This window comes from Acinetobacter sp. YH12144, assembly GCF_013418345.1.
GTDB classification, from domain to species: Bacteria; Pseudomonadota; Gammaproteobacteria; order Pseudomonadales; family Moraxellaceae; genus Acinetobacter; species Acinetobacter amyesii.
The window spans coordinates 115,343-173,013 of record NZ_VPCD01000004.1 but is presented as its reverse complement, the minus strand read 5'-3'; the positions used below and the strand labels follow the sequence as shown (position 1 = coordinate 173,013).

General features: G+C 41.4%; 50 protein-coding genes and 1 pseudogene (2 of these 51 running past the window's edge). 35 read left to right on the top strand and 16 right to left on the bottom strand.

Translation table 11 applies throughout. The features are described 5' to 3' along the window. The 6 genes from FTU79_RS04530 to FTU79_RS04505 all read left to right on the top strand — a co-directional run. Positions 1-223 carry the 3' portion of an undecaprenyl-diphosphate phosphatase gene (locus tag FTU79_RS04530; RefSeq protein WP_180008558.1) on the top strand. 602 nt of this gene lie to the left of the window's left edge, so only the last 223 of its 825 coding nucleotides appear in the window; its start codon lies off the left edge, out of view; it ends in the stop codon at positions 221-223. Continuing rightward, entirely contained in the window at positions 217-1,035 is an 819-nt protein-coding gene (locus FTU79_RS04525) for a class I SAM-dependent methyltransferase (RefSeq protein ID WP_218945387.1), read from the top strand. Before FTU79_RS04530 ends, FTU79_RS04525 begins: the two co-directional genes overlap by 7 nt. Positions 1,036-1,160: 125 nt before the next feature. Further along, the gene (locus tag FTU79_RS04520) at positions 1,161-2,552 is read left to right on the top strand and encodes a C13 family peptidase (RefSeq protein ID WP_168378508.1); all 1,392 of its coding nucleotides are present in this window, start codon (positions 1,161-1,163) and stop codon (positions 2,550-2,552) included. A gap of 28 nt (positions 2,553-2,580) precedes the next feature. Further along, positions 2,581-3,426: an S-formylglutathione hydrolase gene (fghA, locus tag FTU79_RS04515; RefSeq protein ID WP_180049001.1), complete on the top strand. Its 846-nt coding sequence runs from the start codon at positions 2,581-2,583 to the stop codon at positions 3,424-3,426. Positions 3,427-3,557: 131 nt separating this feature from the next. Beyond that, complete coding sequence (locus tag FTU79_RS04510) at positions 3,558-4,664, top strand: YjgN family protein (protein WP_180049000.1); 1,107 nt, start codon at positions 3,558-3,560, stop codon at positions 4,662-4,664. 14 nt (positions 4,665-4,678) lie between these two features. Further along, complete coding sequence (locus FTU79_RS04505) at positions 4,679-5,740, top strand: M48 family metallopeptidase (RefSeq protein WP_180048999.1); 1,062 nt, start codon at positions 4,679-4,681, stop codon at positions 5,738-5,740. A gap of 31 nt (positions 5,741-5,771) precedes the next feature. Here the strand turns inward: FTU79_RS04505 and FTU79_RS04500 are convergent, their stop codons facing one another. Next, positions 5,772-6,068 (bottom strand): DUF2218 domain-containing protein, encoded by a 297-nt coding sequence (locus tag FTU79_RS04500; protein WP_180048998.1) that lies wholly within the window; start codon positions 6,066-6,068, stop codon positions 5,772-5,774. A 603-nt stretch (positions 6,069-6,671) separates the two neighbouring features. Between FTU79_RS04500 and rpe the strand changes: the two genes are divergently transcribed. From rpe to FTU79_RS04455, 9 genes are all read left to right on the top strand, one after another. Then, entirely contained in the window at positions 6,672-7,358 is a 687-nt protein-coding gene (rpe, locus tag FTU79_RS04495) for a ribulose-phosphate 3-epimerase (protein WP_078192356.1), read from the top strand. A 615-nt stretch (positions 7,359-7,973) separates the two neighbouring features. Next, positions 7,974-8,492 carry a hypothetical protein gene (locus FTU79_RS04490; protein ID WP_180048997.1) on the top strand — a complete coding sequence of 173 codons (519 nt, stop codon included), beginning with the start codon at positions 7,974-7,976 and terminating at the stop codon, positions 8,490-8,492. A gap of 46 nt (positions 8,493-8,538) precedes the next feature. Next, positions 8,539-10,494 carry a multicopper oxidase domain-containing protein gene (locus FTU79_RS04485; RefSeq protein ID WP_180048996.1) on the top strand — a complete coding sequence of 652 codons (1,956 nt, stop codon included), beginning with the start codon at positions 8,539-8,541 and terminating at the stop codon, positions 10,492-10,494. Then, on the top strand, positions 10,481-11,434 hold the full coding sequence (locus tag FTU79_RS04480) for a copper resistance protein B (protein ID WP_180048995.1): 954 nt from the start codon (positions 10,481-10,483) through the stop codon (positions 11,432-11,434). The genes FTU79_RS04485 and FTU79_RS04480 overlap by 14 nt, the downstream gene beginning before the upstream one ends. Before the next feature lie 300 nt (positions 11,435-11,734). Then, a complete protein-coding gene (locus FTU79_RS04475; protein WP_086178605.1) occupies positions 11,735-12,052 on the top strand; it encodes a multidrug efflux SMR transporter in 318 nt (105 codons plus the stop codon). A 55-nt stretch (positions 12,053-12,107) separates the two neighbouring features. After that, positions 12,108-12,425: a quaternary ammonium compound efflux SMR transporter SugE gene (sugE, locus tag FTU79_RS04470; protein ID WP_078191206.1), complete on the top strand. Its 318-nt coding sequence runs from the start codon at positions 12,108-12,110 to the stop codon at positions 12,423-12,425. Positions 12,426-12,462: 37 nt separating this feature from the next. Then, positions 12,463-12,945, top strand: coding sequence for a methylated-DNA--[protein]-cysteine S-methyltransferase (locus tag FTU79_RS04465; protein ID WP_180048994.1), 483 nt, complete (start codon positions 12,463-12,465; stop codon positions 12,943-12,945). 39 nt (positions 12,946-12,984) lie between these two features. Next, positions 12,985-13,638 (top strand): nuclease-related domain-containing protein, encoded by a 654-nt coding sequence (locus FTU79_RS04460; RefSeq protein WP_180048993.1) that lies wholly within the window; start codon positions 12,985-12,987, stop codon positions 13,636-13,638. Between the two features lie 62 nt (positions 13,639-13,700). Beyond that, positions 13,701-14,069 carry an SseB family protein gene (locus FTU79_RS04455; RefSeq protein ID WP_180048992.1) on the top strand — a complete coding sequence of 123 codons (369 nt, stop codon included), beginning with the start codon at positions 13,701-13,703 and terminating at the stop codon, positions 14,067-14,069. Between the two features lie 92 nt (positions 14,070-14,161). Here the strand turns inward: FTU79_RS04455 and FTU79_RS04450 are convergent, their stop codons facing one another. Continuing rightward, positions 14,162-15,094: a tRNA-dihydrouridine synthase gene (locus tag FTU79_RS04450; RefSeq protein ID WP_180048991.1), complete on the bottom strand. Its 933-nt coding sequence runs from the start codon at positions 15,092-15,094 to the stop codon at positions 14,162-14,164. Between the two features lie 449 nt (positions 15,095-15,543). Here FTU79_RS04450 and FTU79_RS04445 point away from each other — a divergent pair, with 449 nt between their 5' ends. Then, the gene (locus FTU79_RS04445) at positions 15,544-15,753 is read left to right on the top strand and encodes a cold-shock protein (RefSeq protein ID WP_067761877.1); all 210 of its coding nucleotides are present in this window, start codon (positions 15,544-15,546) and stop codon (positions 15,751-15,753) included. A 154-nt stretch (positions 15,754-15,907) separates the two neighbouring features. Here the strand turns inward: FTU79_RS04445 and FTU79_RS04440 are convergent, their stop codons facing one another. Further along, positions 15,908-16,717 (bottom strand): inner membrane protein YpjD, encoded by an 810-nt coding sequence (locus FTU79_RS04440; RefSeq protein WP_078191164.1) that lies wholly within the window; start codon positions 16,715-16,717, stop codon positions 15,908-15,910. A gap of 138 nt (positions 16,718-16,855) precedes the next feature. Between FTU79_RS04440 and ffh the strand changes: the two genes are divergently transcribed. Both ffh and FTU79_RS04430 read left to right on the top strand, forming a co-directional pair. Then, entirely contained in the window at positions 16,856-18,259 is a 1,404-nt protein-coding gene (ffh, locus tag FTU79_RS04435; protein WP_078191163.1) for a signal recognition particle protein, read from the top strand. A 283-nt stretch (positions 18,260-18,542) separates the two neighbouring features. Then, positions 18,543-19,136 (top strand): alpha/beta hydrolase, encoded by a 594-nt coding sequence (locus FTU79_RS04430; RefSeq protein ID WP_180048990.1) that lies wholly within the window; start codon positions 18,543-18,545, stop codon positions 19,134-19,136. A gap of 143 nt (positions 19,137-19,279) precedes the next feature. Here the strand turns inward: FTU79_RS04430 and FTU79_RS04425 are convergent, their stop codons facing one another. From FTU79_RS04425 to FTU79_RS04415, 3 genes are all read right to left on the bottom strand, one after another. Further along, entirely contained in the window at positions 19,280-19,957 is a 678-nt protein-coding gene (locus FTU79_RS04425) for a hypothetical protein (protein WP_180048989.1), read from the bottom strand. Positions 19,958-20,179: 222 nt separating this feature from the next. Next, the gene (locus FTU79_RS04420; RefSeq protein ID WP_180048988.1) at positions 20,180-20,908 is read right to left on the bottom strand and encodes a type III pantothenate kinase; all 729 of its coding nucleotides are present in this window, start codon (positions 20,906-20,908) and stop codon (positions 20,180-20,182) included. Positions 20,909-20,931: 23 nt separating this feature from the next. Beyond that, entirely contained in the window at positions 20,932-21,687 is a 756-nt protein-coding gene (locus FTU79_RS04415) for a biotin--[acetyl-CoA-carboxylase] ligase (RefSeq protein WP_180048987.1), read from the bottom strand. A gap of 29 nt (positions 21,688-21,716) precedes the next feature. On the opposite strand from FTU79_RS04415, the pseudogene FTU79_RS04410 reads away from it, so the two are divergent. From FTU79_RS04410 to ligA, 5 genes and pseudogenes are all read left to right on the top strand, one after another. Continuing rightward, positions 21,717-22,528, top strand: a pseudogene (locus FTU79_RS04410) (sulfite exporter TauE/SafE family protein). A 147-nt stretch (positions 22,529-22,675) separates the two neighbouring features. Further along, a complete protein-coding gene (locus FTU79_RS04405; RefSeq protein ID WP_078191157.1) occupies positions 22,676-23,371 on the top strand; it encodes a GntR family transcriptional regulator in 696 nt (231 codons plus the stop codon). A 10-nt stretch (positions 23,372-23,381) separates the two neighbouring features. Continuing rightward, a complete protein-coding gene (gene smc, locus FTU79_RS04400) occupies positions 23,382-26,831 on the top strand; it encodes a chromosome segregation protein SMC (RefSeq protein ID WP_180048986.1) in 3,450 nt (1,149 codons plus the stop codon). Between the two features lies 1 nt (position 26,832). Then, a complete protein-coding gene (locus FTU79_RS04395) occupies positions 26,833-27,885 on the top strand; it encodes a cell division protein ZipA C-terminal FtsZ-binding domain-containing protein (protein WP_180048985.1) in 1,053 nt (350 codons plus the stop codon). Positions 27,886-27,983: 98 nt separating this feature from the next. Further along, entirely contained in the window at positions 27,984-30,017 is a 2,034-nt protein-coding gene (ligA, locus tag FTU79_RS04390; RefSeq protein WP_180048984.1) for an NAD-dependent DNA ligase LigA, read from the top strand. Positions 30,018-30,253: 236 nt separating this feature from the next. Here ligA and FTU79_RS04385 read toward each other — a convergent pair whose 3' ends face one another. The 3 genes from FTU79_RS04385 to FTU79_RS04375 all read right to left on the bottom strand — a co-directional run bounded on the left by FTU79_RS04385 (position 30,254) and on the right by FTU79_RS04375 (position 34,188). Next, on the bottom strand, positions 30,254-31,717 hold the full coding sequence (locus FTU79_RS04385) for an amino acid permease (RefSeq protein ID WP_180048983.1): 1,464 nt from the start codon (positions 31,715-31,717) through the stop codon (positions 30,254-30,256). Continuing rightward, positions 31,717-32,751, bottom strand: coding sequence for a methyltransferase (locus FTU79_RS04380; protein WP_168378529.1), 1,035 nt, complete (start codon positions 32,749-32,751; stop codon positions 31,717-31,719). Before FTU79_RS04380 ends, FTU79_RS04385 begins: the two co-directional genes overlap by 1 nt. 66 nt (positions 32,752-32,817) lie before the next feature. After that, positions 32,818-34,188, bottom strand: coding sequence for a uracil-xanthine permease family protein (locus tag FTU79_RS04375; RefSeq protein WP_180048982.1), 1,371 nt, complete (start codon positions 34,186-34,188; stop codon positions 32,818-32,820). Between the two features lie 173 nt (positions 34,189-34,361). Between FTU79_RS04375 and typA the strand changes: the two genes are divergently transcribed. Further along, positions 34,362-36,197, top strand: a complete 1,836-nt coding sequence (gene typA / locus FTU79_RS04370; protein WP_111884800.1) for a translational GTPase TypA — start codon at positions 34,362-34,364, stop codon at positions 36,195-36,197. Positions 36,198-36,487: 290 nt separating this feature from the next. Then, positions 36,488-36,919, top strand: a complete 432-nt coding sequence (mscL, locus tag FTU79_RS04365; RefSeq protein WP_078192339.1) for a large conductance mechanosensitive channel protein MscL — start codon at positions 36,488-36,490, stop codon at positions 36,917-36,919. Positions 36,920-36,958: 39 nt separating this feature from the next. Here the strand turns inward: mscL and FTU79_RS04360 are convergent, their stop codons facing one another. The 3 genes from FTU79_RS04360 to mutM form a co-directional block, all read right to left on the bottom strand. Further along, a complete protein-coding gene (locus FTU79_RS04360; protein ID WP_005007840.1) occupies positions 36,959-37,333 on the bottom strand; it encodes a hypothetical protein in 375 nt (124 codons plus the stop codon). A gap of 197 nt (positions 37,334-37,530) precedes the next feature. Beyond that, positions 37,531-37,809 carry a peptidylprolyl isomerase gene (locus FTU79_RS04355; RefSeq protein WP_078192338.1) on the bottom strand — a complete coding sequence of 93 codons (279 nt, stop codon included), beginning with the start codon at positions 37,807-37,809 and terminating at the stop codon, positions 37,531-37,533. Beyond that, complete coding sequence (mutM, locus tag FTU79_RS04350) at positions 37,806-38,660, bottom strand: bifunctional DNA-formamidopyrimidine glycosylase/DNA-(apurinic or apyrimidinic site) lyase (protein WP_180048981.1); 855 nt, start codon at positions 38,658-38,660, stop codon at positions 37,806-37,808. The genes FTU79_RS04355 and mutM overlap by 4 nt, the downstream gene beginning before the upstream one ends. A gap of 389 nt (positions 38,661-39,049) precedes the next feature. Here mutM and FTU79_RS04345 point away from each other — a divergent pair, with 389 nt between their 5' ends. From FTU79_RS04345 to FTU79_RS04330, 4 genes are all read left to right on the top strand, one after another. Then, on the top strand, positions 39,050-40,303 hold the full coding sequence (locus FTU79_RS04345; protein WP_180048980.1) for a carbohydrate porin: 1,254 nt from the start codon (positions 39,050-39,052) through the stop codon (positions 40,301-40,303). Positions 40,304-40,321: 18 nt separating this feature from the next. Next, the gene (locus FTU79_RS04340) at positions 40,322-42,490 is read left to right on the top strand and encodes a TonB-dependent receptor (protein WP_180048979.1); all 2,169 of its coding nucleotides are present in this window, start codon (positions 40,322-40,324) and stop codon (positions 42,488-42,490) included. Positions 42,491-42,502: 12 nt separating this feature from the next. Continuing rightward, positions 42,503-43,618, top strand: a complete 1,116-nt coding sequence (locus FTU79_RS04335) for an NADH:flavin oxidoreductase/NADH oxidase (protein WP_180008490.1) — start codon at positions 42,503-42,505, stop codon at positions 43,616-43,618. A gap of 80 nt (positions 43,619-43,698) precedes the next feature. Next, positions 43,699-44,628 carry an AEC family transporter gene (locus FTU79_RS04330; RefSeq protein ID WP_168378536.1) on the top strand — a complete coding sequence of 310 codons (930 nt, stop codon included), beginning with the start codon at positions 43,699-43,701 and terminating at the stop codon, positions 44,626-44,628. 72 nt (positions 44,629-44,700) lie between these two features. Here FTU79_RS04330 and FTU79_RS04325 read toward each other — a convergent pair whose 3' ends face one another. Next, positions 44,701-45,507, bottom strand: a complete 807-nt coding sequence (locus tag FTU79_RS04325) for a tetratricopeptide repeat protein (RefSeq protein ID WP_111884806.1) — start codon at positions 45,505-45,507, stop codon at positions 44,701-44,703. Positions 45,508-45,756: 249 nt separating this feature from the next. On the opposite strand from FTU79_RS04325, the gene FTU79_RS04320 reads away from it, so the two are divergent. Continuing rightward, on the top strand, positions 45,757-46,002 hold the full coding sequence (locus FTU79_RS04320) for a hypothetical protein (RefSeq protein WP_078191141.1): 246 nt from the start codon (positions 45,757-45,759) through the stop codon (positions 46,000-46,002). A 207-nt stretch (positions 46,003-46,209) separates the two neighbouring features. Further along, positions 46,210-47,394 (top strand): sorbosone dehydrogenase family protein, encoded by a 1,185-nt coding sequence (locus tag FTU79_RS04315; protein ID WP_180048978.1) that lies wholly within the window; start codon positions 46,210-46,212, stop codon positions 47,392-47,394. An 80-nt stretch (positions 47,395-47,474) separates the two neighbouring features. Here the strand turns inward: FTU79_RS04315 and FTU79_RS04310 are convergent, their stop codons facing one another. From FTU79_RS04310 to FTU79_RS04300, 3 genes are all read right to left on the bottom strand, one after another. Continuing rightward, on the bottom strand, positions 47,475-48,737 hold the full coding sequence (locus tag FTU79_RS04310; protein ID WP_180048977.1) for a YgcG family protein: 1,263 nt from the start codon (positions 48,735-48,737) through the stop codon (positions 47,475-47,477). Between the two features lie 98 nt (positions 48,738-48,835). Further along, entirely contained in the window at positions 48,836-49,561 is a 726-nt protein-coding gene (locus FTU79_RS04305) for a folate-binding protein YgfZ (protein WP_257224250.1), read from the bottom strand. A 117-nt stretch (positions 49,562-49,678) separates the two neighbouring features. Further along, on the bottom strand, positions 49,679-51,778 hold the full coding sequence (locus FTU79_RS04300) for a multicopper oxidase family protein (RefSeq protein WP_180008482.1): 2,100 nt from the start codon (positions 51,776-51,778) through the stop codon (positions 49,679-49,681). 591 nt (positions 51,779-52,369) lie between these two features. Between FTU79_RS04300 and acnD the strand changes: the two genes are divergently transcribed. The 4 genes from acnD to FTU79_RS04280 form a co-directional block, all read left to right on the top strand. Beyond that, positions 52,370-54,988 (top strand): Fe/S-dependent 2-methylisocitrate dehydratase AcnD, encoded by a 2,619-nt coding sequence (gene acnD / locus FTU79_RS04295; RefSeq protein ID WP_180048976.1) that lies wholly within the window; start codon positions 52,370-52,372, stop codon positions 54,986-54,988. A 126-nt stretch (positions 54,989-55,114) separates the two neighbouring features. Then, entirely contained in the window at positions 55,115-56,722 is a 1,608-nt protein-coding gene (locus FTU79_RS04290; protein WP_180048975.1) for a DUF4435 domain-containing protein, read from the top strand. Between the two features lie 201 nt (positions 56,723-56,923). Next, the gene (locus tag FTU79_RS04285; protein WP_143221616.1) at positions 56,924-57,160 is read left to right on the top strand and encodes a hypothetical protein; all 237 of its coding nucleotides are present in this window, start codon (positions 56,924-56,926) and stop codon (positions 57,158-57,160) included. 127 nt (positions 57,161-57,287) lie between these two features. Then, positions 57,288-57,671, top strand: the 5' portion of a protein-coding gene (locus tag FTU79_RS04280; protein ID WP_111884815.1) for a DUF4126 domain-containing protein. Its footprint extends 192 nt past the window's final position; the window shows 384 of its 576 coding nt (coding positions 1-384); its start codon is at positions 57,288-57,290; its stop codon lies off the right edge, out of view.

Below are 57,671 nucleotides of genomic sequence, written 5' to 3'. Positions count from 1 at the left end.
AGGTTTACTGGATTTATATCAAAGCTATGATGTATTTCAAGGCACTCAAGATTGGACTGTGATTGCAGTCGGTTTGATTGTTTCGTTTGTCTCGGCATTACTTTTGATTCGTGCGCTTGTCGCTTATGTGGCAAAACGTGATTTCATGATTTTTGCGTGGTATCGAATTGTTTCAGGTTTATTGATTTTATTGTTCGCATTTACAGGCTGGAAATTATGGTAAGCGAAATCCGCTTATACACAGAACAAGAGTTTCATGAGAAAGCACAGCAGTATTCTGCTGTGCTTTCTTCACGTGGCGTATCTGTAAATATTGAATTAATTGAAAAATTAAACGCGCGTTTTTTACGTTTAAACCCTGAACTCAGTTTGTGTGTCGATGCAGATGGTTTGTGGTTAGCGGCCAATGGCATGAAGATGCAACCCGATTGGAAAGCAGAAGTGGGGCGTTTAAAGCGAGCATCCTTAAAGTCTGAGATGATTGCACGTGCGTGTAATTTGGCTGAAAAACCACAGCTTGTAGATGCAACCGCAGGGCTAGGGCACGACAGTCTCTTAATGGCACATTTGGGTGCTCATGTGACCCTTGTGGAACGTCATCCGATTTTATTTACCCTATTGGAAGACTCACATCAACGTGCGCAGCAAGATGCGTTTTTAAGTTCGGTTGTAGTTCGAATTGAATTGGTCTTTTCAGATTCGGCAGATTATTTGAAACATTTGTCGACGACCAATCAAATCTTTGACGTGGTTTATCTCGATCCGATGTTTCCGCAGCGAGATCAAAACCAGCAAGCCGTCAAAAAGCAAGCTCAGGTCAAAAAACAAATGCAATTATTGCATTTACTGTTACCTGAAGATGGTGAAATGGATTTAGGTGATAATTTACTGGATTTAGCACAAAAAATTGCTAAACGTGTCGTGGTTAAACGTCCACGATTGGCGGTTTTTTTAGCGAATCAAGAGCCACAACATCAGTGGCAAGGTGATGCTTGTCGCTTTGATGCATATTTCCAACATGATCTTGTGACTTAAAATGATATTTGCTTCAATATTGTTCAAAGATTTGTTATATAGTTAAAAAATAGCATTGCTAAAAACGACATCAGGCATAAAATTATTTGTGCAATTAAGCGAGCCAAGGCCACCATCAGAACTCTATGATTGATTTCAAACCCTCCATCAATTTTTGGCATGATTTTAAAAGCAACCAAACTGCGGGGATGTGGTTATTTTTGGGGTCTCGTCGTTCTTTACAAATCGTTCGACCATCGATTTTACAATTGGTGTTTTGGGGGATTTTAGGTGGTTGTGCCAACAGTTTATTTAGTTGGCTCAGCACGGGGCGTATTGGCGAATTTAATGCCCAAGGTCTCATTAGCTACGCATTGTGGCCATTTATTGCTTTAATCGTGGGGATTTTCCTGTCACAACGTGTGAATAATCCACGGTTAATGTTGGTCCCAGCATTGCTTTGGTTGGTGCTTGATACGCACATCATGTTGTTTCAATGTTTGATTCAATATTTGGGAGATCTCGATTTTCTTCCATACTTCTTGTACGACTACATTCCAACGTTATTCATTATTCTATTTGTTTGGCAAAGTCTGGCTGTCGTTTGGGTATTTTCACGTGAGCTGAAATGGCCATGGTGGGAGCGAGCACTGATTATGGGTGCGACGCTATTTACTTTGGTCGTGTGGCAAGTCTCAGTCAAAGATCAGCCGATTTGGAAAGTGGAAGAAGTTCCACCAAGCTTTGCTGAAGATGCCTTCTATGCACAAAGCCGTTTGCTCAATAAATCTTTAGACGCAGTGGAATATGGTGAATTTGCTCAATCCCATTGGTACTTCTTAGGGGTGGCGGGTGCGAGTTATCAAGATGTCTTTAAACTGGAAATTGAACGGATTAAAGAACAGTTTGATACACGTTTTGGCACCTATGGGCGTTCGGTTGAACTTATCAATAACCCTGCAACACGCACTGAAATTCCGCTGGCATCTAAAACCAGTATGGAGTTGGCGCTGCGTCGTATCGGTCAGCAGATGAACCGAGAAAGTGATGTCTTATTTTTATATATGACCTCACATGGTTTACCAAATGTCTTTGAAATGGAAAATGCACCTTTGGATTTGGCGCAAGTCGATCCTAAATGGTTAAAAGAAGCCTTGGATGCGTCCGGAATTCGTTGGCGTGTGATTGTGATTTCTTCATGTTATTCAGGAAGTTTTATTCCAGCACTACAAAATGATAATACTTTAATTATTACTGCATCGGCAGCTGATCGACAGTCTTTTGGCTGTTCGAATGAAGCTGAATACACCTATTTTGGCCGAGCGTTCTTTGATCAGGCGATGCGTGAGCAGACCAGTATTCAAGCGGCATTTAATGAAACCAAAGCGACTGTTGCGAAATGGGAAGCAGCGCAAGGTTTCGAACCTTCTGAACCGCAGTGGTCGATGGGGAAAAACATGGCATTAATGTTGCCTCAATTAGAACAACGATTGTTCCCGCCGACAACTACTGCACCGGCTACGACGGTTACGCCTTAAAAGATTAAAAAAGTTTAGGATAAAGATCATGGAATTAGTACAACGAAATACTTGTTTTGCTGGTGAGCAGCGCATTTATCAATTGGATTCTTCAAGTCTAAAGACCGCGACAAAGTTTGGTATTTTTCTGCCAGAAGTAGCCTTACAAGGCCAAGCGTGTCCTGCATTGTTTTATTTGGCGGGATTAACCTGTACTGAAGAAACCTTTGCCATTAAAGCGCATGCTCAGCGTTTAGCTGCGCAGCTTGGCCTGATTTTAATCAGCCCTGATACTTCTCCACGTGGGGAACAGGTAGCACAAGGTGATCATTGGGATATTGGGCAAGGCGCAGGCTTTTATATTAATGCAACGGAACAACCTTGGGCCGAGCATTATCAAATGGAACGTTTTATCACTGAAGAATTGTATTCGTTGGTACAGGCTGAATTTCCGGTACAAAAGGGTGCGATTGGCATATTCGGACATAGTATGGGCGGTCATGGTGCATTAACTTTAGCGTTGAAGCATCCTGACCTGTTTAAATCGGTTTCTGCTTTTGCACCGATTTGTGCGCCGAGTCAGTGTCCATGGGGCGAAAAAGCCTTTAATCAATATCTAGGTTCAGACCGACAGCAGTGGCTTCAGCACGATGCTACAGCTTTAGTGAAATCTAAAGGGGCTTTGTTTAAAGCCATTTTGATTGACCAAGGTATTGATGATCAATTTTATAGCCAGTTAAATCCGATGTTGTTTAAGCAAGCGTGTGAGCAAGTTGGGCAGCCACTCGAAGTGCGTGAACATGCAGGCTATGATCATGGTTATTATTTTATTCAAAGTTTTATGGATGATCATTTGCAATTTCACGCTGTCCAATTGCAAACAGCGGTTCATTAATTCTAAAGCCAGTGTTTAAAAAATATTGAGGCATAGCTTGCTTTGATATACGTATAAATAAAGCATGGTGATGTGCATTGCCATGCAAATGAATAAATTCGACATACCAAAAAAAATAATTTAGGGTACTTATGCAAAATTCACAATTGGAAACGCCGCTTCCGCCAGAGCTGCCCGTGATGAATCCACCGAGTCTATTTGGTGAGACAGAACAGGCTGATGTTTTGGGACGAAATTATCATTTTAGGTTTAAAGGTAATGCGTCTGAATATTTCGGTATTTGGATCGTGAATATCTTACTGACAATTGTCACGCTTGGACTTTATGCGCCTTGGGCAAAGGTCCGCCGTTTACGTTATTTTTACGGTAATACTTGGGTATTTCAGCGTCGTTTTGACTTTACTGGTTTGCCTACAAAAATTTTAGTTGGACGCATCATTGCGCTAGTGGTCTATGGTGGTTTCTCTTTTGCTGCAAAATATTCTTGGGAAGCTTTCTTAGCGGGCTTTGTCCTGATCTTCTTTGCGGTTCCTTGGCTCATTCGATCTACGATTCGTTTCCGTGCTCGCAACAGTAAGTTTAGTAATAGCCGATTCTTTTTTTCAGGGACAAATAAAAGCGCGTATTGGTGCTTTGTTAAATGTCTTGCGGTGGTTGTCTTTACCCTTGGATTGTTTACACCAGTTGCGGTCTGGCTATATAAACGTGAATGTCTGAATCATTTGTATCTGGGTCAGTTAAAATTTAATCTGAATAATACGTGGGGCGATTATATGCGCGCCATGTATGTGCCTTTATTTCTGTTTATGGGCTTTGGTGCATTGCTGGCAGTAATCTTTGCAATACTGTTTGGTAGTTCAGATGGTTTAAATGACGCATCTTATGTCTTCATTATTTTTGGTATGTATTTGATTGGCTATATGTTTATTTGGCCACTCACAGCTGCACGTATTTTTATTACCACTTGGAATAACACCACGTTGAGCCGCAGTCAGTTTCATACGGACTGTAATCAATGGCGCTATGCATGGATTGTCTTGAGTAATTGGTTGGCTAAAGTGATTAGCCTCGGTTTACTGACACCATGGGCAGTTGTGCGACTATATAAATATCAGACGGAATCTTTGCATTTAATGTTGGTCGATGATCCAGACCAATTACAAAATCAAATGCAGCAAGATCACAATGCGATTGCTGAAGAATTATCCGATATTTTTGACCTAGATATTTCCTTATAACACAGGTGAATTACATGAAAACATCAGTAGTGAATGCAACCTATTATGATGGGAAAGTGTCAAAACCCTTTGTTGCTCAAATCAGCGCAGATGGGGAAAATGCCGTGATTGTGCGTTATGGTCAAGACCTAGAACAAACGCAGCATTACACCTATCAAGATATGACGCTGATTGGAGCGTTAGGTGATATTCAGCCAGTGATCGAGTTAAAGGACGATGCTCGTTTAGAGTTTCATCAACCCTTGCCGGAGTGGTTTAATCTCGATGTGAAGTCGCGTTGGCATTCGATTTGGAAATTAGAGCGTTCACCTTCTCTAATCATTTTTAGTGTGATTTTTGTGGTGGCTTTTGCTTTTGTCTTGATTAAATGGGGCATACCTGCGGCGTCACATGTGGTGGCCAATCAACTGCCTGAGACCGCTTTAACGAGTTGGGGTGATCAGGCGGAAAAATATATTATTGATATGACTGAACCCACGAAATTGCCACAAGCACGTCAAGACAAGTTGAAGCAAGAATATCAACAATTGGTGGCTGAAAATCGTCCTGCGAAGTTGTTATTCCGCGGTGGTGGTAGCATCGGTGCAAATGCATTGGCGATACCCAATAACACCATTATCGTGACAGATGAGTTGGTTAAATTAGCGAAAAATGATTATGAGCTCATAGGTGTGCTGGCACATGAGCAGGGGCATTTAGTTCAACGCCATAGTTTGCAGCAAAGTTTGTCAGGTTTAGGCATCAGTATTATTTTGTTGATGATTACAGGGGATGGCTCTGACATTCTCACCAGTTTGCCAGTGGCTGCGGTGGGTGCGAGTTACTCACGAGACTTTGAATCAGAAGCAGATTTATATGCCTTAAAACAACTTTCAAAACATCAAATTCCAACGGCACATTTTGCAAACTTCTTACAACGTATGGAAGATGAAGCTGATGGTGAAACAGCAAAAGAGAAAGGTACAAGGGATGAAACTGCCAAAGATCAGAGATCTTGGACAGACTTCTTTGAGTCACATCCAGCGACGAAAGCTCGTATTGATGCAGTTAGAAATTATCAATCACATCAGCATTGAGTGAAATGCTTTGATAATATGGCGACGTAGACTACGGTTCGCGTTGCCATGTTGCACTGAGTTCTTCTTGTCCCATGCGGATCAAATGATCTAATACCACATGTTCCAATTGATCTAGATTTGTGCTTGGATCTTGGGCTGAAATCACCACGTCTAAAAACGCAGCTTGTGGTAGAAGGCTAACCTCTGCAGAGGGCAGTTGAATCTTGAATGCAGTATTTTCTCCAATGAGCTGTTCATTGACTTCAAATTTATGTTTCCAATGATTGACTAAGCGTTTAGCAACACGTGCTGCTTGGGCGGTGGTGATTTGTGTTGAACTTTTCATAGATGCAATTTTATTGTTAAGTTGTCAGTCCTTTAACTTAGCAAAGTACATAGATGCTCGTTAAGTCTAAATATGCAACGCTGTGTTTCTATCCCTGAGATCTTTATCCATATTAATCACTGATGTTACGCACGCAAAAAATAATTTTGCATTTTTAAAATGATATTTAAGTCAATTCGACGGAGTCTTACATCTAGGGCTTAAATAAAGGGATTAGCCTTCGGCTGGAGGTACTCTTACGAAACGATGTTTCTCATTAGGCAAAATGAGAAGCGAAGCTTCGCAACGAAACCATCTTGCAGAGCAATGCTCCTCACCGCAAAACTCGCTCTCTAGCGTCTATTTATTTAAAGTATTGCAAAAAAAAATTGATGAGAAGTCGTGCTGTCTCAAACAATTGCGGATGACGTTACCGCGTATCGTTCTTTTATTTGAACCAATTTCGCTTCTGATGTTACTGCGTAACATCAGTTCATCCTAGGTTTCTTTATTAGAGAGATCTCAATCATTGGCATCGAAAAAACGACTAAGGGCATGGGCAGCGAATAGGGGGACAATTTGCTATAATGCGTCAATCACTCCCTTTTCAAAGCTAGGTTTTTCATGTCCAAGCCATTCTTAATCGCACCTTCAATTTTGTCAGCAGACTTTGCGCGCTTAGGTGAAGAAGTTGAAAATGTTCTAGAAGCCGGTGCAGATGTTGTTCATTTCGATGTCATGGATAATCATTATGTACCGAACTTAACTTTTGGTGCGGGCGTTTGTAAGGCATTGAAAAAATACGGCATTAAGGCGCCAATTGATGTGCATCTAATGGTTTCACCGGTAGACCGTATGATTGGTGATTTCTTGGAAGCTGGCGCAGATATCATCACTTTCCACCCAGAAGCGACTGACCATATTGACCGCTCTTTACAGTTAATCAAATCTGGCGGTGCGCAAGCGGGCTTGGTGTTTAACCCTGCGACACCTCTGCATTATTTAGACTACGTTTTAGATAAAGTTGACCAAGTCTTGTTGATGAGTGTGAACCCAGGTTTTGGTGGTCAAAAGTTCATTCCAATGACCTTGGAAAAGCTGCGTCAAGCACGAAAAATTATTGATGCTTCAGGTCGTGATATTCGCTTAGAAGTGGATGGTGGTGTTACTCCAGCCAATATTCGTGATATTGCTGAAGCCGGTGCAGACATGTTTGTTGCAGGTTCAGCGATTTTTGGTAAGCCTGATTATAAAGCTGTGATTGATGACATGCGTTCAGAGTTGGCAAAAGTGCATGCTCAAGAGGCTTAAGCCTTTGGGTATAAGTTATTCCTCGCTTGTGGATAACTATATGGATAACCGTATGGATATCTGTGTAGATAACTATATGGATAACTTGGATAAATTATAAACGATTGTGCATCAATGGTTTAATAATTAGACGTATTAAGTATAAAAAGGACTCAATTGAGTCCTTTTTTTATGGAGTAAAGTGTTTGAAATGCTGTATGTTTATTAATCTATGGTAAATAATTAATCAGTTTAAAAAATAACTTTTATGTTTTAACTGGAAGATATGCGCTGATTTTTATGACAGCGCAATAAATTTAAAACTGTTGTGAATAACTGCACAATTAATTATGCTGTTAGCAACTATTGAGATACGCTGCGACTGGCAAAACACATCATCGATCGCACTAGATAGTGCTTTTAGATATTTCTGAATGTATCGTTCATGATGGATAAATCGGTCGAGCTGCATGTCATGTTGATACAAATGTCATGTGATTGCATTTGAATCGTAAATAATATCATCGTGGTGTTTCATTCGGATTTCAGCTGAACTGATCGCGTGATGTTTCTAAAGATGTGTTAATAGGGACATGTTGTCACATGTACATCATTGGGTTGAATTAGGGTACTAAATTGTTCAATTTTTTGCGTAAGCATCTTGGCTTTGCTTGGCTCATGGCGTTTGTCATGGGGTGGAGCAGTGTGGTCAGTGCTCAGCAAAATTTTCAACATCAACAAATGATGAACGCAAATGCCCATCAGGCATCAGTTCATGCAGCACATGCTGATCCTTCGCATTTAAATATGACAAATTGCCATCAAAATCAGCGGCAAGCTGTTCCTGAACATGCAGCACATCATGGTAAGCAGACGACACTAGAAGTCTTTTCAATGATGGATTGTCATCAATCTTTTGATGCGACATCTGCACTGCAAGATGGTCAGGCGCATCATTCAACGACACAAAGTACAGACTGTCGTCAGGACTGTACACTCGCACATTGCCAAATCAGTACCTCTTATGTCGATAGCGCCTTGGTCGCATTGCAGACCTTCCATGTGCATCACTATGCAGAACCCCCTCGTTTCATTTTTGCTGGACAGCATTTAAAAGGCTTTTGGCAAGAAATTCTAAGACCCCCGCAAGCTTAACCTGAGTTTTAAATACGTTTTTTCGTTATTTTATAAAGGTTAAGTCATGTCTAATTTATTTAAATCAGGCCTCGTGCTCGGGGTATGTCTGCTGTCACCAACGTGGGCGTTTGCAGCCATTAAAGAATATCATCTGAATATTGATGAAAAGACCATCAATTTGACTGGTAAAGCGGTCAAGAAAATCAGCGTCAATGGTCAGTTTCCAGCACCATTACTGGAGTTTGAAGAAGGCGATGATGCGGTCATCCATGTGCATAATCAGCTCAAAAAACAAAATACCTCAGTGCATTGGCATGGTCTATTGCTGCCCGGCTTAATGGATGGTGTACCCGGCTTTAATGGTTTCAATGAAATACAGCCTGATGGTAGCTTTACTTACAAATTTAAAGTCCGTCAAAGCGGAACCTATTGGTATCACGCGCATTCCAAAGGCCAAGAACAAGACGGATTGTATGGCGCTTTGGTAATTTATCCGAAAGGTAAACAAGCACTTGCCGCACATGAACAGACACAACGTGATTATGTGGTCATGCTGTCGGATTTTCATGAATCATCTAGCGCTCAGATTATGGCAAATCTGAAAAAGTCTGCCGAATACTATCAAAATCAGCGTGAAACAGTTTCAGATGTATGGACGCAAATTCAACGAACAGGTTTAAAAAATACGTGGCAAGACCGTTCGATGTGGAATCAGATGCGAATGCTGAAAACGGATTTGTCTGATGTCACGGGTTATACGTTTTTAGTGAATGGCAAAACACCACAGCAGAACTGGACAGGGATGTTTAAGCCAAATGAAAAAGTCAGACTTCGTTTTGTAAATGCTGCGGCTATGTCGTTTTTTGATGTGCGTATTCCTCAGCTCAAAATGACGGTGATCAGTGCAGACGGTCAAGCGGTCAAGCCGGTCGCTGTGGATGAATTTCGCATTGGTGCTGCAGAAACCTATGATGTGATCGTAGAGCCTAAATCTGCGCATTATCAGATTGAAGCTGAGTCGATTGATCGGACTGGATTTGCGATTGGCACTTTACATGATGAAACGCAGCCTCAGCACTCAGGTATTCGTATACCAAAAGCACGGCCACGCGCTTTGTTGACCATGGAAGATATGGGCCATGGTTCAATGTCAGGTATGGATCATAGCAATATGGGACATACTACTACAGGCTCAACCCAAACTTCAGCAATCCAGCAAGCGAATGCTCATGAGCACAACGCGCATACTGAAAATCAGTCAAAGATTCAGCCGAATCAAGTACATGATCATGCCGCTATGGGACATGACATGGACCATTCCCCAGTGACTGCACATATTGCTATGCAACATCCAGACATTCATAAACAGAACATGTCAGATACGGCGCATGCCAATATGGATCATAGTGTGATGGATCATTCATCCATGAAACATGATATGCATACAGCGATGGAGCATGCACAGTCTAAAGAGGAGAAGCAGGCAGTTGAAAATTCAGCAACGGTTATGGGTTGGGCCAATGCTTCAACACCTGTTGGTGATAAGGCACTGCAATATAGTGATTTAAAAGCGTTAACCCCGCAGCCTGATACACGTGAACCGACGCAAGATTTGGTCATTCATTTGGGAGGAACGATGGAACGCTATATGTGGACCATGAATGGCAAAAAATTTAGCGAAGCCGAACCACTACAAGTGAAATATGGTGAGCGAATTCGCCTGAAATTTGTCAATGACAGCATGATGGCGCATCCGATGCATTTACATGGCATGTTTATGCAATTGGAAAATGGGCAAATGTCTTCTGAAATGCCAAATAAACATACGGTGATTGTGCCGCCAGGGAAAACAGTGACGGCTCTGTTAACGGCCAATGAATTAGGGGAGTGGGCGATTCACTGTCACTTGCTGTATCACATGTCTGCAGGGATGATGAATAAACTTGTGGTCGCAAATGTCGCAGAGAATACGAAAACGGCATCTGCACCGCAAAAGGAGGTGTCCCATGCGCATCATTAAACCATGCACATATACGGTTCTAAGTTTAGCTTTGGCATCGGTCACTCAAATGACCATGGCGCAAGATGCACATCACAGCATGCCGATGTCAGCTCAACATGAGTCGCATTCCTCACATGATTCGTTGTATCAAGAGATGCAAACAGGGATTGAATCGAGCCAGATAGAACATGCAGAACATGCAGAACATGCAGAACATGCAGAACATGCAGAACATGCAGAACATGCAAATGCATCATCTATTGCGTCACGAGCTGCTTCTGCGCAGCATCCCATTGATCATAAGCGTGAACATGGTGGACAGATTTATCAAGCGACTGAGATAGACAATCAATGGCTCAATAATGCCGATGGCCGAGGAAGTTTAAAGACCGAAATTGAGAGTCGAATCGGGACCGATGAAAATAAGCTCTTCATCAAACTACATGCCGATAAAGCAGAATCTCAAGACGCTGATTATGCGGCTCAAGTGATGTATAGCCGTATGATCTCAGACTTTTGGGATGCGCAAATTGGCGCACGTTATCGTGTCGATGAACATCAAGTGACGGACAAAGAACAGTTAGATGCTGCGGTGGGTCTGCATGGTCTGGCACCGTATTTCTTTGAAACCGATGCTTATCTATATTTTGGTACAGATAATCAGGTCAGTTTTTCTTTAGAAACCGAACGTGATCTGCTGCTGACGCAAAAATTGATTTTAAAGCCGTATCTGAACCTAGATGTGGTGCTGAGTGATGATTCTGCCTATGCACAAAAAACAGGACTCAGTTCTGTATGGTTAGGGCTAGAAACACGCTATGAAATCAATAAAAAGTTGATGCCATTTATTGATGTTGCTTACAGCTATGAAAAAGGAAATCAGCATACGGCACGGCAAGCTGAAACTGGAAGTGAAAAACAATGGTGGTATGGCGTAGGACTTCGTCTGAAGTTCTAACAGTCAAATAGGCCAAATAAAGAGGGCATCATCAACAGGTTTTGGTGATGCCTTTTTTATTTCTGAATCTGTCCTTTGAACAGACATGCCATGTTTTGGCGCAATTCATCTGTGCAAGTTTTTTCCTTAACTGAATAACGCCCTGAATTTGGTCAAAAAATGTAAAGACTGCACTAAAATTCAGCATATTTGCTATACTGAGACAAGATTCGGAGGAACGACCTCCCTTACATCTTTGTTCAAAGCCAGTAAGAAAAATCGTCAGGACGACCTGACTCTACTAATATGGAGGAAGGTATCATGGCCTGGGTTGTTCTAGTATTCGCTGGTATTTTTGAAATCGTTTGGGCCTATTCGATGAAGCTCTCAGAGGGCTTTACAAAACTTGGCCCAAGTTTAATCACTTTATTTTTTATGATCCTGAGCTTTGGTTTATTGGCCTATGCCATGAAAACGTTGCCTCTGGGAACAGCTTATACCATTTGGACTGGAATCGGCGCGATTGGCTCATTCCTCGTGGGTATTTTTATACTCGGTGAGCCTGCAACTGCCATGCGGATGTTAGCCGCAGTACTGATCATTTCTGGTCTAATCTTGATGAAATTATCTTCAAGTTAATATGTTCTAAAGCACAGCGGTCATTGACCCCTGTGCTTTTTTTATGGGTAAAAATATGGCTTGGGTTTTATTAATTGTAGCGGGATTGCTTGAGGTGGTTTGGGCGTATTGTATGAAAGTCTCTGAAGGCTTTAGCAAACTGACGCCAAGTATTTTGACCATTGTTTTCATGATCGCAAGTTTCGCTTTGTTGTCTTATGCAATGAAATCCTTACCGCTGGGTACAGCGTATACGGTGTGGACCGGCATTGGTGCAGTGGGATCATTTATCCTCGGCATCGTTGTATTGGGTGAGCCCGCAAATGCCATGCGCATGCTAGCTGCGGTACTGATTATTTCAGGACTAGTCTTGATGAAATTATCGTCCTCCTGAATAATGAAGTGCTGCGATTTTGAGCTTGGAGTATCTCATGCAACTTTCTTATCAGTTTTTAAATTCGCCCGTTGGACAATTAAAACTTGTTGCACATGAAACCGCATTGGTGGCTGTTCTTTGGGAAAATGAAAACCCTAATCGTGTGCGATTGGCGGCTTTGGTTGAAGATCTGCAACACCCGATTTTGCTCAAAACCGCACAGCAATTAAATGAATATTTTGCGGGTAAAAGACAGCAATTTGACTTGCCGCTAGACTTTGAAGGTACCGCATTTCAGCAACAAGTTTGGCAAGCTTTATTGACGATTCCTTTTGGAGAAACTCGCAGCTATAAACAAATTGCAGCGCAGATCGGCAATGTCAAAGCCGTACGTGCTGTCGGTGCAGCCAATGGTAAAAATCCAATTTCAATTATTGCACCCTGTCATCGTGTCGTGGGGGTAAATGGAAAATTAGTGGGTTTTGCGGGTGGTTTAGAAAATAAAGAGATATTGTTAAAAATTGAGAAATTACAATAAAATAGAAAATATACTTATTTAAAATAATGAATCAAATTAATGAATATTTCTCAAATCTTTGCACCCTTCATTTCGACGTTGTGGTGGCTAATTCCATTGTTACTGATTGTGGGGGCAATCAAAGCATTTAAACCTTATTTAAAGGGGAAAATGGGGGAGTTTGCTGTCGCCGTTCATGTCAAACTTTATTTGAAAGACCATTATATCTTGTTAAATGATTTGACCTTACCAGATGGCGAAGGAGCTACAACTCAAATTGATCATCTTCTTTTAAGCCCATTTGGTGTGTTTGTGATTGAAACTAAAAACTATAAGGGCTGGATTTTTGGGAGCGAGAGACAAAAACAATGGACGCAAAAGATTTATAAAAAAAGTTTTAAATTTCAAAATCCAATTCACCAAAATTATAAACATATGAAAGTGTTAGAACAGGTGTTGAGCGATATTGTGGATAAAGACAATATGCATTCTGTGATTGTTTTTATGCCTGAAGCAGTGTTTAAAACAGAGATGCCGTCGAATGTATTTCGGGGTACAGCTTGGGTGGACTATGTTCAAACCTTTCAGCAACCCGTGGTCTCTGAAATGAAACTTAAACGAATACAGTTGCGTTTAGAAAAAGAAATTTTAGAAAAATCGTGGAAAACAAATCGACAGCACGTTGAAGATTTAAATCAACGGCATAATTCATAAACTTCCTGTATGCTGTGGATGGTGAACAGTATCTGACTGATAAAAATAGACGGACAATAACAATGAACGACACGCTTCAACATCTTTATGAATCGACTTTAGATCATCCTGAGCAATACCAAGACTTTTATCAGCAACTTTTAGCCAGCCAAGTGTATTGTCTGGGTGAGCGTGATGCTGAGCAGCATTTACATTTTCAATTGATGGAAAAGGAGCAGGGCGAGCAAGCCATTCCATTCTTTCTGAGTCTTGCGATGCTTCAACAGGATGTTGGCGCAGACGCAGAATTTGTCATGATCAGTGCTGAAAAATTGTTTGCCATTACCAAAGGCGCAAGCTTGGTGATGAACCCGACTTCGGAACATCCGAAAGAGTTTTTGGCAGATGAGATCGATGCAATTTTAGAGTTTGCCAAACAACAAAGCCTTTGAACACTGTAGGTGTAATCAAAGGCTCTGCGGCTACGCTGAGATAGCTGTTTTCACACTTTTTCGTTTTCATATTGGGCGATGTGCTTTAAAACTTACATACCGGCTTTGAGTTTTTGCACGATTTCATCAAGTGGTTTGACACGTTTTACTTCATCCCAAAGGACTTTGGCTTCTGGATAGTGCTTCGACATCATGCCGAGCCATTGTTTATAACGACCGACCATATTCATTTCTTTTTTATACGAACCGTTTAAGAAACGAATTTGTAAGCCAAGCAGTTCATGCCATGTAATCAGCGGCTCATCGGTATTACGACGAATACACTGTGTAATGTCAGGGGTGGTCACCGCAGCACGACCAATCATCAGGTCTTCACAACCAGATTCGAGTTGGCATTGTTTGGCATCGGCATTGTTCCAAATTTCACCGTTGGCAATCACGTTAATTTTCAATGCTTCACGAATGGGTTGCAACTGATCCCAAAAGGCAGGCGGGGTATAACCATCGGCTTTGGTTCGCGCATGGACTGTAACCCATGCGGCACCCGCATCTTCGATGGCATGCGCATTTTCCATGGTGAAGTTATGATCCATATAACCCAAACGCATTTTTGCCGATACAGGAATATGACTCGGAACAGCATCACGCACAGCTTTGACTAACTCATACACCACTTCAGGCTCATCTAGCAGAACTGAACCGCCACGGTGGCGGTTGACGGTTTTTGCAGGGCAACCAAAGTTCATATCAATTGCAGGGGCACCAAGTTCTACCGCGCGTACAGCATTTGCCGCGAGCATAGTGGGATTGTTACCTAAGAACTGCACATGAACCGGTGTTCCTGCTGCAGTTTTGCCCTCATTGTTTAGTTCAGGACAATAGCTATGATAAATATGGTCGGGCAGGACAGAGTCCGTGACACGGATAAACTCGGTTACACACCAGTCAAAACTCCCCACATGCGTCAACACATCTCGCATAATTGGGTCGGTTAAGCCTTCCATCGGCGCAAGAACAAGTTTCACGGTCACACAGCCAAAAATTGAAAAACGGAGTTATACGTGGTTTTGAAAGGGATGTCTAGGTTTTGTGCTTCTGGTGACGCGGAATACGAAATCACAAAATTTTATGTAATTATTTGGTGAAATTAGGACCAAAGTCGTAAAGTCTTGACTGACATAAAACTTAAACAATAAAATGAGTAAATACAGATGGATAGTAATAATAAGAAGATGGCTTTTACTGTTGTTTTTTAATGGAATCAACAACATATACTGTGCTTGAATATTTTAAGATTTCATGTATGATGGCAGCAACTAGAAAAAAAGTATTGTTTCGTAAATTTTCTTTAAGTATCGCAGTGTTAGTCATAATCCTTCGTTTTTTACAGAAATGAAGTTCAATTCTTTATTATTTTCCAAGTTATAGTCAGTCATCATCCAATGGCTAAATCAACAAATTAATAGGTATTATTATGTCTAATACAGTTACTGGTACAGTTAAATGGTTCAACGAAACTAAAGGTTTCGGTTTTATTGCACAAGACAACGGTCCTGACGTTTTTGCTCACTTCAGCGAAATCACTGGTTCTGGCTTCAAAACTTTGCAAGAAGGCCAAAAGGTTTCTTTCAGCATCGCTCAAGGTCAAAAAGGCCCGAATGCTGTAAACATCGTTGCTCTATAATTTAGACGTAATGAAAAAAAAGCGCTGTATAGCGCTTTTTTTATGCCTGTTATTTCTGTGTGAATAATCAAGCTATAAAAAAAAAAGAGAGCCTTAGCTCCCTTCGTAATAAAACTTACTTCTTTATAAAACTTAAAATCGTTTCATCGTCGACTTAGCGGCCTAAAACCATTTCTAAAATAAACTTAGAACCAATAAAGCCGACTGCCAAGAGACAAAAACCAATGATGGTAAAGCGAATGGCTTTTTGACCACGCCAGCCGAATCGATAATGCCCAATGAGCAAGGCACCATAGACGAACCATGAAATGATGCTAAAGGCAGTTTTATGCGCCAAATGCTGTGCAAAGAAGTTATCGATGGTGAAGAAACCAAACCCAAGTGCCACGGTCAGTAGTGCAAAACCAGCAATCAATAAGTCAAATAGTAAAGATTCCATGGCTTGGAAGGATGGAAGCAGGCTCACCCATACACGCTTTTTCTGCTTGTTTTTTAGTTCACGGTCTTGTAAACGCAAAATAACCGCTTGAATAGTTGCCATCAGCAGGACGGCATACGCGGAAAGCGACAAAATAATATGGATGTCTAAACCCAGCGAATGTTGTTCTATAAATTGATTTTGTCGACTAAATGCGAAGCCCAAAATCAACCCTGTCGCTGCCACAGGAATGCCCAACAGGTTCATTGCCAGCACAGGTCGATAGGTACTAAATAACACACTGAGCAATAGCATGAGACCTGAAGTGAAAGACATCAGGTTGAACACGTCATAGTTCACACCCATAGGCGTCAACATGTCGTTATATAAAACACCTGCATGCAATAACATGCCTAAACCAAGTACAACACCAATAAACCAATGGTTCGGCGCACGTTTAGACATTAAATGGCTGAATAAATACCAAAAAGACGTGGTATAAGCGATTAATGCTAGGATCGTGTAAACCAAGGGGAGACTGATCATGTCAAACCTTTTTCAGGATGTTGAATATTCATTTATATAAATTCTGCAAGAACTAAAGTATCCTATAGCATTCTATGCATAAATTTTCTATTTTAAGAAACAATTTTTTGCTCATGGCTATTTTAAGCGGATTTTGCAATGTTTGATACCTTAACAGAACGACTCACGCAGAGTTTAAGAAATGTTACTGGCTCAGGGCAGCTAACCGAAGACAATATTAAAGATACGTTACGCGAAGTACGTATGGCACTTCTTGAAGCCGATGTTGCGTTACCTGTAACTCGTGAATTCATCGCGAAAGTTAAGGAAGAAGCATTGGGCCAAGAAGTGATGACTCAGTTATCACCGGGGCAGGCTTTCGTCAAAATCGTTCATGACGAATTGACCAAAATGATGGGTGAGGCGAATGAAAGCCTAGACCTAGCGGCAAAACCACCAGTTGTTGTGCTACTTGCAGGTTTGCAAGGTGCGGGTAAAACAACCACTGCGGCAAAACTTGCACGTTTCTTACAAGAACGTCAAAAGAAAAAAGTAGCAATGGTGTCTGCCGACGTTTATCGTCCAGCAGCGATTAAGCAGCTACAAACGGTTGCAGGTGAAGTTGGCGCGATTTTCTTTGAATCAAGCGCAGACGAAAAACCAATTACCATCGCTAATCGTGCGATTGAGCAAGCAAAAATTCAATTTGCTGATGTCTTGATTGTCGATACAGCAGGTCGTTTACATGTAGACGACGAAATGATGGATGAAATTAAAGAGCTTCATGCAGCAATTAAGCCGACTGAAACATTGTTCGTGGTTGATGCCATGACCGGTCAGGATGCGGCGAATACGGCAAAAGCCTTTAATGATGCTTTGCCTTTAACAGGTGTGATCCTGACAAAAACGGATGGTGATGCACGTGGTGGTGCGGCACTTTCTGTTCGTGCTATTACTGGCAAGCCGATTAAATTCTTGGGTATGGGTGAAAAACTCGATGCCCTAGAGCCATTCCATCCTGAACGTATCGCACAGCGTATTTTGGGTATGGGTGACGTACTTTCTTTGGTCGAAGAAGTTGAACGTAAAATCGACAAAGAAAAAGCCGAAAAAATGGCGAAAAAACTGCAAAAAGGCGGTAGCTTCAACTTTGAAGATATGCTGATGCAGTTTGAACAAATGAACAAAATGGGCGGTATGATGGGCTTCCTGGATAAACTTCCAGGCATGAGCAACTCAGGGATTCAAGATGCAATTGCACAAGCAAATCCTGAAAAGCAAGTGAAGAAAATGGAAGCGATTATTCAATCGATGACCATTAAAGAACGTCGTAACCCAGACTTGATGAATCCAAGCCGTAAAAAACGTATTGCAGCAGGCTGTGGTATGGATGTTGCTGAAGTGAATAAACTCATCAAGCAACATGCGCAAATGGCGAAAATGATGAAGAAATTTGCCAACCCAACGGGTATGGCAAAAATGATGAAATCATTAGGCAATATGCAAAAACAATTTGGCGGCGGTGGCATGGGTCCATTGTTTGGCAGTAAAGATCCGAAGTAATTTGGACTGAAAAAAAGGCGCTTTCTGCGCCTTTTTTTATGGCTGCAATTTGACGAGACTGTGCGTTCAAGTAAAGTGGTAGGGTACATTTGATAGCAAGTACTGGATGAAGGAATCTTGCTATACCAGCAGATAGATACCGAACTGAGCTAAATCATTACAAAAAGATGCCAAATTGACATTGAGAGCGTGTAGGTGACAGGTTTAAAACAGAGGTGAAAATTTGCCGAACTGCAAATTGAAAGCTTCACTAAAAATAATCACCTAAAATAAGAATCAAATCATGAATACACCGCATACGCCAGAAAGCCAAAAGATCTATATTGTTCATGGTCATGATGCATCGCCTAATGATCATTGGTTTCCTTGGTTGGGACGAAAGCTGCAAGAAGCAGGACATTATTCTCGACGCATCGTGATGGCAAATGCGGCACAACCTGATTTTGACCATTGGCAGAAATTTCTAGCGTTGCAAATGCCTGATTTGGATGAAAATACCATTGTGATTGCACATGGTTTGGGGTGTTTAACCACGCTGCATTATCTCAATCAATATTTTGAAAAGCATGGCACACGGATTAAAGCGGGCGTTTTTGTATCGGGTTTTAAAAGTAGTTTACCGACACAACCTGAATTAACCGCATTTATTCAACGTGCAAAAATGGATAGTGGTGTTTTACAGACCTATATGCCAATTTGTATCAGTTTGATTTCATCCAATGATCCTATCGTGCCGCCGCCGGTTGCGATCCAATTGGGCAATTTTATAAATGCACAAATTTATGAGGTGAAAGAAGCGGGGCATTTCACAGCACAGGATGGCTTTTCTGAGATTCCACAACTGTGGCACGTATTAAAGCCGATTTTAACGGCTTAGGTAGGTTGTATGCGCGTGTTTAATAGATCGCGTGTTTTGTAAATCAGGTAATCGTGAAAACTAAAATTGATCATGCAATAGGTGCAATTGAAGAGAAAAAAGGCGCAATCTGCGCCTTTTTGTTTGATCGATCTTTTGATAGATCAGTCGAGTTCTAAAGCAACACGTTCACGAATGTCGTCAATGTCATCATTGGCTTCGCGACCATCTTCCTGCCATGCTTTATAAGCACCAACATATTCACCATCGGTATCGACGACATATTCAGCCGCAATTTTTCCTGAGGCATACCATAAGCGATAGGCATCATTGCCATTTTCATCGACTTTATACGCTGCGCCACGTTGTCCTGTTGGATAAAACTCTTCACCTTGGATGCTCACGCCATCTTGATTCACAAAGGTTGATTCTACTTTGCCGTTTTTGCGATAAAGTGTTACTGGGCCTTCGATGTCACTGCCACTAAAACTAAATAGTTTCATCGGATCTTTGACCCAAGCAGGTGAGGATTGAGGGGTTTTGGTTTCTTGGTAAAAATCTTGAACTAAAAAATCTCCTGTGGCATTACGACCTAAAAGTACACGGTAATAGCCGTCTTTGACTGGGGTCATGTAATAACTTGAATCAATATACGATACGCAGCCGCAGTAATCGGGATTATCTTCATCTCCAAAATAGCCCAAAACTGCTTCAGAGGTGCTGAGCTGTGATTTGATTTCGGCAGGGATTTTAGAGTTGGCTAGATTTTGTGTCGTGGTACAACCGCCGAAGAATAATGTAGAGGTGAGCAGGCTTAAACCCAGTAAATTTTTAAATTTCATATCTATACTCTTCGTCTTATATTCTATCTTGAAAGACATTTTTAAATTATAAAGTTGCTGATGTATCTGTCGATCATCGCAGGCTATTGTAATTCGTTGGGCGAAAAAAGGTCATGAATCGCGATACAATTTGTAATTATGCTTGTATGAAATGATTGTAAAAAAAGCGTGATGATCATTGATCATCACGCTTTCACAGTTTGCTATCAAAAAATGGCTAAATTACACGCCATTTACATAACTTTGTAGGCCTCGAAGCAGCAAATCTGCTTCGACAGCTGGCTGATATTGTTCTAAATAGCGTGCAAATAGCGCAGCATCGCCACCGGTTAAAATCAACTGACTTGGATATTTGTCGAGAACCTTTTCAATGGTGCTGACCAAGCTGAGCAAGATGCCATGATGAACAGCATCTATGGTGTTTTTACCAGGAGACAGCTCATCAAAGGTGGCATCTGGAATTTTAATGCCTTTGGTGTTTTGGATGAGCGAATCACGTTGCAAATACAAATTTGGCAAAATATAGCCGCCTAAATGTTGTAAGCCATCCGTTAAGTCAATGGTGAGTGCCGTGCCACAGCTAATGACACAGTATTTTTGTGTAGGGTCTTTGACCACAGCCAGCATTTGCAGCCAACGGTCGATCCCGAATTTACTGGTGTCTTCATATGCACAGCGTAAGCCCGCATATTCGGCATGTACTTTGGCAATAGTGACAGGAACGGCTAAAAATTTAAGAATTTTTTGAATCCGATCATTATTTTTTTTGTCGAGTACCGAGGAAATCCCGACCTGACCTAAGTCCAAACTTTTAAAGTGCTGGATTAAACCGAGTAGGAGTTCGGCAGGCGACTGTAAATGCAGTTCCGCAGCATGCTCTATAATTTGATCGTGTTCGGTAATCCAGTATTTCAGCCGGGTATTACCGACATCGAGCCATAATTTTTTCATCAGTAGGCCTTTGCAATCCTGTTTTATGGTTGATCTGCTAAACGTAAGCGACCTTGGAAATGATTTTCTAAGTGCTGCGAAGTTTGGATGTTGATCGAACCATCATTTTCAATACCGAGAAAGCGGCCTTGGCTTTTGCCTTGCAGGTGTTCAAGTTCAACGGGCTGTTGCATAAATGCAGCATAATGGTTGAATCGTGCAGCGAGGTTATAGCAGTTATGATCGAACCATTCACCTGCAAGTTGAATCGCTGCATATAGTTCAGAAATTAACTGCAAACGGTTTGGCGAGGGAAGTCCGAGTTCAGATAACGAGGTTGCACGTTGCTCAATTCCTGCGGATGGAATCGGAAATAAGTTCATGCCAACGCCGACAATCGCTTGATGTGGCGAAATCGGCTCAATCAAGATCCCGCCCCATTTGCCTTGTGGGCTATACAGGTCATTGGGCCATTTCACTTGTAAAGCGAGATTTTGCAAACTTGGCATTTGTAAGATATTTAAGGCAATTTCGAGTGCAAGCCGTCCATCTATCGCTGTTTGTAAATTCAGCAATGTGCTTAAATAGATATTACCAACGGGTGAGACCCATTGATGATCGCGTTGCCCACGCCCCTGAGTTTGCTCTTCACTGCATACCAAAACATGTTGAATGCCTTTTTTGGCAATCTCACGAACATCGTCATTGGTCGATGTGGTAATGGGCTTCAGTAATAAAACTTCAGGCGGCTGAGGTACTGTGCTCAGCAATTGCTGTAAGTGTCTGGTCTCTAAATCCATTTGAATCTGAGAGTTGTGGAATAATATTGATGGAGTTAATCATATATTTACTGATTGGTGCAATCGCTGGTTTTGCTGCGGGGCTATTTGGTGTTGGCGGTGGCCTGATTATTGTGCCGATTTTATTCATTGTCTTTACCCAACTTCAATATGATCCCAGTGTGATTATGCACATGGCGGTGGGCACATCTTTAGCCACGATTATTGTGACCTCACTTAGCTCGGTTTCGGCGCATCATAAAAAAGGTGCCGTGCTGTGGAATGTCTTTCGGAATTTGTCACCGGGTTTGGTGATCGGTTCATTTCTCGGTGCAGGCATTGCAGATTATTTATCAGGGCAGGGTTTGCAACTGTTAATTGGCTTTTTTGCGGTCTGGGTGGCCTTTAAAATGTTTCGCGGTGCAGCGACACCAGTCGATCCGAATAAACATTTACCCTCACAAGCCATGCAAATGGCAGCAGGGGGGGTATTGGGATTGCCTCTGCGATCTTCGGTATTGGTGGAGGTAGCTTAACCGTCCCGTATTTGAATAAAAACGGCGTCATTATGCAAAAAGCGGTCGCAACCTCTGCTGCATGTGGTTTACCGATTGCGATTGCAGGGGCACTCGGCTTTATGTGGTTTGGTCATCATGCCGATATCGAGGTTCCCAATACCATTGGTTATATCCATATTTATGCATTTATCGGGATTAGTGTAATGAGCTTCATCACTGCGAAATTGGGTGCGAAAGTGGCTCATATGTTGTCACCATTTATGCTAAAGCGTTGTTTTGCATGCTTATTAACAACAGTTGGTTGCTATTTTATTTATCAAGGTGTGCAAGCCTTTGGCGCTTGATTGTCCGTTTTGACTGACAAAATTGGCTTTGTTGACACAAGATTGTCAGACAATGTCATGTTCAATTAGGTTGCTTATCGTTTCTAATGCAAATAGATTGAGTGTAAATCTGAACATTGCATCTTATAAAAAAAAGATAGGAACAGTATGCAACAACAAGAAGCGGACAGTTTGTCAGAACAAATTGCCAAACACATCGGTGAACAAATCATTCGCGGTGAGTTGGTCGAAGGCGAGCGTATTCAGGAACTTAGAATTGCGGCCGAATTGGATGTGAGCCGTGGCTCTGTTCGTGAAGCTTTATTGATTTTAGAACGGACCCAGCTCATTGAAATCTACCCACGCCGTGGCGCCTTAGTCTCTGAAATGTCGGCTTTACAAGTGCGTTCATTATTTGATATTGCAGCATTATTGTTGGGTCAAATTGTGCATCGTATGGCGGAAACGTGGCGCAGCCATGAAGCTGAACGTATTCAGTTATTACTTGAACAATTAGACGTGGAAACTCGCCAAGGCAATACCGAAAAGTTTTATGATCTGATTTTTCAGGGCATGGCTCGTCAGCATGAAATGGTGGGAAATACCTACTTGATGCGTTATTACCAAGAATTGTTGCCATCACTCAGACGTAGTTATTTCCTGACACTGAATATTTCACGACGTGAACTACAAGAATCTTTTGATTTGTTTAAATTAGTGACTGATGCAGTTTTAATCAGAAAATCACATCAAGCCACTTTATTTATGGAAGATTTTTGTCGACACTTACGCAACCTTGTGTTGGAATCACTAACACGGATGAAACAAATCGAATTAGCGTGGGCGAGACGTTCACGCCGCTGATCAGGACATTATGCGTTTAAGCAGTTTAAAACTTTCCGGCTTCAAATCTTTTGCCGATAGCACAACTCTAAAATTTGAAGGCAACCGTAGTGCGGTTGTTGGACCGAACGGCTGTGGTAAATCCAATGTGATTGATGCCATTCGTTGGGTTATGGGTGAATCCAGTGCCCGTCAATTGCGTGGTGGCACCATGCAAGATGTTATTTTTACCGGAACGGCAAAGCGTAAACCAGTCGGGATGGCGAGTGTTGAACTGCGTTTTGATAACACCTATGGCAAGTTAGGTGGTGCTTATAATGCCTATACTGAACTGGCAGTTCGCCGTCAGGTCAATCGTGATGGTAAATCCGAATATTTCCTCAACGGCACCAAATGCCGCCGTCGTGATATTACTGATATTTTCTTAGGTACCGGTTTAGGTCCGCGTTCGTATGCGATTATTGAACAGGGCATGATCAACCGTTTGGTCGATGCCAAACCTGAAGAAATGCGCGTGTATATTGAAGAAGCCGCAGGGGTTTCTCGCTATCAAGCCCGCCGTCGTGAAACTTTACAGCATCTAGAACACACCACTCAAAATTTAGAACGCCTCGAAGACATTGCATCAGAACTGAAATCTCAGCTGAAAACCTTAAAACGTCAGTCTGAAACGGCAGTGCAATACAAAGAATTAGAAACCCAGATTCGTACTATTAAGATCGAAGTGCTGTCTTTCCAATGTGAACAAAGCACGCGTTTACAGCAAGAATACACGCTTCAGATGAATGAGCTCGGGGAAACCTTCAAACTGGTTCGTTCTGAGCTGAACACCCTTGAGCATGACTTATCTTCCACCAGTGCTTTATTTCAACGGCTTATTCAACAGTCCACGCCATTACAAAGCGAATGGCAACAGGCGGAAAAGAAACTGTCTGAGTTGAAAATGACGCTGGAGCAAAAGCAGGGTTTATTTGCACAAAACTCGGCAAGTTTGGTGGAGCTTGAAAAGCAAAAAGCTCAAACCAAAGAACGTTTACAGCTATTAGAGTTACAACTGGAAACGCTGCAAGAACAGCAAGATGGATTTGTTGAGCAATTACAGCGCCAAGAAAGCAGTAGTCAAGATCAGACTCAACAATTGGCCGATTTGAAAGCTCAGCATCAACAAGCAGTTCAACAATTTGAACAATGCCGTGGGCAAGTCGAAAAGCAGCAACAGCAAAAGCTACAGATGTTGGCGCAGAGTGAACAATTGACCAAAAATATTGGTCGTATTGAGCAACAACGTGAGACCCTGCAACAGCAACGAGGTCAAATTCAGCATCAGGCGCAGCAAGATGAGTTGGAGCAGTATCAGCAAGATAAGCAACAACTCGAACAGCAAATTGTGCAACAAGAGCTGGTGATTGCCGAAACGCAAACACTGCTTGCAGCTGCACAAGAACAGCAGGCACAGCATAAAAATATGATGCTGCAGCTAAAGTCAGAAATACAGGTGCTGTTGTCAGAGCAGAAAAACCTAAATCAATTGATGATTAAAGCTAGTCCAAAGCAGCAAAGTCAGCGTCAACATTTAATGCAGCAGTTGCAGTTGAGCACACAGGGTAAACAGCATGCACAACTGGTCGAGAAATTTTTGTCTAAATGGCTGAGTGCCCAAGTCTTGGGACACAGTGATAATTTTCAAGACAGTATTGCACGTCAGGTCAAAGGCAGTCATCACACCGCAGCACAAATCGTTGGATTAGACGCTTTGGCGACGTGGATTGAAGCACCACAGCTTTCAATCTGGCAGCAGGTCGCGATTGCTGAAACATTGACGGTGGCATTGAGTCATCAGGCTAAACTGGCTGCTGGTCAGTCGATACTCACGCTCGATGGTTATCATGTCGGTGCGGATTGGGTGATTGGTCTAGACTATGATGAGGACAGCCAAGCAGGGCAAGGTGCATTGAGCCACCGTATTCGTTTAGATGAATTGACTGAATTACTTGCAGAGCAGCAGCCAAAGCTGACGCAACTAGAAGGCCAATTGCCTGAGTTGCAAAATGCCGTACAAGCTTTACAGCAAAATCTGCAACAGCAACATAGCCAATTAAAAAATTGGCAAAAAGACATTCAAAATGCTGATGTTGCGATTGCGAAGGTACAAAGTTCCAATCAGGCATTTGCATTACAAAAGCAGCAGTTAGAAGATCAATTGCAGCAACTTGAAGCGCAGCTTGAAGAAGATGCCATGCAAAAAGACGATTTGGAAATAGATCTGCATGCGCTGACGATGAAGCTTGAGCAAGCCTTGCCCAATTATAAAACCTTGCAATTCCAAGTTGAGGAATTGAGTCTAGCGCTGGAAAGTGCTCAGCAAGTGGCATTACACAGTCAGCAAGAATTGGAAATCGTGCGTCGTCAGTCTGTACAGACGAAACAACAGATTGAATTATTAGAAAAAGACACGGTCTTTTTGAAAGCGCAAACTCAGCAAATTATTGGACAGATGGAACAAGCAAAGAAATTTGTCGATCCGGTACAGTTAGAATTGCCTGCGCTTGAGTCACAGTATTCAGAGCAAGCCCAAGTCACTGAACGTTTACAAAAAACCTGGAATGATTGGCAGCTTGAACTGAATAATGTTCAGAGTAAACAACAGACATTGACTGAACAACGCCATTCACATCAACAGCAAGATGAAAAATTGCGTACGCAATTGGAAGAAAAGCGTCTAGCTTGGCAATCCGCGCAGTCTGATTTACAGCATTATTCTGAACAGCTGAAAGAAATGAACAGCGAAATGCTGACAGGTTTAAGCATTGATGTGGTATCCCATCAGCAAAAACTCGAAAAAGCGCAGCAGCAGTTTGATAAATTGGGTGCAGTCAACTTGGCTGCGGCAGAAGAATATACTGAAGTTTCTAAACGCTTTGATGATTTAAGCCACCAAATTGATGACTTGCAAAAGACTGTTGAGCAACTGCAAGCCGCGATGAAAAGCATTGATCAGGAAACGCGAAAGCTGTTTATGAGCACCTTTGATAAGGTTAATGCTGAACTTCAAGAGTTGTTTCCGAAAGTATTTAATGGTGGTGAAGCAAGTTTAAACCTTGAAGATGGTTGGCAATCGGGTGTAAAACTGATGGCACGACCACCGGGTAAACGAAATAGCTCTTTGGCATTATTGTCAGGTGGTGAAAAGGCATTGACCGCATTGGCTTTGGTTTTTGCGATTTTCCGCCTAAATCCTGCGCCATTTTGCGTTTTAGACGAAGTCGATGCACCTTTAGACGATGCAAATGTAGGAAGATTTTGTAATCTTGTAAAAGAGCTTTCAGAACAAGTGCAATTTATCTACATTACACACAATAAACTGGCAATGACAATGGCAACTGACTTACTTGGTGTGACCATGCCAGAACCAGGAACTTCAAAATTAGTGACTGTGAATATTGAGCAGGCCAAAGAATACGGTTTAGCTGCGGAGGCATAACATGGAAATCACCACTATAGCTGGGATTGTAATCGCTGTAATTATCATGGTTGTGGGCATTCGAATGATGTTTCGTAAACCTGCGGATGCAGCGCCATCACTCGACACCGAATTACATATTAATCCTGATAGTCAGCAACCTGTTATTCCGCGCCATGTACGAAATCAGTTAAATACACCTGAAACCACGCAACGTGTAGAGCCGACTTTGGCTGAGGAAAAAGTCACAGCGGTTGAAACGACTGAAGCTGTTCAAGCGAATGTAACGCAAGAAGCAACGGCAACGGAACAAGCAGAGCAGAGCGTTGAGGCTACGGCAAAGACTGAGACGACTACGACGGATCCCGTTTCAGTTGAAAATGCTCAAACTGCGACAGAAGACACTACTTTGTCTACAGAAGCCACTGAATCTACGACAAATACGTCTGTAGTAGATGTAGCCAATGAAGCCGCGACTCCTGCGACGAACGTTCAGGCAGACGCTGTTCCTGTAGAAAAGGCGCCAGAATTTAGTGTAAATAGCGCAATTGAAAAAGCTGAAATCAGCGATTTTGATGAAGAAAGCAGTATTTTAGATGCTCATTTACATGAACAAAAAATTGTTGATGAAGAAAGTGCTTTAGCGACTGCGGAAACCTATATCGCCTTAAATGTGTTCCCGGATAGCCGTGCCTTGTCAGGTGAAAAAGCATTAAAAGTGTTACTGAAATACGGTTTACGCTTTGGCGAAATGGCTTGTTTCCATCGCTATGATGAAGAAGGTACAAAGTTATTATTCTCTGTATTGCAAATGAATAATGATGGCGCTGCGCAAGGTTTTGATCTTGAAACTTTATCGACTGAGGAAGTAAAAGGTTTGGCCTTCTTCTTGGCGCTGCCACACAGCGATGTGCAAAATGCCTTTGATACCATGGACAGCATTTCACGTCTGATTGCACGTGAAATTGACGGTACTGTGTATGATCAAAATAACCAAGAATTTACACCGCAGATGCGTGAACATTGGCGTCATCAAGCGATTGATTATCGTCAAGGTCAAGCCATCGAAGTCTAAGTGTCTTTGATTGAAACTCACCGAGTGGGTTTCTATAATAGCAACAGATAATGAAATTTGAGGGCGGACCATGAACCGCCCTTTTTTATGGTGAATGTATGACACAACAATCCACTGTCGTTGCACAGATGCGACAACTGATTCAACTCTTGGCGAAACATAACCATGCCTACTATGTCATGGACACGCCAGAAATTGAGGACAGTGAATATGATCAACTTTTTCACCAATTAAAAGCCTTAGAAGAGCAATACCCTGATTTAGTGCAACCTGATACACCAACTACAAAAGTGGGTGGAAAGGCCTTGTCTAAGTTTGAATCTGTAACCCATGCAGTACCCATGTTGTCATTGGGTAATGTATTTAATGCAGAAGATTTATTTGCCTTTGCGCGTCGTGCGGAAGAGCGCTTACCGAATCAAAAAATTGAATATGATGTCGAATTAAAATTTGATGGGCTGGCCATTTCTCTTTGGTATGAAAATGGCATTTTAGTCCGTGGTGTGACACGGGGTGATGGTGAAACAGGGGAAGACATTACCCAAAATGTAAAAACCATTCGTAATTTGCCTAAAGTACTGACTTCTACGCAGACTGAAATTCCAAGTCTGCTTGAAGTTCGTGGTGAAGTCCTGATGCCAAAGTCAGGCTTTGAAAAGCTCAATGCTGAAAACGAAGCCAAAGGTGAAAAAACCTTTGCCAATCCACGAAATGCAGCAGCAGGAAGCTTACGTCAACTCGATCCTGCAATTGCGGCTTCACGTCCATTGGCTTTTTATGCTTATGGCATTGCACAGTGCGAACCACATCATGGTCAAACCACCATGTCTGCTAGCTTAGAATGGCTGACACAGTTTGGTTTTGCTGTCGGTGAACGTCACTTTATTTGTGACAGCATTCAGGACGTACAAGCTGCGTATGAGCAAATGATCATTGATCGTCCAAGCCTGAGTGTTGAAATTGATGGCATGGTGATTAAGGTAAATAGCCTGAAGCAGCAGCAAACATTGGGTTTTTTAAGTCGTGAACCACGTTGGGCAACGGCATATAAATTCCCTGCAGTCGCAGCGCTGACGACAGTTGAAAATATTGATTGGCAAGTGGGGCGTACAGGGACTTTAACCCCAGTCGCGCGTTTAAACCCTGTGGCAGTCGGTGGCGTAACGGTTTCCAATGTCACTCTACATAATATTGGTGAAATTCACCGCCTAGATGTCCGTGTAGGCGATACCGTGAGTGTTTACCGTAGTGGTGATGTGATTCCCAAAGTGGAAAAAGTTTGGCCTGAATTTCGACCTGTAGAAACAGTTGAAGTTCAGTTACCTGCATGTTGCCCAGTCTGTGCATCTCCTGTCGTGATGCCAGAAGGTGAAGCCTTGGCACGTTGTTCAGGTGGTTTGTACTGTGCTGCACAGCGTATTGAGGCGATTCGTCACTTTGTATCTCGTAAAGCTATGGACATTGAGGGCTTAGGCGACCGTTGGGCGGAATCACTTTTACATTTGGATCTGCTCAAAGATGTTGCTGATATTTATAGCTTGCATGAGCATCGTGAAAAATTACTGACCATTGAAAAAATGGGTGAGAAGTCAGTTCAAAACCTCATCGATTCTATTGAAAACAGTAAGAAAACGACACTAGGTGCATTTATTTATGCACTCGGTATTCGAGGCGTGGGGGAAACAACGGCACGCATGCTCGCCAATACCTTCCAAACCTTTGATGCGATTCGCCATGCAGATCTCGAATCCTTGAAAAAAACGCCAGACGTTGGTGATATTACCGCTGAATGGATTGTCGATTTTTTCCAAGCGCCGCATAACCTCGAAGTGGTTGATCGTTTGTTGGCAGCTGGGATTCATTGGGATGCACCCGTTGCACCAAGTCGTCAGCCGCTGAATGGCGAGAGTTGGGTGATTACAGGGACATTGAGTACCATGGGTCGTGATGAAGCGACGCAAATGCTTCAAGCCTTAGGCGCACGTGTCAGTGGTAGTGTTTCGGGTAAAACCAAATGTGTAGTTGCAGGTGAAAAGGCAGGTTCTAAATTAGAAAAGGCTGAAAAGCTGGGTGTACCTGTGATGAGCGAAGACGAGTTTATTGCCTTTGTACAACAGCATAATGCTTCTTAAGTATTGAAAATCAAACTTGAAAAGGTTGTGACTTTTGAACAAATGCCTGATGCATTGCATTGGGCATTTTTATTTGAGTGCTTAAGGATGATTGAGTGAGCTATCAGTTGTTGGTTTCAGACAGCATCCTTTAAAGTTACTCACTAAGCATTATGTTAAAGCGTGAATGTATTGAGACACAATTTTAGCCATAAAAAAAGCAGCTCTTAGGCTGCTTTTTTTATTTAGTGATCACATTATTCTTGATCAACTTTCATTGGTTTTACATCCATTTCTTGATATGGAACCAACTTGGTTTTGTGTTTCCACTTATAACCGAACCAAATGGCAAGGAATAAGAAAATACCAATATAGGTAGAAACAACGGCCAACCATTCACCATCTAAAACGGCTTGATAGTTCTGACCAAGGACTACGATGGCACACAAAATAAAGGCAAACCACGGTGCAAATGGGAAGAATTTTGCACGGTAAGCAAGATCTTCTAATTTATTGCCTTGAGCCAAGTAGCCTTTACGGAAGCGATAATGTGAAACTGCAATACCGAGCCACACAATAAAGCCACACATACCTGACATGTTCAGTAACCAGTTAAAGACCGCTTGTTCACCGATAAATGTGGTTAAGAAGCACAGTGCCGCAATCGCCGTCGTTGCATAAAGTGCATTCATTGGTACGCCACGTGCATCTAAGCGACCAAAGACTTTCGGCGCACTGCCTTTACGTGCCATATCAAACAGCATACGAGTAGAGGAGTACATACCAGAGTTACCCGCTGATAAAATCGCAGTCAAGATCACCGCATTCATCACCGATGCAGCAAATGCAAAACCTGCTTTTTCATACAGTAAGGTAAATGGTGAAAGTGCAATATTTTCAGTAGATGCTGCTTGTAATAAACGTGGGTCATCATAGGCAATGAGAGTGCCGATAATGAAGATACACACGATATAAAACAACAAGATCCGCCAGAAAATTTGCTTGATGGCAATAGGAATGGTCTTTTCAGGATCTTTCGATTCACCTGCAGCCACACCAACCATTTCAGTCCCTTGGAAAGAGAAACCGGCAATCATGGCCACACCAATCAAGGCAGATAAACCGCCGACAAATGGGGCTTCACCCTTGGTCCAGTTGGCAAATGTTTCTACGCCCGGTGTCAGCATGATTTTGCCAATCATAAACAGACCGATAATGATAAAGGCAACAATTGCGAGCACTTTAACAAGCGAGAAGAAGAATTCTGATTCACCAAAGCCTTTTACGGTCAGCGCATTAATAGCAAAGACGATTGCGAGGAAAATCGCACTCCAGTAAAAGCCCGGAATATCTGGAAACCAGAATTTCATAATGAATTGGACTGCGACCAATTCAAATGCCACGGTAATCGCCCAGTTGTACCAATAGTTCCAACCCAAAGCGAAGCCGAAACCACCCTCGACATATTTTGTGCCGTAGGTAAAGAATGCACCCGAAGTTGGATTATGTGTTGCAAGCTCACCTAGACTGGTCATCAAGAAGTAAATCATGATACCAATTAAGCAGTATGCAAGCAGGGCGCCACCCGGGCCTGCATTGGCAATGGTTGCTCCAGAGGCAAGAAATAAACCTGTACCAATTGAACCACCAATTGCAATCATGTTGAGATGGCGAGCACCCAACTTACGCTGAAGCTGAGCTGGTTTTTGAGTTTCGCTCATCATTGTTCCTTAAGATTTTTTTGCGTGCTCGCAAACAAGACTTTAAATCCTTGTTGGTCGGCTTTGATTGTACATTGACCATAATGTTGCTCAATTAAAGTCGGATAATTGAGGAATCGGTTGGCAACAATCCAAAGCTCACCCCCAGACTTCAAATGTCTGCGCGAAGTTTTGCATAGATTTTCACTGGCATTGTAGTCGGTTTGAATCCCTTGATGGAAGGGTGGATTGCTGACTATGGCATGTAAAAATAAGGGAGCATCTTCGATTCCTGTGACCGCTTTAATCTCAAGTTGTTCAGGTTCAAGCAAATTTTGTTCAAATGTCATTTGTGTAGACGCTAGTGCAAAGGCATCTACATCCATGGCAAAGATACGATTTTTAGGATTCAGTTTGGCTAAATAAGCACTGATAACACCCGCACCACAGCCAAAATCTGCAATTTTGCCCGAAGTCATCTGTGATAAATAAGGCAATAAGGTAGCCGTACCCACATCTAAACGGTTCTGGCTAAAGACACCCGGCAGTGCGCAAATCGTAAGCTCACCATTTGGGGTTTCAACTGGATATTTTTGCACCCAATCTTGCAGTGGCTTCAGTGTGACAGTTTTTTCCAATAGGGTTTGCCACATTTGACAGTGACGCGCGCTATCAATTTTTAGTGTTTTACCAAAGGGCTGTAATTGTTTTGCAGCGCGTTCAACACCGCCTTTTTTCTCACCCACGAGGAAAATAGATGCACCTTGAGCAAGATGACTTGCGACATTGTGTAATAAATAATTTAGCAGTTCTTTTGATTTCGGAACAAAAATAACCGCTTGATCAAACTGACCTTCAGGAAAATCGACACCAAAATGGACGTTTGACTGTTGATTTTGAAAGTACTGAAAATCATTAAAATTCCAGCACCAAATCGATGGCTTAATATTGTCATTCAATTGACTGAGTAAGTCATCTGTCGGTGCATTTACGAAAAGCACGCGATCTTGTAATAAATCGATCTGTCGTATAACGACTTCACTTGTGAGATCCATAGATTTCTCCATCATAAAAAACACTGCCTAGGGCGGAACCTAGGCAGTGTTCTTTGACAAATGAACTTACTTCTTCACTTCAGGAAGAACAATATTCAAAATAAGGGCAGCGATACCACCAGTGGCAACGCCTGAACTGAAGATATTACGGAACAATTCAGGAAGATGTTCAAGGATTTGTGGTACTTGTGCAACACCTAGACCCAATGCCAATGAAATCGCAATGATTAATAGTGCGCGGCGGTCTAAATGAATGCCTGACAAGATATTGATACCCGAGGCAGCCACGGCACCGAACATGACCATTACAGCACCACCGAGTACGGCTTGTGGAACCGCCTGAATGACACCTGCTACAGCAGGAAGTAAGCCTAAAATAACCAATAAGGCAGCAATCCAAATGCCTACATAGCGGCTTGCAATACCTGTTAACTGAATAACACCGTTGTTTTGCGCAAATACAGAACTTGGGAATGTGTTAAAGATACCGGCAAGGAATGAGTTTGCACCATTCACCAATACACCACCTTTAATACGCTTCATCCATTCAGGGCCATCTACAGCTTGATTTGAAAGCTTAGAAGTCGCGGTAATATCACCAATCGCTTCTAAAGATGTCACAAGGTAGATAAATGCCATTGGAATAAACAAGCTCCACGAGAAGCTTAAGCCAAAGTGCATCGGTGTTGGAATTTGAACCAGTGGCGCATCTTTTAAACCATCAAAGTTTAAATGACCCATAAAGCCTGCAAGGATGTAACCCACGACTAAGGCAATTAGGATGGCAGAACTTTTTACCCATGTAATACGCACACGGTTCAATAAAATGATCAGTGCCAAAACGGTACATGACATGATGAGGTTGTCTGCATTGGCAAATGTTTTATCGCCCATGGCTTGATAACCACCACCCATGCTGATCAGGCCTTCTTTAATTAAAGTCAGACCAATCAATAGCACCACAATACCTGTTACCAATGGGGTAATCAGTTTTTTCACCCACGGTAAGATCCGTGACACACCCATTTCAATGAATGAACCCGCGATCACCACACCAAAGATAGATGCCATCACTGCTTCTACAGGTGTACCTGCCGCAACCATTGCAGAACCAATACCGATAATAGGACCAATAAAGTTAAAGCTGGTTCCTTGTACAATCAGGAGACCTGCACCAAATGGACCGACTTTTTTACATTGTAAAAAGGTTGCGATACCAGAGATCACCAATGACATCGACAGAATCATATTGGTGTCTTCTTTTGACACACCAAGTGCCAAACAGATCAGCAGACCCGGCGTCACAATTGGGACAATAATGGCCAATAAATGTTGGAACGCAGCGAGAAAAGCAATAAAAGGTTTTGGTCGATCATTCAATCCATAGACTAAATCGAGTTGATCTTTTGCTTCGGGAGATTGGTTTAAATCAGACATGCGGCACTGAAAATTAAGGCTAGGTGGCGCTATTCTAATCTGTTTACACAGCTTTACAAAACCAAAAGCGTACCAGTCGTCAAAAAAAATGCGATTGTCAATAAACTGTCACTACTAAAATCTATATTTTTTCTGTATAATTTGCCCTCAAACTTTAGGCGTATCGAATTCACATGTCAGATATTAAAACTCTCCGTAACATTGCCATCATCGCGCACGTCGACCATGGTAAAACTACTCTTGTAGACAAACTTTTACAGCAATCAGGTGCTCTTGGCGATCGCGCAGGCGAGATCGAACGTGTAATGGATTCTGGCGCTATTGAAAGCGAACGTGGTATTACCATTCTTGCAAAAAACACTGCAATCAAATGGTTAGACAAGCGTACTAACACTGAATACCGTATCAATATCGTGGATACCCCGGGACACGCCGACTTCGGTGGTGAAGTAGAACGTGTAATGTCAATGGTTGACTGCGTACTTCTTCTTGTTGACTCTCAAGAAGGCCCAATGCCACAAACTCGTTTTGTAACGCAAAAAGCGTTCGCACGTGGTTTGAAACCAATCGTAATTATTAACAAAGTCGACAAGCCAAACGCTCGTCCAGACTGGGTAATTGACCAAGTATTCGATTTGTTCGACAACCTTGGTGGTTCTGACGAACAGTTAGACTTCCCAGTTGTATATGCTTCAGGTCTTCGTGGTGTGGCTGGTCCATCTCCAGAAGAACTTGCTGAAGACATGACTCCATTGTTCGAAACAATTGTAGACATCGTTGAACCACCAGCGGTTGACGTTGACGGTCCATTCCAAATGCAAGTGTCTTCACTTGACTATAACAGCTTCGTAGGTGTTATCGGTGTTGGTCGTATTCAACGTGGTTCAGTGAAATTAAACACTCCTGTAACTGTAATCGACAAAGACGGTAAAACACGTAACGGTCGTATCTTAAAAATCATGGGTTACCATGGATTAGAGCGTATCGATGTTGAATCAGCTTCTGCTGGTGACATCGTTTGTGTAACGGGTATTGATGAACTTCATATCTCTGACACAATCTGTGATCCAAAAGCAGTTGAAGCTTTACCTGCACTTTCTGTAGACGAACCTACAGTATCGATGACTTTCCAAGTAAACAACTCACCGTTTGCTGGTAAAGAAGGTAAATTCGTAACTTCACGTAATATCCGTGAACGTCTAGATCGCGAATTGATTCACAACGTAGCATTACGTGTTGAAGATACTGACAGTCCTGACCGTTTCAAAGTATCTGGTCGTGGTGAGCTTCACCTTTCAGTTCTTATTGAAAACATGCGTCGTGAAGGCTTTGAAATGGGCGTATCACGTCCACAAGTAATCATCAAAGAAATTGATGGTGAAAAACAAGAGCCATACGAAAACGTAACGTTTGACGTTGAAGAGCAGCACCAAGGCGCTGTAATGGAACAAATGGGTCACCGTAAAGGTGAAATGACCAATATGGAAGTTGACGGTAAAGGCCGTATCCGTATTGAAGCAACAGTTCCTTCACGTGGTTTGATTGGTTTCCGTTCTGAATTCTTAACTATGACTTCAGGTACAGGTATCATGACTTCAAGCTTCTCGCACTACGGTCCAATGAAACAAGGTACTGTTGCGAAACGTCAAAACGGTGTGTTGATTTCTATGGTTCAAGGTACTTGCTTGGGCTATGCATTGTTCAGCTTACAAGACCGTGGTCGTCTATTCGCTAAACCTCAGTTAGAAGTTTACGAAGGTATGATCGTAGGTATTAACTCACGTTCAGACGACATGACTGTTAACCCAACTAAAGCGAAACAGCTAACTAACGTACGTGCTTCTGGTACTGATGATGCGTTGACTCTTGTTCCGCACATTGAATTTACGCTTGAACAAGCGCTTGAATTCATTGAAGATGATGAATTAGTTGAAGTAACACCTAAGTCAATTCGTATCCGTAAACGCTGGTTGACTGAAAACGAACGTAAACGTAACCGTAACGGTTAATTTTACAGTTTCAAAAAAACCGCTGACTTAGGTTAGCGGTTTTTTTATGCATGGGTGTTTTGAATAAAAATGCAAAAATTGAATGACTTTATTCATTTGATCCGACATACAAAATTTTGATAAATCCTTTTTAATAGAATGTATTACCAAAATCAAAAATGTTTTGTGTGAATTTTTATACATGGCATTTAGAATCTAATAAAAACCAAGTAAATTAGGTGGAAATAGTTATACAGATATAATGTATACTTCGTCACAAAATTAAAGCTGAAAAAATTTCTGGAGATCACATGAGTATTATTCAAGAATTTAGAGAATTTGCCGTAAAAGGCAACGTGATGGACTTGGCTGTAGGTGTCATCATTGGTGGTGCTTTCGGTAAAATCATCGATTCAATGGTAAAAGACATTATCATGCCTTTTATTTCTTGGATCCTTGGTGGTGACGTTGATTATTCAAATTGGTTCTTAGTATTGGGCGATAACCCAAACAATTTAACCACGCTAAAAGCAGCACAGGATGCAGGCCTTAATGTTTTGGCTTACGGTAACTTCTTAACTATCTTAATCAACTTCTTGCTTTTGGCATGGGTCGTATTCTGGTTAGTGAAATTGATGAACAAATTGCGCCGTCAAAAAGTTGAAGAGCCAGCTCCAGAGGCGACTCCAGAAGATATCGAATTACTTCGTGAAATTCGTGATGAATTAAAACGTAAAGGTTAATCCTTTAGCATTTAAAACGGCACTTTGAAGTGCCGTTTTTTATTGTGAATTTTGTTGAGGCGTCATTTTCATAAACTTAGGTTCTGATGTCGAAAAAACAATGCCATTTCGAATGCCTGTAAATACTTCATTTGCTTCTTCAGGTGATTCGGGTGCGCAGGCTTGTTGACCTAATATAAATAAGACTAAAGGGTGATTTTTGGATAATTTGCTAATTTGCTGTATCGCATCATACCATTTTGATTCATCGTTACGATTCCCATCTAAATCTAGTGCCAACTGGACTTCACCATGAGGGTTCATATCTTGATCATCATATAATGCTTGGATAAGTGCATGCTTTCGTTCACCTCGAATGATTGTAAAATCTGTTGTATCGACAGTGCCAAGACGAAAATAGTTGTAATAGCCCAATGGAATGTCCTTTATTTATTATTAAGTAGAATTGATTTAGTGCAATGTTATCTGGTTGCTATGATTTATATTATATGATTGAAAACCGCCAGCCAATGTTCTGAACGATTGAAAAAAATACTGGGATTATGTGCTTTAAGATGAAAAGCACATATTCGCGATATACTCGTTATAGCATGTTCAATGTGGGTGCTATGTTACATCCGAAACTTAATTTCTAATAAATGCCAGCCAAACTGGCTTTTGATTGGGCCATGTAGTTCACGTTCGGGCAAAGTAAAAACCGCCTTATCAATTGGACCAACCAGTTGGCCTTTTTTAATGTCGCCAAGCTCACCGCCTTTTTTACCCGAAGGGCATGTCGAATGCTGCTTTGCAATTTTGGCAAAGTCCGCACCGCCTTTGATTTTCTTTTTCAGTTGCTCACATAGTTCTTTATCTTTAACTAATATGTGGCGAACAATCGCAGACTTCATGCGTTATTTCCTTTCACGGTTTTCTTAGTCAGCATTTTAACCTTTTTTAAAGGCTGACACTCTGGGCAAAACACCGATGCACGTTGCCCTAGTTTGATATTTTGCAAGATGGTTTCACAGTTGATGCACATTTCACCGGCACGTCCGTAGGCGAGCAGAGTTTGTTGGAAATAACCATTTTCGCCCATCGCATTGGTGTAATCACGTAACGTCGAACCGCCTAAATCAATTGCCTGTTTTAAAATACGTTTGATTTCGATGACCATTTTTTCAACTTGTTCAAAACTCAAACTTGATGCAGGCTGCGCAGGGTGTATGCCTAAGTTAAATAAGCTTTCCGTTGCATAGATATTGCCGACACCAACCACAATATGATTGTCCATGATCGATACTTTGATACAGGTCTGCTTATTTTTAAATTTTTGGAATAAGTATTCAGCATTAAACGCATCACTCAGCGGTTCAGGGCCAAGCGTGTCAATCAGTTTGCTTTGAGATGATGCATCTAACCATAAAATACAGCCAAAACGGCGCGGATCATGATAGCGTAATTGCATATCTTCAAAATGAATCACCAGATGATCATGCTTTCGTAATGCTTCATGACCTTCACAAATCCGAAAACTGCCAGACATGCCCAAATGCCACAGCATGCAGTCATGTTCAAATTCAGCCAAAATATATTTTGATCGACGGCTGAGCTGAAGCAGCTTTTGTCCGACGAGTTTTTGAATGTCGTCAGGAATAGGCCAACGCAGGCTCGACTGAAAAACCTCAACTTTGAGAACCTTTTCGTTCAATAATGGCAATAAACTGGTTTTAGTGGTTTCTACTTCTGGTAATTCAGGCATAAAGGTCGAAGCAATGGATCATTCAAGTTATGCATACTATTGGGTCTAGCCCTACATAATGCAAGTTTCATCGCGGCCTAAGGGAGTGTATGAATAGGTTATTGATTATTAATTGTGAGAATAATAAACCAACAAGTCACAATAATGAGTTTGAAAAAGCGATCAGAAGTTAAACAATTGAATTAATAGATATATAAGATATTGAAAAATAATCACTAAAAATATTGCATAACAATAGATTTATTTAAAGTCACTTATTGATAAATTAAAGTTTTGTGAATGATAAAAATAATGCTGAGATAGAACGTGAAAAATTATGTAATTTTTGTGACATTAGATTTCAAGCCATGTGGCTTGTCTAGAGACTCTCTCCAGATTTAGGTTTTACCATGAAAAAATACAGTCTAGCTCTTCTACCTGCATTTGTTGCAGCAGCCATGACACATGTTCACGCCGCAGAAGCATTCGACACTAAAGGTCAGTACATGCTCGGGGATTGGGATGGTAAACGTACCGAACTTGCACAACAAGGTGTGAAGTTTGAGGCCAATATTGCTGCTGATGCTGCCTATCTTGCCGATGGCGGTCGTAATCCGGGACATTCAGCAACGGTAGCCAGCCAATTGTGGTTAGGAACACAGCTTGATATGGAAAAACTTGCAGGTTGGGATGGCGTGACTGTGCGTGCTGTAATGACTGCTCGTCAAGGTCAAAGTACCTCAGTTCGTGATTTGCAAGGGGATGTTCCTCAATTGGCAAATGCACAAGCCAATTTTGGTCGTGGTAATCAGAAAACTCGCTTATCTGAACTGTCTATTGAAAAGCAATTTAAACAGCAAGGCTTAAGCATTAAAGCAGGCCGTTTAGGTTTGGGCATGGACTTTAACGTGATGGGCTGTGACTTTGCCAGTACTGCGTTTTGCGCTGCGCAAATGGGTAAATGGCAAGGCAATATTTGGATGAATACCCCAGTTTCACAGTGGGGCGCACGTGTGAAGCAAGAGCTTAGCCCAGAACTTGCTGTACAAGCGGGTGTGTATGAATACAACCCTGAAAATGCTTTGGAACGCCATGGTTGGAATTTGGATACCGATGATGCCGATGGTGTAACTATTCCTGTAGAAATCATTTGGACACCGAAAGCATTGGTGAATGGCTTACCGGGCAGCTACCGCTTTGGTGCGATGTACAACACTGCAGATAATGTAAAAAATCAAAAAGACATTATTTCGGGTGAAGCTGAAGATCGTACCTTTGGTGGTTGGGTAGCGATTGAGCAACAGTTAACGTCTACAGGTGAAGGCAAACGTGGTTTGCATAGCTTTGCCAATTTTACTTGGCATGATCGTGTCACCACAAAAGTTGATAACTCACAGCAGTTGGGTTTGAAATACATTGGATTGGCCGATCGTTTACCTAACGATATGGTTGGCTTGGGCGTGAACCGTGTACATGTCAATGATCGACTTTCTGCTGAGAAATTTGATGCAAGTGCAGAATATAATGTCGAGTTGAACTATAGCCATAACCCGACCAAATGGTTGATGCTACGTCCGAACCTTCAATATGTTATTAATCCAGGTTCAACAAATCGAGTTGATGATGCTTTCCTAATTGGTTTAAGCTCTAAGGTAATCTTCTAATGTCAAAATAGGTGCTCTATGCAAAGTAAATTTAACGTCACATCATTTAAGACACATTTACTTTGCCTGACGGCATGTATTAGCCAACAGCTGTATGCAGAAACAGGTTCTACGGAACCTGTTTTACTTCCTGAGATTACCATTGAAGCACCACGAACCAATACCACGTGGTTAAAAACACCTGCATCGGTATACCGTGTACAGCAGGCTGAAAATAATAACAATACTGGAGTGAATCTGTCCGAAACCTTAAAAGGTGTGCCCGGACTACAACTGAATAACCGTGAAAACTATGCACAAGACTTGCAACTCTCTATGCGAGGCTTTGGCGCACGTTCAACATTTGGTGTGCGTGGTATCCGTTTATATGTTGATGGAATCCCTGCGACCATGCCGGATGGTCAGGGACAGACATCAAATATCGATATGAGTAGCTTAAATCATATCGAGGTATTGGGCGGGCCATTTTCCTCTTTATACGGTAACTCTTCGGGTGGGGCAATCTTAACAACAACCAAGCAAGGTACTGGAAAAGACTCTATCGAACTCGGCTATTCGGGCGGCAGTCATCATAAAAGTCGTGCTGATATTGTGCTGCAAGGTGGCTCAGAACGGGCCAATGAGCCTAGCTATGTTGTCAGTTCTTCTTATTTTGAAACTGATGGTTACCGTGATCATAGTGCTGCAAATAAGGTACTCAGCAATGCAAAACTGACTTGGGATCTGGATGATGGTTCCAAGGTTAATTGGATTGTGAATCATGTGGATATTAATGCCGATGATCCACAAGGGTTGAGTCAACAAGAATGGAAAGAAAATCCTAAGCAAGTTCAAGCAAATGTTTTGAAATATGATGTACGTAAAGAGATTCAACAAACACAAACAGGTTTAACTTGGACTAAACCAATCAATGATCGTCATGAAATTTATGTAATGGGTTATGTAGGACATCGTGAAGTCACTCAGTATCAAGGTATTCCAAATACTGTGCAAAGAAATCCCGAGCATGCAGGTGGGGTGATTGATTTTGATAGGGATTATTATGGAGCAGATTTCCGTTGGACAGGTAAGGATTTATTGCCAAATACACGTCTTAGCTTAGGCTTGGCTGTTGATCAAATGGATGAAGAACGACGTGGTTATGAAAATTTCAAAAGAACTTCTGTTAATACTTCTGCAACAGATTATGATTTTGGTCATAAGGGAAATTTACGCCGAGAAGAAAATAATACCCTTTGGAATATAGATCCTTATTTACAAGCTTCGTGGCAATTTTTACCTACAGTTCGATTAGACACTGGCTTGCGTTATAGCAATGTTCGTTATGAATCTAAAGATCGCTATTTAGCTAATGGTGATGATAGTGGTAAAAATAAGTATGATAAATTTTTACCATCAGCGGCATTATCTTGGGAAATTACTCATGATTTGACGAGTTATATCAGTTTTGCGAAAGGTTTTGAAACACCGACCTTTACAGAAAGTGCCTACCGTTTAGATCCAGTTGAACCGAGTCAAATCATCGGCGGAATAAATAATGATTTAGATCCATCTTCAAGTGATAACTATGAGTTAGGCTTTAAGGCGCAAAATGATTATGGTTTATTCACGTTAGCAGGATTTTATACAAAAACGCATGATGATATTGTTTCATACCTGAGTGATGCAGGTCGCACAGTTTATAAAAATGCCGATCAAACCTTGAGAAAAGGTATTGAGTTTTCTTGGCAACATAAGCTTTGGAACGATTTAACTGCACAAGCGAGTTATAGCTATATTGATGCAAAATTTGATTCTCCCTATTCAAATTCTGATGGTATAGCAATTGAAAAGGGTAATTACATCCCAGGTATTGCAAAGAACCAAGCTTATGCTGCGCTAGGATGGCAACCTGAAGCGGGTTTTAATGCGGGTGTTGAAGTGCGTTATATGGACAAGATTTATGCCAATGATGCTAATTCTGAAACAGCTCCAAGCTATAGCGTGACGTCTGTTAATGTTGGCTATTTGTGGAAAAACAATGATTGGAAAGTACGTAGCTATGCACGAATAGATAATCTTTTTGATGAAGACTATGTGGGTTCAGTTATCGTCAATACATCAGGATCACAAGGCGTCTATCGTTATTATGAGCCTGCTGATGGTTTGAATTGGAGTGCAGGATTAAGTGTGACCAAAGCCTTCTAAAAGGAGAGTAATGTGGCGTTGTTATTTCAACCAATTCAGTTTGGAACATTGGGGCTGAGTAATCGAATCGTGATTGCACCCATGTGTCAATATTCTGCCAATGAGCAAGGGGAGTTAAGCTATTGGCATGAGCAACAATGGGCGAATTATGCTTTGTCAGGTGCCGGACTTTGTATCGTCGAGGCAACGGCTGTGCAGGCAGAGGGGCGCATTAGCTATGCAGACCTCGGCCTTTGGAATGATATGCAACGCGCACAGATGAAGGCACTATTGGCCAAGGTGAAATCACTTTCACCTATGCCATTTGCTATCCAACTGGCACATGCGGGTCGTAAGGCATCGACAGATAAACCTTGGGCAGGACGTGGACAATTACCCCCAGATCACCCTCAAGGATGGCAAACTGTTTCAGCAAGTGAGTTGCCCTTTAATGTCACAGATCATGCACCCCATGCTTTAAGTCGAGATGAAATCCAGCAGATCATTCAAGACTTTGCCGATTCAGCAAAACGAGCGGTAGATGCAGGCTTTGACTTAATTGAGTTACATGCCGCACATGGTTATTTGCTGCATCAATTTATGTCGCCATTGTCGAATCAGCGTAGCGATGAATATGGTGGCAGTCTGGAAAATCGCATTCGGCTGACGCTTGAAGTGTTCCAAGCCATGAAAAATACCGTTCCTGAAGATTATCCAATTGGGGTACGTATTTCCGCAACCGACTGGATGGAATATACTGAAGCACCGAGTTGGGATCTAGACTCGGCTGTTGGCTTGTCAAAAGCGCTTGCACAACTAGGCACAGCCTATATTCATGTTTCTAGTGGCGGCTTAGATGTTGCGCAAAAAATTCAATTACAAGCCAGTTATCAAGTGCCTTTTGCTGAAGCCATTAAGCAAGCCGTTCAGGTTCCCGTCATTGCTGTGGGTTTAATTACCGAAGCAATGCAAGCCGAAGGCATCTTACAATATGGCATGGCAGATGCGATTGGTCTTGCTCGTGCAATTCAATATGACCCGCGTTGGCCATGGCATGCCGCTGCTGAACTCGGTGAAAACCTAAAAATTTCTCCGCAGTACTTACGCTGTCAGCCGCATGCACAAAGAAGTCAATTTACGGCTTTCTAATTTTCAAAATTTATAGCGTCCGATCTACACTCTCAGGTTGAGGGTGTGGATGGCAGAGTCTATTACACAGGATATTTCGTATGGTCTTTGAGGTGATTGGTCCAATCTTTTTTCTTTTGGCCTTGGGATATCTGTCTGTAAAATGCAGTTTATTGAGTAAAGAACAAGTTGGAACCATTGGTGCATTTGTGATTAAAATTGCACTGCCGGCTTTGTTTTTTCAGTCATTAGCTTCTAAAGATTTGCATCAAATTTGGTATCCTGGCTATTTCTTTGTTTATACCGGAGTCACATTTTTATTGTATGGCATGGCCTATTGGCTATTGTCGACACATTTTAAAAATAATATGTCGCAAACAGCGGTACTGTCATTAGGCGCTGGCATGTCAAATACAGGCTTAATTGGCACTGCAGTCCTAAGCTTATTGGTCGGTCAAAATGCGATGACCTATACCTCATTAATCGTCATCATTGAAAGTGTGCTGCTGCTTCCAACGGTGCTGGTCCTTGCGCAATTAGGAAGTTCACAGCAAAAAGCCAATATTGGCGACATCATCAAAAATACCTTATTGACCCTGTTAAAAAATCCACTCTTTGCAGGGGTAATGCTAGGGATTGGGTTTGCAATTTTCCAAATTCGTTTGCCTCATCAAATCAATGATGTACTAGCGATGTTAGGTCAAACGGCTTCACCACTGGCACTGTTTGCAATTGGTGGAGGGATTGTCGGTATGAGCTTAAAGTATGTGAATGCTCAGAGCTTCTATTTGGTGATTTCAAGCAACTTGGTGATGCCTTTACTGACTTATTTAGGCTTACGTTATTTGACCGATGTCAGCCAAGAGATGTTATATGCAGGGACGATTATTGCCGCATTACCGATGCCGACGATTTTTGCCATGCTTGGACAAGTTTATGGCTTAAATGAAAAGACCTTAACGCCTTTGTTGATGAGTACTATCTTGGGCTTTGTCGTAACAGGTGTATTAATCAGTCTGTGGTGGGCGTGATTTTGATCAGCTCAAGATTTGCTTAAACCCATGAAAAAGCCCTGCATGTGCAGGGCTTTTTTTAATGCTCAATTAACTCTTTTTCGCATTGGCTTTAGGTGCTTTGGCTTGTTCAGCAATCATTTTATCCACGGTTGCCAAAGATTCTTTGGCTTGTGGAATATTTTCTTTGGCTAAGGCACTAAATATTTTTTTAGCTTCAGGCAAATTTTGCGGGATGATATTGCCATTTACAAACATATTGCCCACCGCCATCAATGCAGGGACATAGCCTTTTTTTGCTAACTCTTGAATGCTATTTAGACCTTGCTGAATAGGCTTTTCATTTTTAGCTTTAAAGCCCGCACTGATGTCATAAAGTGCTTTGGCATGAATCGCAGGGTAGTTGCCTTTTTTAATCAGCGGATCAAGTTTGCTGAGTGCCAATTTATCTGACTCAGGTTTATTTTCTGCAAAAAGTAAAATGGCATAGTCGATGGAGGCATCGTCAAAACCTGCCGAAGATGCGCGTTCTAAATATTGTTTGGCCTTATTGGTGTCTTGTTTTAAGCCCAGTGTGCCCGTTGCATAATTTTTACCTAAAACATAGTTTGCAACAGGGTAGCCTTTGGCTGCAGCCTGTTCATAGAGTTGGATGGCTTTTTTCTCATCCTTCGCTACGCCTTGACCTGTTTGAGTAAGATAGCCCAAATTATAAATAGCCTGAGCATTACCTTTTGCTGCAAGCTTGCTCAGTGTTTGGTAGGCGCCATTCATATCTTTGGCCTTGACCATAGCTTCCACTTTAGCAAATTCAGGATCGACGGCATCTGTTTTAGTTTCAGCAAAAGCCAATTGAGTGCTCATTGCTAAAATGCTTGCGAGTAGGATTTTTTTCATCTTGAAACCTTTTTTAAATCATACACATAATTCCATTTATGTGTTTTGGTGGTTATTTTTGTCGGTTTTTACATCATAGGTAGATTTACGTAAATGTAAAGTGAGGAATTGTGATTTAAAGCGTTTTTATAAAATAATGTTGATTGCCCTTAGCGCTTTAAATGCCATGACTTTATTGCATCAAAAGCCTTTGCAAAAAAGCAGGACTCTGATTTAATCGCGCATTGTTATTTTCTCAGAGGCAGCGCGATGTTTATTAAAGGCATTAAACGCAATTACGATAAAATTAATGCAGATGAATCGATTGCAGATGAAGATAAAATCGATGCGCTTTTGATGAAACTGGGGGCAGAATTTTTAGTCAGTAAAGAGGATCGTGTTTATATTTTCAAAAAAGGCGATTTAGAAGCTAAATTTGATGCCAAACATGCGCGCGCCTATCATTTTAAAGAATATGTATGCAAAGACATGAATAAGTTGTTTCATGGATTTTGATTAAAATCATGATTTAAAAACGAAGACGTGAGGGGGAATAAAGTTCCTCCTTATTTTTGACTGTTGTGTACTGCATCAGCGTATGTAATTTAAAAATCCTTTATTTTCAAAAGTATAATATTTTCTAAAAATATAAATTGAATAAAATAGATACAAGGCATCTATGATGAATACAGATATACATGATTCATTGAGATGTATTTAAATATGATAAAAATAAGCGCCATCTTGATCCTTAGTTTCGTCTGTTCAATAACCAGTTGGGCTCAACAACCCAAGCTTGTTCCGCATCCAATCCATTTAAAAAATGGCAAGCAGTTTTCTTTAAATTTGCCTACAAATTTCGAGATCATTCCTGCTGCTGAAGGTCTCAAACGGGTACGCTTTTTTGCGCAAGCGCCTGATCGCAGAATGTTTGTCACGGATATGTATGATCTAACAGATAATAAAAAAGGTACTGTGTATATATTGGATGATTGGAATGCTGACACAGGTAAATTTGGCAAAATCATTCCTTATTTGACTGGTTTGAGAAATCCAAATTCAGTTCAGTTTTATACCGATGCTCAAGGACAGGATTGGCTCTATTTGGCAGAAACGCACCAACTGACACGGCAAAAATTCAACAAAGGAGAAACTCAGCCTTCGAGTAAGGCTGAAGTTTTAGCGACATTTCCTGATTATGGTTTGAGTTATAAATACGGCGGTTGGCATCTGACGCGGACGATTGCAGTCGGTGGAAATGGAAAGATTTATGTGTCGGTTGGCTCGAGTTGTAATGCGTGTGTAGAGAAAGAAAAAGTGCGAGCCTCAGTCATCGAGATGAATCCTGATGGTTCAGAGCAACGAATTTATGCGACAGGTTTGCGTAATGCTGTTGGTCTAAAATGGATCGGTAGATTTCTATTTGCGACCAATCAAGGTTCTGATCATTTGGGAAGTAAAAAGCCAGATGAAACTTTTTATGCGTTAAAGCGAGATGTCGATTATGGCTGGCCCGCATGTTATTCATGGCAGGGCAAAGTCTTGGCGGATGCTAAATTTAAACGTGCATCTGGCTGTAAAAATGTTCCATCGACCTATGCTTATTTTCCTTCACACTCCTCTGCATTAGGTTTTGATTATTTTGATGACCCTCATACTGATGCCACCATTAAAAATGCATTTTTAGTGGCCTTGCATGGCTCTACCGACGAAGCGATTGGCCATGGCTATCAAATTGCAATTATGCGTAAAGGACAAAAACTTGAAACCTTTATAGATGGTTTTTTAGTCGGTAAAACGGTGCATGGGCGACCTGCTGATATTTATAAGATCGATGAAAAATCTTTTTATTTTTCAGATGATCGGGCAGGGGTGATTTATTATGTGAGGGAAAAAATGAGTGATTAAAAAGCCAAAGTTTTTAGGCTTTGGCTTTGAGTGATTGGATTTAAAAAAATTAATCTTTAATCGTCACGTCGTTTTAGGTATTACCATGAACCCGATGCGCCGCCGCCGCCTGAGCTGCCTCCTGAATCTCGTGAGGAAGATGAGGAAGATGAGGAAGAACTACTTGAGCTGCTTCCTGATGAAGAACTGCTGCTTGACGATGAAGAGCTGTAACTAGAGGAAGAAGACTGACTTGATTCGCTCGTTTTATTGAAAGGATTTAAACGCTCATATTGTTCATCCAACATTTTTTGACGTGCTTTTTCTTGTAAATATTGATTATAAAAAGCGGTGAGATAGGTATTTTCAGTCCCTGCTCTGAATCGATATAAAAACACTGCATATCTTAATAAAAGTAAAATAAAACAAGTGGTTATGGATTTTAATATAATGAATGATATTTGAGGATAGAATTCGATGAAGTAAAAAATGCCGAAGCCAAATAAAGCAAAAATCTGAAGTGGTAAGCTGTATAAAATAGTTTTAAGTAATCTGTATGGTTCATTGAAGGGAAGAAATATAGTCAACATAAAAGGGGCATAAAGAGGAATAGATGCGCAAAGTAAAAATGCAATTTTTCCAAAATTTAAATAACCAAAAATCAAAAGATGAATAAAAATTTCAAAGATAAGGAGTCCAATAAAAGCACCTAAGGCACCATTAGTACCAAATTTAATAATCACTTTTGTGTAACACCAATAGAGTGGGATACACAATAAGAATGATAGAGATATTCCAGCTATTGTTTTTAGAATGTGATCTATTTTTTGATCTTCGTTTTTAGGTTTACCAAGAGTAATTGATTTATCTAGTAACTTTTTTTGTGTTTCTTTAAAGCCATTAAAATAGTCATTATTTTGGAAATTTGGAGCGAGGGTGTGTCGAATTATGCGCCCAGCTTCTATATCAGTTAAATCTCCCTCTAAACCATAACCTACCTCGAACCGCATTTTACGATCATCTTTTGCAACCAAAAGTAGTAAGCCGTTATCGAGCTTTTCATTGCCAATTTTAAGTTTATTGAATATCTCAAGTGCATATTGATCAATAGCTTTTCCATTGGTCGAGGGAATCATCAAAATTTTAAAGTCGATATGCTTTTGCTGATAAAGCTGCTCGTTTTGCTTTTTTAACTGGACAATTTCATCGCGGGAAAGCGAGTTGGTTTGATCGACCACATTGCTATTTTTTAGCTCTTCCAATACCGCTGAATTTATCTCGGCATAAATATTTGGCGATATAAAACAACTGAAGAGAATGAGGCAATTTAATAAGAAAAAGCGAAATGGGAAAGGGATGAGCATTTTTATAAATCTTTATAGTTTGTTGTAATTTTAAATAGTAATCAGAATAAGAGCCAAACAGCTTTTGTAATTTGGCTCTTATTTAAAAATTAAGATGCTTAAGCAGGACGTGCCACATCACCATTTAATGCTTCAGGCAAGGCTAAAACAGTTACATCTAACTCTTCTAAAGCTTCTAGGCGTGCCACAACTAAAGCCACGTAACCATTTTCAACAGCCGCGCTATTGACCACTTGTACGCCTTTATTCAGCTGTTCGCCTTGTGCAGGAGCAGTACCTGTACCTGAAATCGCATGCAACCAAGCTTTCGGTTTGGCTTTAAACCATAAACGTGCAATCACTTCCTGACCCAAATAACAACCTTTGTCATAGTGGACGCCTTCACGCTGATGTAGACGTAACTCTTGAGGTTGGAACACATGTTCAATGGCTTGGTCAATATAGGCCTGACCCGCTTGAATGGCTTGAACTTCCCATGCTGCAATATCCGTCGGCGCCGAAGCAAAAGTCGTGTCATCACCGGCTAAACTTGGAAAAACTGCACCAGTTTCTTCAAGTTTCATCTTAGAAAATGCACCAAATTTTTTAATATGTTTGGCAAATTCTTCGGCTTGATCTGCTGTAGTGACAATAGAAAAACTTTCAGCACTGTGTTTGGTGAGCCATAAACCAAAGTGAATACGGCCTTTGAGGTCGCAGATTGCAGTATAACGTGTTGCATTTTCTTCAAGGCGTTCAACATGCAAAGTCACTTGCCCTTGTAGAAATTTTTGTGCATCGACACCGTTGAGAGAAAAAGATGTGAATGCCATAGACGTTGTCATGACCAGCCTCAGTATAAATTTTAGATATCATTAATCATGTTATTTTGCAGCAAGCCGCAGTGTTAGGCAAACAAAAAGCCCATATTGATACGGGCTTTTGTACAGCAGAGATCGGTCTTAGTGATTGTGTGTAGGCATATCGCTTGCAGTCATATCCATAGTGGAATGATGCGAAGGCGGTTCACTATTACAATCATATTGATCGCCACAAATACGCACGGTTTCCATCATGCCTTGATCTTCATGGTCTAAAATATGGCAGTGCAGCACAAAGTCGCCTTCAAATTTTTCGTATTTACTGCGTACAAAGATTTTATAGCCCTGTTTAACAAAGAGTGTATCTTTCCAAACGCCTTTCATTCCATGATATTGCGAGTCAATATTTCCTGCACCATCTTTATCTGAGCTGCCGATCGCACTGACATCGACACCATTTTCATTCAATATTTTCACCACTTGGAATGGATTGACATGAATATGGAAGGGATGACTGGCAACATTACTGCTTAACTCCCACTCTTGAGTTTGCCCGATTGGAAGCTTGCGGACATAGCTATGGTGGGTATGGTCTTCATCATGGTAGGCATCGCCAAAGCTGATCAAGGTACCTTCTTCGGCATGACGAATACCAAATTTAAAGCTGCCATCTGTATTGAACAGAATGTCAAAGTTGGTGATTTGCTTCGTCATCGTTTTGAGCATTTCATCGACTTCAGCAGTCATTAAACTCGCATGAGAGATAAAGGCTGATAAATCACCCTGTTCGAGCTGTGCAATCACTTCTGGTGCCAGTTTTAGTTGGGTGGCCTGACTTTTTAAAAAGTTAAACGGCGTTTGCTGCGGTAGTTGAGTTGCTTGCACATTGACCCAACCGAGGAGCTGTGTATTGAGTTTTTCTTCTGGTGCACGACGAAGTAACGGACTTGATTCAGGCGCATTAATTTCATCTTCTAGATTCAGCTTGGTATCGTATACACAGTATTTATTGGTGGTCGGGAAGGAGAGCATGGCATCAAAGCGATAACCCGGTTGAAAAATTTCAACCCCTTGCTTTTGGATTTTTCCCATGGTCAAGCCGTCTTGTGCAAGGGTATATAACGGTAATGTTTTCAGTGTTTTAAACTGTGAAGACATCGACTTGCTTTGATACTTTTGACATTCACTAAGGGTTTGCTCTGCGGTAAAGTGCGCAGAATCAGGTAGTTCTTTGATGGTCAAACCAATGGTGTCACGGATACCGCCGTGAATCATGCGCCAGCGGTGGTATTGGTTCTGATCCACCTTAATTTCACCAAACATTTTGCCATTGATACTGGTAAAACGATTTTCATCCGCCCATGAGGTCGGTATATCGAGTTTTGAATAATCTTCTAAGCTATAGATGCAGGGTGTACCATTCACTTGGCTTAAATTGCTGTCGCAATCTTCATTGTATTGAATCTGCTGGAATAGCATGATTTTTTCATGGTCATACTGCTGGGTTTTTTGATTTTTCCATAAGATGTCCAAATCTCCAGTCTGCTGAATTTGCCCCTGACGAATGACAGGTTTTCGCTCTCCCTCAATAATCAAAGGGCCAGCCATGCCACTTGAGACCTGAATCGCGGTTGAACCATGCACATGCGAGTGATACCAAAATGTTCCCGCAGGATGATTCGGTTCGATCTTAAATTCGTAATGAAAATCTTGCTGAGGTTTTAAGCTCAAAAATACGTTGTCACTATTTCCTTGCGGGCTAACCCAAAGACCATGTGTATGTAAATTTGTGGTGTTAAAACAGTTCCCTTGGTTAATATTGGTCACTGGACTTGGACAGGTCTCCGTCGATTCAACAGGGAGGTGATTGACCAGATGAATTTTTAAATTGTCACCTTGTTTCGCACGAATTTGTGGGCCAACCAGTACATCAGAGACACTGCCATCGCTATTTTTCGAGTTCCAGAGTTCAGGTTGAGTCAGATAGCCTCTGACCTGTAATAGGTCATTTTCACCCGTTTCAGGGTCGTATAAGGCTTGGCGTTTATAGGCAATTAGCAGTTCATGCTCACCTTGTGCATTGGCTTTCAAACGTGGTGGATTCGAGACGACAGTCGGTGAGTCCGCTTCCTCTTCTTGAATCGTCGAATCTGTTGTCGATTGGTCGTTGTCGCCACAGGCAATGAAGCTGAGACAGCTTAAGAGGCAGCCAGCCCCAATGATGGTTTTAAATTTTGTCATGATCTTTCCCCAAAGCATAATGACGGTAGAACAGTAGTCGCTGATTTATTTAGCTAAGGTTTTGTATATATTGTGATTATTTTGGCGAGTACAGCGAATTACTGTGCTTGTATGTCGTGCTTTTATTATCTGAGAGAGGAGTGATTCGACGCTATCCCTGCAAATAGGGATAAATTGAGAATTAAGATGAAATAAATGATAAAACAGTGTTTTGATTCACATTGTGACTTTGAGGCGCAATGAGCTAATGAAGTAATTTAATACCTTGATTATTAAATACTAAAATTGATAAGACTGATTTTTAATCAATTTGGTTGATATTTAGATTAAATATTATGCAGTGCAATTTTTCTTAGACTAAAGAATGAGGCGGATTTGCAGCTATTTTTCAAAAAAATTCACATTTAGAGAGAATATTCCAAAGTTAGTGTAACTAAATATTTCAAAAACCCCTATTTTTATATTTAACTCTATGAAATATATGAGATTTGGGAAATGGGTTTTCGGCAGTGTAGTATGCCTATCGAACAAAGATGAATTGTCTATGAAAAAGACAACGCAAAAAAATGAAAGACCGAGGGCAGGAACGCTATGAACAACAACTACCGTAAACCGCTGCAAGGCACCCAGCTAGAATACTTCGATGTACGTCAAGCCGTAGAAGATATTCAGCCAGGCGCATACGCAAAACTCCCATATACATCTAAAGTTCTTGCAGAGCAGTTGGTTCGTAAATGCGACCCTGCAATCTTAGAGCAGTCTTTAAAAGAACTGATTAACCGTAAACAAGACCACGATTTCCCTTGGTACCCTGCACGTGTGGTGTGCCATGACATCTTAGGTCAAACAGCATTGGTTGACCTTGCAGGCTTACGTGATGCGATTGCTGACCAAGGCGGCGACCCGTCAAAAGTCAATCCTGTTGTTCCAACGCAGCTCATCGTTGACCATTCTCTAGCTGTAGAATTTGGCGGTTTTGACCCTGACGCATTTGAGAAAAACCGCGCAATTGAAGATCGTCGCAACGAAGACCGTTTCCATTTCATTGAATGGACCAAAACAGCATTTGAAAATGTTGATGTGATCCCTGCGGGCAACGGTATCATGCATCAAATCAACTTGGAGAAAATGTCTCCAGTGATTCAAAACCGTGATGGTTTAGCTTTCCCTGATACTTGCGTGGGTACAGACTCACATACGCCGCATACTGATGCATTGGGTGTGATTTCTGTCGGTGTCGGCGGTCTAGAAGCTGAAAACGTGATGCTCGGCCGTGCATCTTGGATGCGTCTGCCAGACATCATTGGTGTAGAACTGGTGGGCCAGCGTCAAGCGGGCATTACTGCAACTGATATCGTGTTAGCGCTTACAGAATTCTTGCGTAAAGAACGTGTCGTCGGTGCTTATTTAGAGTTCTTCGGTGAAGGTGCAGACAGCATGTCTGTAGGTGACCGTGCAACGATCTCGAATATGACCCCTGAATATGGCGCAACGGCAGCGATGTTCTACATTGACCAAAACACCATTGATTACCTGACTTTGACAGGCCGTGAAGCGGATCAAGTGAAATTGGTTGAAAGCTATGCCAAAGAAATTGGTCTTTGGGCGTCGGATATGACAGCGGCAGAATACCCGCGTGTACTACGTTTTGATTTATCACAAGTCACTCGTAATATTGCAGGTCCATCGAACCCGCATGCGCGTGTATCGACGGCTGACTTAAAAGCCAAAGGCATTGCAGGAAACTTAGAAGCAGCACGTGCGCAAGAAGCAGAAGGTTTAATGCCAGATGGCGCGGTGATTATTGCTGCCATTACCTCTTGTACCAATACCTCTAACCCCCGTAATACCGTTGCGGCAGGTTTGTTGGCACGTAAAGCAAATGAATTAGGTTTAGTGCGTAAACCTTGGGTGAAATCATCATTTGCACCGGGTTCTAAAGCAGCCGCTTTATACCTAGAAGAAGCAGGTGTACTCGGTGATTTAGAAAAGCTGGGCTTTGGTATCGTGGCATATGCATGTACCACGTGTAATGGTATGTCAGGTGCTTTAGATCCAAAAATCCAACAAGAAATTATTGATCGTGATTTGTACGCAACTGCGGTACTTTCAGGTAACCGTAACTTCGATGGTCGTATCCATCCTTATGCAAAACAAGCGTTCTTGGCTTCGCCTCCACTCGTTGTGGCGTATGCCATTGCAGGGACGATTCGTTTTGATATCGAAACCGATTCACTGGGTAATGACAAAGACGGTAATCCAATTTACTTAAAAGACATTTGGCCGTCTGATGCTGAAATTGATGCATTGGTGAAAGAAGCGGTGAAGCCTGAGCAGTTTAAGAAAGTGTATATCCCAATGTTTGACTTGGGTGAGCGTGAAAAAGCGGCAAGTCCACTATACGACTGGCGTCCGCAAAGTACCTATATCCGCCGTCCGCCGTATTGGGAAGGGGCATTGGCTGCACCGCGTACACTTGCAAATATGCGTCCGCTTGCGATCTTGCCTGACAACATCACCACAGACCATTTATCGCCATCGAATGCGATCATGATGGATTCGGCTGCAGGTGAGTATCTGCATAAAATGGGCGTGCCTGAAGAAGACTTTAACTCATACGCAACCCACCGTGGTGACCATTTAACTGCACAGCGTGCGACATTTGCCAACCCGAAATTGTTTAATGAAATGGTGGTTCGCTCTGACGGTACGATCAAGCAAGGTTCAAAAGCGCGTGTAGAGCCTGAAGGCGAAGTGATGCGTATGTGGGAAGCGATTGAAACTTATATGAACCGTAAGCAGCCGCTGATCATCATTGCAGGTAAAGACTATGGTCAAGGTTCTAGCCGTGACTGGGCTGCCAAAGGTGTGCGCCTTGCAGGTGTAGAAGTGATTGTGGCGGAAGGTTTTGAGCGTATTCACCGTACTAACTTGGTGGGTATGGGTGTGTTACCGCTTGAGTTTAAAGCAGGGACTGACCGTAAAACTCTGAAGCTGGATGGTACTGAGCTTTATAGCGTGATTGGTAATATTGCACCGCGTTCTGATTTAACTTTAGTGATTGAACGTTCTACGACTGATGGCAAAAATGAAATCATTAAAGTGCCTGTGACTTGCCGTTTGGATACCGAAGAAGAAGTGCATGTGTATGAAGCGGGTGGTGTGTTACAACGCTTTGCACAGGATTTCTTGGAAGGGAATGTGGCTTGATGTAATTCTTTAAATCCTCCCCAGCCCTCCTTTTTCAAAGGAGGGGTTAGGGGAGATTAAAGTATTTGATATTGTTATAAAAAGACCCTACATTTATGTGGGGTTTTTTATAGGTTGAATTTTAAAGTGTCTGAATTAAAAAAGTTAAGTCTTCCTAGTGTTAATGGGCAAATTGTAGAAGTTGAATCTCCACAAAGTTTTTTATTTATTGGGGCTAATGGAGTTGGTAAAACTAGACTTGGTACATGGATTGAAATAAATTCTCCTCAAAAAGAAAAGGTTCATCGCATTTCTGCTCAAAAATCACTTCAATTTCCAGATACTACAACTCCTCAAGCTATTGATAGAGCAAAAAGAGATTTGCTTTTTGGATATGCTGAAGAGTGGGCAAATGCAGATCATAAGTTAAATAAATGGGAACAAAGACCTGCTACTTTCATGCAGAATGATTTTCATAAGCTTATGGTTTATCTGTTTTCAGATGAAACAGAAGAAAATGCTAAATTTAAAAGAGCTTGTCAAAACAGTGAAGGGAGGATTGCTCCCCCATTAACTAAAATAGATCAAGTGAAAACTTTATGGGAAAAAATATTGCCACATCGTGAGCTTATTATTGGAGGGCTAAGGATTCAAACCTGTCCAAAAGGGCTAGTTGATAAAGCGTATAGCTCTTCAGAAATGAGTGATGGTGAGCGAGTAATATTCTATTTAATTGGGCAGTGTTTAGCGGCTCCAGAAAATGGCATTATAGTTATAGATGAGCCAGAAATACATTTGCATAAATCAATACAAATACCATTATGGAATGAGGTTGAGAAACTCAGAAGTGATTGTTTATTTGTTTATTTAACTCATGACGTAGATTTTGCATCTGCAAAAGAAAATTCAAAAAAAGTATGGCTTAAAAAGTTTGATGGTGAAAATTGGGAATGGGAGGAAATAATTGAGAATAATAGTTTTCCTAATGAGCTACTTATTGAAATTTTAGGCAGTAGAAAACCAATAGTTTTTGTTGAGGGCGAGAATGGTAGTTTTGATGTTGGTTTATATAGAGAAATACTTTCAGAATTTTTGGTGATACCGCGTGGTAGTTGCACTCAAGTGATTCAATCTGTCAAAGCTTTAAGAGCCAATACCCAACTTCACCATTTAAATGTTTATGGGATTATTGATCGTGATAGAAGACCTCAGCATGAAATTAATAAGTTGGAGCAAGATTCTATTTATGTGTTGAATGTTGCTGAAGTAGAAAATTTGTTTTGCGTACAAGAGGTATTGGAAATAGTCAGTAACCGTCTAGGTCGAGATGCTCATCAGGATTTCCAAAATATATCTGATACCATTTTTTCTAGATTGAGTGGAGAAATTGAAACTCAAGTCGCTTTACGAGTGAATGATGAAATCAAATTTTTACTTCAAATGTTTGATACAAGTAAAAGAAAAGAAGCTGAAATTCAGAATAGCTTAAATGCTGTTGTAAGTAATATTGATGTTAATAAGCTTTATTCAGAAAACAAACAGTTATTGCAAGATATTCTTCAACAAAGAAATTATTCTGATTTGTTAGCAGTTTATAATCGAAAATCTTTAGCTTCTCAAATTAGTGCTTCCTTAGGGTTGAGCAATAATAGTTTGCCTGAAACAGTGGTGAGATTGGCGAAAGGAGAATGCAGAGATGCTATAAAAATTGCTTTGAAACCATATTTCGGCAATTTTCAACAGTTTATAAGTTAGTACTTGTTCTGTGATTTGAAGCTCTATCATTTGATAGAGCTTTTTAATTTATGAAAGATTTAGAATTAAATTAATAGGGGGAACTTGTTCATCAACAATGAAAAAGAATTTCTGCGTGTAGACGAACTGCAAGTAGAAAACTGGCTCAGCAAATCGCTGTAAACCCACCAAAATTTCCATTCGAAATTATGCTTTGCCTAAATGCCATTATCAATTGTCGAAATGACCAATAGACATTCATCACAAGAGGGTTATACTGAATCTACCATTTCTAAAAACACATGGAGAACAAAAATGGTCACTGCTGGTCAAAAACCCGGAACAGGCTTCTATTTTTGTGTTCAATGCGGACACCGCGTCTACTTAGAAATTGGTACTGATCGTTTACCACCGTGTACCAAATGCCAAGGCAATCAATTTAACAATAAGAATGCCTAAGCTGCAAAACACTAACAGTTATCCGCTGTTTAGAAAGAAAAGCCCTATCACTCGATAGGGCTTTTTGCTAACGTATAACACTGCATCTATAAAAACAAATTGCACGTTTAACCGTTCGGAGAAGCCCATGGAAACAATATTAGGACTGTGTATTGGTATTGGCTTAAGTGCTGCCTGTGGTTTCCGTGTCTTTGTACCTTTATTGGTGATGAGTGTTGCTTCCATTTTAGGACTATTCGAACCAATGAAAGGATTTGAATGGCTGTCTATGCCTGCAGTTTGTATTGGCTTAGCAATTGCGACTGTCTGTGAAATCGCCGCGTACTATATTCCTTGGGTAGACAATGCCCTCGACACTATTTCAACACCTGCAGCCATGATTGCAGGGACCATCGCCACAATGGCAGTAAGCTCAGGTGAAATGTCACAGTTTGCCAGTTGGGCGGCAGCAATTATCGTAGGTGGTGGTACAGCAACAGCAGTGCAAATGAGTACCGTCGCAGCGCGTGGC

What these genes read in the sequence shown, in the direction of transcription:
- FTU79_RS04315 (WP_180048978.1), top strand. Translation starts at nt 46,210, where the DNA reads ATGATAAAAATAAGCGCCATCTTGATCCTTAGTTTCGTCTGTTCAATA.
- FTU79_RS04340 (WP_180048979.1), top strand. Translation starts at nt 40,322, where the DNA reads ATGCAAAGTAAATTTAACGTCACATCATTTAAGACACATTTACTTTGC.
- sugE (WP_078191206.1), top strand. Translation starts at nt 12,108, where the DNA reads ATGGCTTGGGTTTTATTAATTGTAGCGGGATTGCTTGAGGTGGTTTGG.
- FTU79_RS04505 (WP_180048999.1), top strand. Translation starts at nt 4,679, where the DNA reads ATGAAAACATCAGTAGTGAATGCAACCTATTATGATGGGAAAGTGTCA.
- FTU79_RS04305 (WP_257224250.1), bottom strand. Translation starts at nt 49,561, where the DNA reads ATGACAACGTCTATGGCATTCACATCTTTTTCTCTCAACGGTGTCGAT.
- FTU79_RS04460 (WP_180048993.1), top strand. Translation starts at nt 12,985, where the DNA reads ATGAATATTTCTCAAATCTTTGCACCCTTCATTTCGACGTTGTGGTGG.
- FTU79_RS04320 (WP_078191141.1), top strand. Translation starts at nt 45,757, where the DNA reads ATGTTTATTAAAGGCATTAAACGCAATTACGATAAAATTAATGCAGAT.
- FTU79_RS04440 (WP_078191164.1), bottom strand. Translation starts at nt 16,717, where the DNA reads ATGATCAGTCTCCCCTTGGTTTACACGATCCTAGCATTAATCGCTTAT.
- FTU79_RS04345 (WP_180048980.1), top strand. Translation starts at nt 39,050, where the DNA reads ATGAAAAAATACAGTCTAGCTCTTCTACCTGCATTTGTTGCAGCAGCC.
- typA (WP_111884800.1), top strand. Translation starts at nt 34,362, where the DNA reads ATGTCAGATATTAAAACTCTCCGTAACATTGCCATCATCGCGCACGTC.
- FTU79_RS04480 (WP_180048995.1), top strand. Translation starts at nt 10,481, where the DNA reads ATGCGCATCATTAAACCATGCACATATACGGTTCTAAGTTTAGCTTTG.
- FTU79_RS04375 (WP_180048982.1), bottom strand. Translation starts at nt 34,188, where the DNA reads ATGTCTGATTTAAACCAATCTCCCGAAGCAAAAGATCAACTCGATTTA.
- FTU79_RS04465 (WP_180048994.1), top strand. Translation starts at nt 12,463, where the DNA reads ATGCAACTTTCTTATCAGTTTTTAAATTCGCCCGTTGGACAATTAAAA.
- mutM (WP_180048981.1), bottom strand. Translation starts at nt 38,660, where the DNA reads ATGCCTGAATTACCAGAAGTAGAAACCACTAAAACCAGTTTATTGCCA.
- smc (WP_180048986.1), top strand. Translation starts at nt 23,382, where the DNA reads ATGCGTTTAAGCAGTTTAAAACTTTCCGGCTTCAAATCTTTTGCCGAT.
- FTU79_RS04380 (WP_168378529.1), bottom strand. Translation starts at nt 32,751, where the DNA reads ATGGATCTCACAAGTGAAGTCGTTATACGACAGATCGATTTATTACAA.
- FTU79_RS04510 (WP_180049000.1), top strand. Translation starts at nt 3,558, where the DNA reads ATGCAAAATTCACAATTGGAAACGCCGCTTCCGCCAGAGCTGCCCGTG.
- FTU79_RS04475 (WP_086178605.1), top strand. Translation starts at nt 11,735, where the DNA reads ATGGCCTGGGTTGTTCTAGTATTCGCTGGTATTTTTGAAATCGTTTGG.
- FTU79_RS04445 (WP_067761877.1), top strand. Translation starts at nt 15,544, where the DNA reads ATGTCTAATACAGTTACTGGTACAGTTAAATGGTTCAACGAAACTAAA.
- acnD (WP_180048976.1), top strand. Translation starts at nt 52,370, where the DNA reads ATGAACAACAACTACCGTAAACCGCTGCAAGGCACCCAGCTAGAATAC.
- ligA (WP_180048984.1), top strand. Translation starts at nt 27,984, where the DNA reads ATGACACAACAATCCACTGTCGTTGCACAGATGCGACAACTGATTCAA.
- FTU79_RS04385 (WP_180048983.1), bottom strand. Translation starts at nt 31,717, where the DNA reads ATGAGCGAAACTCAAAAACCAGCTCAGCTTCAGCGTAAGTTGGGTGCT.
- FTU79_RS04355 (WP_078192338.1), bottom strand. Translation starts at nt 37,809, where the DNA reads ATGAAGTCTGCGATTGTTCGCCACATATTAGTTAAAGATAAAGAACTA.
- FTU79_RS04430 (WP_180048990.1), top strand. Translation starts at nt 18,543, where the DNA reads ATGAATACACCGCATACGCCAGAAAGCCAAAAGATCTATATTGTTCAT.
- mscL (WP_078192339.1), top strand. Translation starts at nt 36,488, where the DNA reads ATGAGTATTATTCAAGAATTTAGAGAATTTGCCGTAAAAGGCAACGTG.
- FTU79_RS04455 (WP_180048992.1), top strand. Translation starts at nt 13,701, where the DNA reads ATGAACGACACGCTTCAACATCTTTATGAATCGACTTTAGATCATCCT.
- FTU79_RS04310 (WP_180048977.1), bottom strand. Translation starts at nt 48,737, where the DNA reads ATGCTCATCCCTTTCCCATTTCGCTTTTTCTTATTAAATTGCCTCATT.
- FTU79_RS04405 (WP_078191157.1), top strand. Translation starts at nt 22,676, where the DNA reads ATGCAACAACAAGAAGCGGACAGTTTGTCAGAACAAATTGCCAAACAC.
- FTU79_RS04395 (WP_180048985.1), top strand. Translation starts at nt 26,833, where the DNA reads ATGGAAATCACCACTATAGCTGGGATTGTAATCGCTGTAATTATCATG.
- FTU79_RS04330 (WP_168378536.1), top strand. Translation starts at nt 43,699, where the DNA reads ATGGTCTTTGAGGTGATTGGTCCAATCTTTTTTCTTTTGGCCTTGGGA.
- FTU79_RS04325 (WP_111884806.1), bottom strand. Translation starts at nt 45,507, where the DNA reads ATGAAAAAAATCCTACTCGCAAGCATTTTAGCAATGAGCACTCAATTG.
- FTU79_RS04415 (WP_180048987.1), bottom strand. Translation starts at nt 21,687, where the DNA reads ATGGATTTAGAGACCAGACACTTACAGCAATTGCTGAGCACAGTACCT.
- fghA (WP_180049001.1), top strand. Translation starts at nt 2,581, where the DNA reads ATGGAATTAGTACAACGAAATACTTGTTTTGCTGGTGAGCAGCGCATT.
- rpe (WP_078192356.1), top strand. Translation starts at nt 6,672, where the DNA reads ATGTCCAAGCCATTCTTAATCGCACCTTCAATTTTGTCAGCAGACTTT.
- FTU79_RS04500 (WP_180048998.1), bottom strand. Translation starts at nt 6,068, where the DNA reads ATGAAAAGTTCAACACAAATCACCACCGCCCAAGCAGCACGTGTTGCT.
- FTU79_RS04520 (WP_168378508.1), top strand. Translation starts at nt 1,161, where the DNA reads ATGATTGATTTCAAACCCTCCATCAATTTTTGGCATGATTTTAAAAGC.
- FTU79_RS04300 (WP_180008482.1), bottom strand. Translation starts at nt 51,778, where the DNA reads ATGACAAAATTTAAAACCATCATTGGGGCTGGCTGCCTCTTAAGCTGT.
- ffh (WP_078191163.1), top strand. Translation starts at nt 16,856, where the DNA reads ATGTTTGATACCTTAACAGAACGACTCACGCAGAGTTTAAGAAATGTT.
- FTU79_RS04525 (WP_218945387.1), top strand. Translation starts at nt 217, where the DNA reads ATGGTAAGCGAAATCCGCTTATACACAGAACAAGAGTTTCATGAGAAA.
- FTU79_RS04425 (WP_180048989.1), bottom strand. Translation starts at nt 19,957, where the DNA reads ATGAAATTTAAAAATTTACTGGGTTTAAGCCTGCTCACCTCTACATTA.
- FTU79_RS04420 (WP_180048988.1), bottom strand. Translation starts at nt 20,908, where the DNA reads ATGAAAAAATTATGGCTCGATGTCGGTAATACCCGGCTGAAATACTGG.
- FTU79_RS04485 (WP_180048996.1), top strand. Translation starts at nt 8,539, where the DNA reads ATGTCTAATTTATTTAAATCAGGCCTCGTGCTCGGGGTATGTCTGCTG.
- FTU79_RS04285 (WP_143221616.1), top strand. Translation starts at nt 56,924, where the DNA reads ATGCCATTATCAATTGTCGAAATGACCAATAGACATTCATCACAAGAG.